This window comes from Rossellomorea aquimaris (assembly GCF_003315075.1).
GTDB classification, from domain to species: domain Bacteria; phylum Bacillota; class Bacilli; order Bacillales; family Bacillaceae_B; genus Rossellomorea; species Rossellomorea aquimaris_C.
Window position 1 is genome coordinate 57,672 of record NZ_QNRJ01000001.1, and the last position, 47,477, is coordinate 105,148.

The window sequence follows — 47,477 nt, forward strand, 5'->3', positions numbered from 1 at the left end:
GCCATCCTGGGTGGAATGGAAGTAGCCGAAAATGGTGATCTTGCCAACTGGATGATACCTGGGAAAATGATCAAAGGGATGGGTGGAGCAATGGATCTCGTCCATGGCGCCCAGCGCATCATCGTCATCATGGAGCACGTGAATAAAGCCGGTGAGAGCAAGATCCTGAAAGAATGCACCTTGCCTTTAACAGGAAAAGGCGTCGTCCACCGGATCATCACCGATCGTGCCGTGATGGATGTGACGGAAGAAGGCTTATTGCTTCGTGAAGTGGCGAATGGCTTCTCCGTGGAAGATATCCAATCATCAACGGATGCGACATTGATTGTAGGAGAAGATGTGAAATTGGAAGCCTATTGATGGAGAGAGTCGGTTATAAGGGGCATGTTCCTCTTTTGACCGGCTTTTTTTGAGCCTGATTTTTGACTAAAACTAAAAAAAGATTTATAACTATGACAGATAGGGGGAGTCAGCGCATGTCTAAGAAAAAGAAACAGGAAGCAGAAATGACGTTAAAGAATTCCATCAACCAGGATCTATTCGAACAATTAAAGCAGAAGAAGAAAGAGCTTGAAAAAGTAGAGTCTGTGAAAAAGGAAGAAGAGCGTCTTAGAAAAATAGAAGAGAAGAAGCAGCGGGAGAAGAATAAGAGCTTTGAAGAGCTGCTGAATGAAAGCAGTATGGATTGGAAGAGTTACAAGGATTGATGAGGGATGTAAAAGTAGTACCACATCAAGCAGAATGGAAAGAAAAATTCGAAACAGAAAAGCGTTCAATTGGTATGAAAAAAAATAAGCGGGAAGGGAATTAAGAACCCTGACCCGCTTATTTTTTGTTCACTCAATCCCTATGTTGCTCATACCGTGATAATTTAGTTAAGTGTTTAAGCACATCCAACTCCTCAGTAGATATTGGATTCGCATTGGCAGCATCAATATTCTCTTGAAGCTGCTGAACAGAACTGGCTCCAGGAACCACTGCTGCAACCGATTGGTGTGAAAGAATATATTGGAGGGCAAGCTCATTCATTTTGCGTTGGTCTCCCATTTTACTATGAATGGACTCGATCGTTTCTTGAAGCTCTTGATAAGAATAGTCCAGATACCCACTCTCTTTCATTTTCGCAGAAGCTTTGGAGAGCATTTTCTCAGAAAGAAGTCCTTTTGCCAATGGCCCCCGGGCCACGATACTCACCTTATTCTCATCCAATAGGTCCATCCATTCTTCCGGGCGGCGATCCAGTAAGCTGTACTGCATCATCACGCTCTCTAAGGAAGAACTCTTCAGGAATCGCTTAATGACATTCGGCCGAATGGAGGAGATTCCATAATGGCGGATCAAACCTTCACTCTTTAATTCTTCAAAAGCCTCGATCGTTTCTTCAAAATGATCTTCAATCGTCCCGCCATGAAGCTGATAAAGATCGATATAGTCCACTTTCAGGCGGGCTAAGCTATCCTTGACGGCAGACTTGATATAGGATTTGGAAGGATCCCAGCGCCAGCCATCTTCCACGTCATCCCAGCGATTTCCTACCTTTGTGGCAAGAATGATGTCATCTCGGACCTCGCGGATGGCGTTACCCACAATTTCTTCATTTTGACCAAAATCATATAAATCAGCGGTATCAAGATAATTGATCCCATTCTCTAAAGCATGTTGCACAATTTCCTTGGCAGCTTTCTCTTCGGTTCCAAGTGACATACAACCGAGTCCCATCTTTGATACAAATAAATCGGAGTTTCCTATTTGTCTTTTTTCCATTGTATCCGTCCTTTCGACATTAGCACTCTCTATTATATTAACGAAAGTCGGGACGATTAAACAAAAGATACGGCTGGTTTCAACGATTGGCTTCGATCCATTCCTTCACCGTGGAATAGGTTTGATTATATTGCTTCAGCTTCTCCCTGATTTCCCATGCTTTACCTACCAGGATGATCCGGTCTTTTTCAGCAATCACCTTCAAGGGGTTTCACCTCGATCCTCGAATAGGATATGGTAAAATGTATGAGGACAAGGTCAATGACAGAACAAGGAGAGTTGAGCGGATGAAAAAATTTGAAGAAAAGACGATTAAAACAGAAACCATCTATCAAGGGAAAATCATTGATCTTCAGGTGGATGAAGTAGAGCTTCCCAATGGAAAGACTTCCAAGAGGGAACTGATTAAGCATCCTGGGGCTGTTGCCGTTATTGCATTAACACCAGAGGGGAAACTTGTCATGGTAGAGCAATATCGCAAAGCGTTGGAGAAATCCATCATCGAAATTCCTGCAGGGAAGCTAGAGCCGGGGGAAGAGCCCGGTAAAACAGCCCTTCGTGAATTGGAAGAAGAAACGGGCTACGGTTGTGGGAACCTGGAGCATTTGATTTCGTTTTACACGTCTCCCGGATTTGCAGATGAGCTGGTTCACTTGTATATCGCTCACGACCTTTATCCCATTCAGGAATCGAAAGAAACGGATGAAGATGAATTTGTAGAGTTGATTGAAGTAACAGTCGAGGAAGCGGTGCAGCTTATAAAGGAACAGCGGATTTACGATGCAAAAACGGCTTATGCCGTTCAATATCTGCAACTGCAGAAGCTTACAAAATAAGAGAGAACAGGACAGCCAAAAAAGGCTGTCCTGTTTTCATGCGGTAATCAAATCTTAATTGAGGTCCCCTGGAATAAGCGAATAAACACACGTATTACGTGCATCTTTCCCATTTTCATCAAGATGATCATGACGAATGATGCCTTCAAGCGTAAATCCCAGTTTTTCAGGTACTCTTTTGGAACCTGCATTTCTCTCATCACAGCGAATTTCCACCCGCTGGCAGGAGAGGTCATTTAAGGCGAAATGTGTCAACGCGTTTACCGCTTCAACGATATACCCTTTTTTCGTGTGCTTCGTATGAAGCCAATATCCGATCTCCACTTTTGGCACATGCCAATCGATGCGGTGCAGTCCTGTAGATCCAATAAATTCATCTGTTTCTTTCAGATAAATATGTAGTCGAATGTCGGTCTTCTTTATGAATTCTGCATAGGAATCCCGTACTCCCGCCTCCACTTCTTCCAGGGATTGTTCTTTACGGGCGAAGGGAAGCCAGGGTTTTAATTCATTTCTTGATTCTGAGATGGCATCAAAGACGTCTGATCCGTCTCCGGGCAGGCACGGTCTAATATAAAGGCGGGGCGTTTCAATCCTATCGGGAAACTCGATTAAACTTGGAATTCTCATAATATGCTCCTCCACTTCCACCATAAGGTTTCTATGATTATACGGTTATCCCCATGGAAGTTCAATAGAATAGAAGAGAGAAGAATAAACGTGTCCCTCCCTACATATAGATTAGTAATCGATATCTAGGAGGAGCACTGTGATGCGCAAAAAAATATCAAATTCAAATCCACTCGTTCAACATGTACAAGCACATTCCTCAATCTATTTATTTATCATTACGCTGTTTCTAATGGGGATCATTTTTGGGGCAATCGTGGTCAATTCCTTGTCATTTGCCCAAAAAGAAGACCTTTATTTCTATTTAAGTAAGTTCTTCAGCGAAATGGAAGATGGCAGTATGACGTCAGCAGAAGAGCTATTCCGTCAGAGCTTCCTTCATAATGTAAAGTATCTCGGACTGATGTGGTTACTGGGAATCTCGATTATTGGACTCCCCCTCATCTTCGTTCTATTATTTATGAAGGGTGTAGTGGTTGGATTTTCAGTAGGTTTCCTTGTGAATCAAATGGGATGGAGCGGGTTTTTATTATCCTTTGTCAGCGTCTTACCGCAAAATATCATTATTATTCCGGCGTTTATTTTCATCGGAGCGATCAGCGCCAGTTTCTCCCTTACGCTGATTCGAAAGATCTTCATGAGGCAGACATCATCCATGCAATTTCAAATGATTCCGTTCTTATCCAGATACGTGATTTTCTTGGTGGTGGCGATAGGGATTGTCACGATTGCAGCAAGCATTGAAGCGTATCTTTCTCCTAACTTAATGGAAGCGGTTATTTCGAAAATAAAATAAAACGATTCTTATATAAGAATCGTTTTATTTGTTTAATTATAATAATTTTATTTTGCTTATTCCTCCCTTTTTGATATAATAGTAAGGACATTGACGAGGGAGGAGAGGACTATGGAAAGCCGTATTGAAAGAATCAAAAAGCAACTTCATTCTGCCAGCTACAAGCTTACGCCGCAGCGCGAAGCAACGGTACGCGTGTTATTGGAACATGAAGAAGATCACCTCAGCGCCGAAGATGTATACCTCCTCGTTAAGGAAAAATCTCCGGAAATTGGACTGGCAACCGTATATCGTACGTTGGAATTGCTATCTGAACTGAAAATTGTGGATAAAATCAATTTTGGCGATGGTGTATCGCGTTATGATCTCAGGCAAGAAGGGGCAGCTCACTTTCATCATCATTTAGTATGCATTGAATGTGGAGCGGTCGATGAAATACAAGAAGATCTCTTAGAAGACGTGGAAGCGATTGTTGAACGTGATTGGAAATTTAAAATAAAAGATCACCGCCTTACCTTTCATGGTATTTGTTCCAGATGCCAGGATAAAGAAGAGGATCCAGAAGAATAAGATGATGCCGAAAAGCCTTAAAGATTCCTGTCGTTGTTTCTCATTTGAAACATCCCATACATACTCTTTAAGGCTTTTTTATATACATGGCCAGAAATTTTCACCGTTTTAACTCCATAAGGTATAAAACAGATTAAAAACGTCATAGCTTGTATTAATAGACGTTAGTACCGATGAATATGGAGGACGACAAGATGATAAAAGGAATTCAAATGGTATGGCAGACCATTAAAGTGTTTATTTTATTTACTGGATCAACGATTTTGTTTTACTATGGTATTATGTGGATCAGTGAAGAATACGAAGGCTATCACAGATATGATGAACCCGAGGGCGCAGCAGTCAAGGTGTATTCTTCTGTGACGGATGAAGAAAGCCATTGGTATGATCGGCTATTATTTTTTTATATGAACGGGGAGTAATGCAGTGTGGAAGACCATATTCAAGATTTCATGCACTTTTTAATAGTAGAAAAAGGACTGGCCAAAAATACGATAGAGTCGTACCAGCGTGACTTAAAGAATTATGCACTATACTTAGCGAAGGTGGAAGAAATATCGGAACTGAACGCCGTTTCGAGAATGAACATAGTCCAATTTCTCGGCCACTTAAAGAGTCAGGGGAAATCTTCAAAGACAGTTGCACGTCATGTTGCATCAATCCGATCCTTCCATCAATTTTTGTTAAGAGAGAAAGCGACGGAACAAGATCCAACTGTGCATATCGAGACACCGAAAACAGAGCGGACGCTTCCGAAGATTTTAAGCATAGCCGAAGTGGAAGCTTTACTCGAAGCCCCTGAGGAATCTACACCACTGGGGATGAGAGATAAAGCGATGCTTGAAATCCTTTATGCGACAGGTATCAGGGTAAGTGAACTCATTCAACTAAAGCTGGATGATGTCCACTTGACCATGGGATTTGTCCGATGTATAGGAAAAGGGAATAAAGAACGGATTATCCCCATCGGACAAACGGCAATGAATGTTTTGGAGAAATACTTAGGGGATGCCCGGTTGAAATTAAGAAGCAAGAAGCATCGGGATGATCACCTGTTTTTAAATCATCATGGTAAAGGCCTGACAAGACAAGGTTTCTGGAAGAACTTAAAAGCTCTTGCAAAAAAAGCCAATATTGAAAAGGATCTGACTCCTCATACACTCAGGCACTCATTCGCAACCCATTTATTGGAAAATGGGGCAGACCTCCGGGCAGTACAGGAAATGCTCGGTCATGCAGATATTTCCACCACACAAATCTATACACATGTAACGAAAACACGCTTAAAGGATGTATACTCACAATTTCATCCGCGGGCTTAAAAGTTGAAGAGAGATGTCTTAAAGAAAATAGTATTCTTTAAGGGATCTCTCTTGTTTTTTTGGAAAGGAAAAAGTAGAATGTAGATGTCAGACTTCTGACGTTAAATCCTGTCGATTGCTATAATGCAGTTAAGGGTAAGATACGATTAAAGATTAAAAAATGTAACCGCTTTTTTAAATAAGGAAGTACATATAGGAGGTTTATTTGAATGAGTAACTATACATACAAAAGAGTTCATCTGATCGTCATGGACTCAGTGGGCATAGGTGAGGCGCCGGATGCCGACCTATTCAATGATATTGGATCGGATACGATTGGGCACATTGCTGAACATATGAATGGACTGAACATGCCCAATATGGGGAAACTGGGACTTTCGAATATTAAAGAAGTGAAGGGAATTGAAAAAGCTGACAAGCCGTTAGCATACTTCACGAAAATGCAGGAAGCGTCTGTCGGGAAAGACACGATGACTGGACATTGGGAAATAATGGGTCTTAATATTGATAAACCGTTCAAAACGTATCCAGACGGTTTCCCTGAAAAATTAATTCAAAAACTTGAAGCCGAGACAGGAAGAAAGATCATTGGAAATAAGCCTGCAAGCGGAACTGAGATCATTGAAGAGTTAGGAAAAGAGCATATGGAAACAGGAGCTCTTATTGTCTATACTTCTGCAGATCCTGTCCTTCAAATTGCCGCTCATGAAGACATCATTCCAATTGAAGAGCAGTATAAAATTTGTGAAATCGCCCGTGAAATCACGAAAGAAGAGGAATATCTTGTTGGTCGTGTGATTGCTCGTCCATTCGTTGGCGAACCAGGCGAGTTCAAACGCACATCCAATCGTCACGACTATGCGTTAAAACCTTTTAACCGTACCGTCATGAATGAACTGAAGGATTCCGGGTTTGACGTGATCGCCATTGGTAAAATTTCAGATATTTTTAATGGCGAAGGAGTGACTGAATCGATCCGTACAAAGCATAATATGCACGGAATGGACGGACTCATTGAATCATTCGATCAAGACTTCACCGGCTTAAGCTTCCTGAATCTTGTCGATTTCGATGCATTATTCGGACATCGTCGCGATCCAGAAGGATACGGAAAGGCGTTAGAAGAATTTGATGCACGGCTTCCTGAAGTGTTAGAGAAAATGACGGAAGATGATCTTCTTATCATTACAGCCGATCACGGGAACGATCCGACCGCTCCAGGAACAGACCATACAAGAGAATACGTTCCACTTCTCGTTTATTCAAAACGTTCTGACGGTGGGAAAGAGCTGCCTATCTCTGAAACATTCGCTGATATCGGCGCTACCGTGGCAGACAACTTTAATGTGACCATGCCGAAGTTTGGTCGAAGCTTCTTATCACAATTGAAATAGGTTTTCCTGGGAAAAATATAGAAAGGGAGAGGGATGAAGGTGCGGAACATCGGCCCATTTCCTCCTCTTTACGTTGAATGATAATAAAAGGAGTAATGAATATGAATTTCGAAAACATCCAAAATGCAGCAAACCATTTGAAAAATCAATACACAGGCCAACCGAAGATCGGACTCATCCTTGGTTCAGGGTTGGGTGTGTTAGCTGATGAAATCCAAAATTCAGTGAAAATACCTTATAAAGAAATCCCTGACTTTCCTGTTTCGACAGTGGCAGGACACGCAGGCCAGCTTGTGTTCGGTCAATTGGCGGGTCAGGAAGTCGTAGCCATGCAAGGGCGCTTTCATTACTACGAAGGGTACGGATTCGATAAAGTCACATTCCCCGTCCGTGTTATGAAAGAACTTGGCGTCGAAGTCTTAATCGTCACAAATGCAGCCGGTGGAGTGAATGAGAGCTTTAAGGCTGGAGACTTGATGCTGATCACGGATCATATTAATAATATGGGGGGCAATCCACTAATTGGGTCAAACGATTCCCGCTTAGGACCTAGATTCCCGGATATGTCAGAAGCATATTGTAAAGAACTGCGTCAAAAAGCGAAAGAAATCGCAGGGAAGCTTTCAATTGAAGTGCAAGAAGGTGTATATGTGGGGAATACAGGTCCTGTATACGAAACGCCAGCTGAAGTTCGTCTTGCCCGTACACTTGGAGGAGATGCAGTAGGAATGTCGACTGTACCTGAAGTAATCGTAGCCCGCCACGGAGGAATGAAAGTGCTTGGAATCTCATGCATTTCAAATATGGCGGCAGGTATCCTTGACCAACCTCTTTCCCATGATGAAGTGATTGAAACAACCGAAATGGTTCGTGCAAACTTCCTGGCATATGTAAAAGAAATCGTAAAATCAATCCAATAGTTGTACAATTCAAATCGAAAACTAAAGGGACTTCCCTTTGACAATACTAGAAGAGCGGGTGAATACAATGAGAATGGTTGACTTAATAGAGAAGAAGCGTGAAGGCGGGGAACTCTCTACAGAAGAAATAAAATTTATCGTTGAAGGTTATACAGATGGAAGCATCCCTGATTATCAGGTAAGTGCCCTGACAATGGCCATCTTCTTCAAAGACATGAGCGACAGAGAAAGAGCGGACCTGACGATGGCAATGGTCGAATCAGGAGATCAAATCGATTTGTCTGCCATTGAAGGAATTAAAGTAGACAAGCACTCTACAGGCGGTGTGGGTGATACAACGACCCTGGTTCTCGGACCACTGGTTGCTTCCGTTGGAGTACCTGTAGCGAAGATGAGTGGACGAGGACTTGGACACACTGGAGGAACCATCGATAAGCTTGAGTCCGTCGAAGGTTTCCATGTGGAAATTGAAAACGATGAATTCATCCGATTGGTGAACAAAAATAAGTTAGCCGTTATCGGACAAAGTGGTAATTTAACACCGGCTGATAAAAAGCTTTATTCATTACGTGATGTGACGGCAACGGTCAATAGCATTCCTCTGATCGCAAGTTCCATCATGAGTAAGAAAATAGCTGCTGGTGCGGATGCTATCGTACTTGATGTGAAAACGGGTGCCGGAGCTTTCATGAAAACACTGGACGATTCAAAAGACCTTGCCAAAGCAATGGTGAATATCGGAAACAACGTCGGCAGAAAAACAATGGCGGTCATTTCGGATATGAGTCAGCCACTGGGCTTCGCGATCGGAAATGCCCTTGAAGTGAAAGAAGCGATCGATACATTAAAAGGTGAAGGCCCAGAAGACTTAACAGAATTATGCTTAACTCTGGGAAGTCATATGGTTTATCTTGCTGAAAAAGCATCAACTTTGGAAGAAGCGAGAGAGCTATTACAGAAAGCGATTGAAGATGGATCAGCTCTTGAGAATTTCAAAGTATTCCTGGAATCACAAGGTGGAGACCCATCCGTTGTGGATGAACCATCAAAACTTCCACAGGCGCAATATAAGGTTGAGCTTGAAGCGAAAGAAGATGGTTATGTATCAGAAATTGTGGCTGATGCAGTAGGAACGGCGGCTATGTGGTTAGGAGCAGGTCGTGCAACAAAAGATTCCGTGATCGATTTAGCGGTTGGTCTTGAGTTGCGTAAGAAGATCGGTGATTCTGTCAAAACGGGAGATTCTCTTGTGACGATCTATAGTAATGATGAGAATATCGACAATGTAAAAGAGAAATTATACGAAAGCATTAAAGTAACATCCCAACAAGTGAAAGCACCTACGTTGATTCATACTGAAATCACAGGTTGATTATTAATTTTGAGCGTGGCCTTTGCCAAGAGGATTATTTCTCTTTGGCAGAGGCTATTTTTTATGAGTATAAAATTTACTAAATTATGGTAAAATCAGCAATTCCAGGTGTGGAAGACGCAATTAACGTCCAAATTGACGCAATTACTTCTCAAACAGACGCAATTAATTGAATTTTGACGCAATTACTCGTGTAAATGACGCAATCAACTTTCAATAGCAGTCTCTCAAACTCAAAAGAGCTGATTTCACCCGACAAAAATGCTGCATCTCAATGACCTTGATGAAAAACACCTCGTTTCATCCCTTTTTTGAAGGATCCCCCTGTGTATTTAACCATCTTTCAACCATTTTCATCACTTACCATCTATCATTCATGGTCTAACCTCACTTTTTTACCAATGTTTGTATAAAAATGATGCAGTTGGAAAAAATGGGTCTATGAGTATTGATTTAAAACGAGATTTGATTGGAGGACAGTTGGATGAAACGTTTTGCGTATATAGTGGTTACATTTGTTTTAGCAGCTTTTTTGTTTCCTTCAATGGGGTTTGCCCAGGAGAAGAAGTCGGAATTAGCTGAGGTAGCGAAATCAGCTGTTTTGATTGAGCGGGATACTGGAACGGTATTATATGAGAAGAATAGCCATGAAAAGCTGGCGCCAGCATCCATGACTAAGATTATGACAATGATGTTGATCATGGAAGCCCTTGATAAAGGTCAAATAAAGTGGGAAGACAGTGTTCGGGCGAGTGAATATGCCGCATCGATGGGTGGATCACAAATCTTCCTGGAGCCCGGTGAAAGCATGACGGTTGAAGAAATGCTTAAGGGGATTGCGATTGGTTCAGCCAATGATGCATCAGTAGCCATGGCGGAACATATATCAGGAAGTGAAGAAGCCTTTGTTGAAAAAATGAACAAAAAGGTAGAAGAGCTTGGGTTAAAAGACACTCGGTTCAAAAACCCGACAGGCTTACCGTCCAAAGATCATTATAGTTCGGCCCATGACATGTCCATGATGGCCAAGGAACTTCTAAAATATGAAGGAATCACCAAGTTCACAGGCAGCTATGAATCGTACTTACGTGAAGATACGGATAAAAAATTCTGGTTGGTGAATACGAATAAATTGGTTCGTTTTTATGACGGCGTGGATGGACTGAAAACCGGATTCACCAATGAAGCGAAATACTGCTTAACGGCAACGGCGAAGAAAGATAATATGAGAGTCATTGCTGTCGTGTTCGGAGCACCGACTCCTAAAGAGAGAAACAACGAGGTGAGTAAAATGCTGGATTATGCCTTCAATCAGTATTCAACCAAACCTCTCTTTAAAAAAGGAGACTCCCTGGCACAGGTGAAAGTATCTAAAGGGAAACAAAACAGAGTGGCTGCAGTGACGGAAGAGCCCATCTCCCTGTTAACGCAAAAAGGTGAAAAACTGGATAAAGTAGAACAGAAGATAACACTCTCTAAAGACCTGAAGGCTCCTATCAAAAAAGGAGATAAAGTCGGGACCCTTGTCATCATGAACAAAGGAGAAAAAGTGTTGGAAAGCACTCTCGTCGCAAAGAAGAATGTAAATGATGCAAGCTGGTGGGAGCTGTACAAAAAATCCTTTGGCCTATTCACGAAAGTTGGAAAGTAAAAGCGTCTTTACGATTTAGGATAAAAATAACCTCTAATTATGACGAATTCCTTCTAGTTTTGTCATGGAGAAGGAATTCACTAAAAGAATAGCGAAATGACTCACTATACGACAGAGAAGGAGGCTTTCTGATAGTGAGTCTTGCTATTAACTTAGAAGTCAAAAAAGATGTTTTGTGTATTCGTTTAAGTGGTGAGCTGGATCATCATACTGCCGATGAGCTTAGGGAAAAAGCTTCGAATCTGATTGAAAGTGAGAATGTGAAGCATATCATTTTGAATTTAGAGGAACTGAGCTTTATGGATAGTTCAGGATTAGGTGTGATTTTGGGTCGATACAAGCAGATTAAACAAAAGCATGGAGAAATGGTCGTGTGTGCGATCTCCCCTTCTGTAAACCGATTATTTGAAATGTCCGGATTGTTTAAGATTATACGTCTTGAGCCGTCTGAAGAAAACGCATTACAAAGATTGGGGGTCGCCTGACATGAGAAATGAAATGAACATTCAATTCAGTTCTTTAAGCCAAAATGAGTCCTTTGCCAGAGTTACCGTTGCTTCATTTATTGCACAGCTGGATCCGACGATGGATGAGTTGACTGAAATCAAGACAGTCGTATCTGAAGCTGTTACAAATGCCATCATTCACGGATATGACAACAGACCGAATGGTACCGTCTATATTTCTGTCATTATGGAAGAAAATGGGTACATCGATATGACCATCCGCGATGAAGGAGTCGGGATTGGTGATGTAGAGGAAGCCCGTCAACCGTTGTTCACGTCCAAACCTGAGCTTGAGCGTTCTGGAATGGGCTTTACCATCATGGAAAATTTCATGGATGAAATAGAAGTGTCATCACACCCAGGTACAGGCACCACGGTAAGACTAAAGAAGCACTTGACCAATAGTAAAGCGCTATGCAATTAAGGAGTCGTGCCCATGGATGTCGAAGTTAAGAAAGAAAAGGAACAGACCTTTCTGAAGGATCATGAGGTGAAAGAGCTCATAAAGCAGAGCCAGGACGGTGACCAAAGTGCCCGGGACTTGATCGTCCAGAAGAACATGCGTTTAGTATGGTCCGTCGTCCAGCGCTTCCTCAATCGGGGATATGAGCCTGATGATCTCTTTCAGATAGGCAGTATCGGGTTGCTGAAATCAGTCGATAAGTTTGATTTAAGCTACGACGTCAAGTTTTCAACATATGCCGTTCCGATGATAATTGGTGAAATCCAGCGGTTCATCCGGGATGACGGAACTGTAAAGGTAAGTCGTTCACTGAAGGAAATGGGAAACAAGATTCGTAAAGCCAAGGATGAACTTTCCAAGAAATTCGGGAGGGTTCCGACGGTGAGTGAGCTTGCCGAACATCTGGAGTATTCGGTTGAAGAGGTCATTATGGCTCAGGAAGCAAGCAGAGCCCCTTCTTCCATTCATGAAACCGTTTATGAAAATGATGGAGATCCCATTACCCTTTTGGATCAGATTGCAGATAATAGCGATAATAAATGGTTTGACAAAATTGCCTTAAAAGAAGCCATTAGGGAACTGGATGATCGGGAACGGCTGATTGTGTATTTAAGATATTACAAAGACCAAACCCAATCGGAAGTGGCAGATCGACTGGGTATATCCCAGGTCCAGGTATCGAGACTGGAGAAGAAGATATTACAAACAATGAAAGATCATATGCATACAGAATCTTAGGCAAAATAACCTTGTTGTTTCAAAGAATCATGTTGAAACGACAAGGTTATTTTTATTTTCTTATTCAATACAAAAGTTGGCTTTCTATTGACCCCACATTCTCCCTTTGAAATTGTTTCCATTTTCAAAAGCTCCACCTTCAAAAACTATACTATTTCTCCCTTCCTCCTCCATTCATCTCAACATGCCACACGCAGCCATTACATAAATTATTTCCGTTAATCCATACTATTGGTACGAAGGGAAAATCATGTTTTCAGGAAGTGAACTGCATGGAAGGTATTTTGTATATACGCTTACGTCATCGAGTGCAGGTAAGGGAAGAGAGTACAGTCAAGCTTGGACAGCTTGCTCAAATCATAGCACCTGAAAATATTCTGGAAGAATTAAGGCAAATCCCGATTCATCAAGTGACAGCATCTGATAAGAATATCATTGTGGTCGATGTCATGAGAGTGATAAGAGAAATATGCAAGAACTTCTCAGATCTTGATATTCAAACGATTGGACCCACACAAAGTATTATTGAAGTGATCTATGAGAAAAAGAAAATCTCTCTTCCGCTCTTCATTGGCGTTTGGTTACTATTATTCATCGGTGCAGCCTTGGCAATTATGAATTTTCATGAAGATGTAAGTATGAGGGAGGTTCATCAAAGGCTGTATCATTTTGTAACTGGGGATGAAGATCCTCATCCATTACTGTTTCAAGTTCCCTATTCATTCGGTTTAGGCCTTGGGATGATCTTATTTTTCAACCATGTGTTTCGAAAGAGACTTAATGAAGAGCCGAGTCCACTAGAAGTTGAAATGTTTAACTACCAGCAGGATTTAGATCAGTATGTGATCATGAATGAAAATAAAGAAAGTCAGAAAAAATTAGATGACCATTAACGTATTGATTACAGTATTTATTGGTTTTGCTGGAGGACTTGCCGTCGGTTCCGGGTTTGTAGCTTTTCTAACCGTATTAGGAATCATCCCAAGGTTAACTCAGTTAACAAAAACAATGAAAATGATTCACCACTATGAACTGGCTGTCATTACAGGTGCACTGGCAGGAGGATTTGTCAGCTTAAATAATTATACGCTGCACTTTTCCCCATTCGTTCTTATGCCCATAGGTTTAGCGAGCGGAGTGTTCATCGGGCTGTTGGCGGCTGCATTAACAGAGGTATTGAATGTGTTCCCGATCCTCGCAAAGCGGATTGGGATTGAAGGTCAAATCGTCATTCTCATAATGGCGATTGTATTTGGGAAAATTGTCGGCTCACTTTTTCATTGGCTCTACTTGGTTCATCAATAAACAGCAAGAGGCAGGGGTTCATATGGACGAAAATAGAAAAGTGATCCTGATTACAGATGGAGATGAATATGCCAAGCGGGCAATCGAGTGCGTGGCAAAAGAGTATGGAGGACGATGTATCTCAAGCTCTAAAGGAAATCCTTCTGTATTATCAGGACCAGAGATTGTGAAATTAATCGGAAGTGCAAAGAATGACCCCGTCTTTGTCATGTTTGATGATAGTGGATTTATTGGAGAAGGAGCAGGCGAAAGAGCACTGAAGCATGTTGCGAATCACCCTGGCATAGACGTGCTCGGTATCATTGCGGTAGCAAGTAAAACCAGGCAGGCCGAATGGACAAGAGTGGATGTGTGCATTGATAAATTTGGTGAATTAACTCCATATGGGGTGGATAAATTCGGTGTACCTGAAATGGATTTGGGAAGGTTAACGGGTGATACGGTTTATTGCCTTGATGAACTGGATGTTCCCGTTATTGTCGGAATTGGTGACATTGGCAAAATGGCCAAAAGGGATGACTACTCACAAGGTTCGCCCATTACGAAAAAGGCTGTTGAAATCATCTTGGAAAGGAGCGGATATCATGCCTGAGAAAACGAAAGAAACACCAATATCAAAAGATTTAGCAGTTATAGAAGAGTACATGAAGAATCATGTAGGATTAAACAAAAGTTTTGATTTAGGTGTACGTAAACTCATGATTTTGAAAAAAGGAGTGCACATTTACTATATAAACGGGTTGACTGATGCTTCCTACATTATTCAAATCGTGGAGGAACTCGTTGAGATCAATGATCATGAGCGTGCAACGAGCCGATTATATGAAATTGTACATAATCGACTTGTTCATCAATCGGTTGAGCCGGTTAAAACGATTGAAGAAGCAGTTGACGAAGTGCTATCAGGACTAATAGCAGTCTTTGTCGAAGGCTATGATGAGGCAATCATTGTTGATGTTCGTAGTTACCCCGGGCGACAGCCTTCAGAGCCTGATACGGAAAAGGTAGTCCGTGGTTCCCGTGATGGGTATGTAGAGAATATTATTGTGAATACCGCTTTGACAAGACGAAGAATTCGGGATCCACGATTGAGGTTTGAAATATTTCGTATCGGAGAACGATCTAAAACTGACATTTCCATTGCTTATATAAATGATGTGGCAAACCCCAGCTTAATTGAAGTCATCAAGAAAGAATTGAAAAGTATTAAGATCGACGGATTAACGATGGCGGATAAAACGGTTGAAGAGTTCCTTGTGAAACAAGGATATAATCCTTATCCACTTGTTCGATACACAGAAAGAGCAGACGTCGCAGCCACTCACTTATTAGAAGGGCATGTTCTTATTTTTGTTGATACTTCGCCGAGTGTCATCATTACACCAACGACATATTTCCATCATCTTCAGCATGCGGAGGAATATAGACAATCACCGGCTGTCGGGACATTTGTCAGATGGACTAGATTCCTTGGGATATTAGCCTCGCTATTTTTACTCCCTCTATGGTATCTATTTGTGTTGGATCCATCCCTCTTACCTGAGGTTATTAAATTCGTAGGACCAAATGAACAGACGAATATTCCCGTTATTGTTCAGTTGTTCATAGCGGATTTCGGGGTTGAAATGTTCAGGGTGGCAGCCATTCATACTCCAACCCCATTATCCACAGCAATGGGTCTGATAGCGGCAGTCTTAATTGGACAAATAGCCATTGATGTAGGATTATTTCAACCGGAAGTCATCCTGTATGTAGCCGTTGCATCAATAGGAACATTCGCTACACCAAGCTATGAATTGAGTGCCGCGAACAAGATGGCCAGACTGTTCCTTCTTATTGCAGTAGCCTTCTTCCATATTCCGGGACTGATGGTGGGTACCACACTTTTTATCTTATTCGTTACAAATATAAAGTCTTTAAACACTCCATATCTATGGCCGTTAATGCCATTCAGTCCTATAGCATTCATGCAAATCCTGATTCGCCGCTCTATGCCGGGAGCCAAAATCAGACCTAGCATTGTGCAGCCGAGAAATAAGTATAAGCAACCGGCGAAATCTTAGAAATATTGCAACAACTCTCATTCTGTGGTAAATTACGTTTAATTAGGAGAGCATTAAAGAGGGGAATGAGACGTTTCATGCATCTTCATGGATCAGCACAAATAAAAAATGGTCACCTAACGATAGGAGGGGTGAGTACCTTAGAACTGGCCAAACAATACGGTACACCCCTTTATGTTTATGACACTGCACTCATTAGGGAACGGGCAAGAGGTTTTAAAGAAACATTTGATTCCCTGGGAGTGAAAGCGGAAGTTGCCTATGCCAGTAAGGCATTTTCATGTATCGCGGTCTTTCAATTGATGAAAGAAGAGGGATTATCACTGGATGTGGTTTCAGGAGGGGAGTTATACACTGCCTTGAAGGCAGGATTCCCTCCTGAACGCATCCATTTTAATGGAAATAACAAATCTGAAGAAGAACTGATGATGGCCATTGAAAACAACATAGGCTGCATAGTCGTCGATAATTTCTACGAGCTGCAACTTGTGAATAACATCTCACGATCCGCTGAAAAAGTGACGAAGGTTTTGTTAAGAGTAACGCCTGGGATAGAAGCCCATACTCATGATTATATTTTAACCGGACAAGAGGATTCCAAATTCGGATTCGATTTGGGGAATGGTCAAGCCCGGGATGCAATGAAAATGGCGATGAGCTATGACGGGATTGAATGGTTAGGGCTGCATTGCCATATTGGCTCCCAAATATTTGAGACGACAGGCTTCATTCTTGCTGCAAAAAAAATTATTGAGAAGGTGGCACAATGGAAATCTCAATATGATTACGATCCGAGAGTGATTAACTTAGGCGGTGGATTTGGCATTCGCTATACGAAGGATGATGACCCGATTCCACCTGCACAATATGTGAAGGAAATGATTGCGGCTGTAAAACAGGAAGTGGTAAAGTACAACCTTGAAATGCCGGAAATTTGGATCGAGCCGGGCCGTTCCCTTGTTGGAGATGCAGGGACCAGCCTATATACATTAGGGTCTAGAAAAGAAGTGCCCAACATCCGGAAGTACTTAGCCATTGATGGGGGAATGAGTGATAATATAAGACCGGCTCTCTACAAGGCAAAATATGAAGCGGTGATTGCGAATAAAGCAGATCACCCCCCTGAAGAAACCGTGTCAATCGCTGGTAAATGTTGTGAATCCGGAGATATGTTGATTTGGGATTTACCCCTTCCACAATCAGAAGCTGGTGACACTCTTGCTGTGTTCTGTACTGGTGCATATGGATATTCCATGGCGAATAACTACAATCGTATTCCCCGTCCCGCTGTCGTATTTGTCGAAAATGGAGAAGCAAGATTAGCTGTTCAAAGAGAGACATATGAGGATATGGTTTCACTTGATGTAACGTTTAAATAAGCTCTGAAACATAGTCTTTAAGTATATCGTACTTAAAGACTACTTTTTTTGCATTTTTTATTACATACTTTAACAAATATTGATTTTACTATACAATAACAATGACATATAAAGGTGAATATAGTGTAGACAAAGGAGTCATATATGAAAATCAGCAATAAGGGATTGTTCTTGTTTTTATTAGTATCAGGCATAGTATGGGGAGTCATTTACTGGCTGTTCCTGGCGGGAAACTGATTGGTTAAAGTTGATTAATAAAAGTAAATTTAGTAAGATGAATAAACGTTCATATCAATTAAATTTCTAGTTTTTGTCTATAATAGGAAATAGATAGATTAGACATAAAACATAACGAGGGGTAAATATGTTAATTCGGTATAAAAAGGCGTTTGAAAAGATCGCAATGGGGTTATTATCTTTCATGCCACATGAAAAGGATTTGAAGAAGCTTCAACAGACGATGAAGCAATACGAAACTGAAGATAATTGGCAGCTCTTTTTATGGAAAGAAGAGGACATAGTAGGTTTAATTGGCGTATTCAAGACAGATAGCACTTTAGAAATTCAGCATATATCCGTTAATCCATCCCATCGGCACGAAGGAATTGGGAAATCAATGGTGAAACATCTTAGAGACATGCATTCTGAGCATGAAGTGAAGCCGAATTCAGAGACCGCTTCATTCTTTGAGAAATGTGACGAAATCGAGCAAGAGAAAATGATAGATGAAGAACAATAAAGAGGACGGCCACCGGATCAGCAGGTGGTCAGCCTCTTTTTTTTCGTTGTAATGCATTTTTCCGCTCTAAAATCACTTCTGAACGGTCACGCAAGGAATGTCGATGAATGAGCTCGTTATTCTTTAAATCACTTGGAGAACACCATGAGTACCCATTGTCCTCACACAGGGATTGGACCTGCTCTTGTAGAGAAACATCCGTCAGGGGGATATTGATGCTGCTATAGGGCTGATTGGTACTTAGCCCATGGGTGATTTCAACAAGCTTTTCCTGAAGTTTACCAGGGTGGATCCCTAAACGGGAAAGTTCATCCTGATTCAGTTCGATATTTTGGACGGCCTTCTTAAATGTCCGGGCTGCTCCTGAAAGATTACCTCTTCTGTAATGATACAAACCCACAGCAAGCTGGATCAAACCAACCCAATGGGAAGAACGGTTCTTAGGGTCAACACACTTCCAATATTCTTCCAACACTTCATGGCACTCGAAGTAATCACGATTTCCGTGGAAATACATTAAGAATTCTAAGTAAGGTTTAGGATAAATCATGTGAGTCCCTCCTTTATAATTAAATACCGTTTGAGTATTTAAAGTGTAGCATATTCAACATCTTTGCCAAAACGACAGGTACCTCCTCTTTATTCAAAAACTTTCTATTGGAGAATAGAGGTCAATCTACTATACTATTAAGTAGCGATCAGGAATGACTGTAATTAGAAATTTGGTGATAAAGTGGAATACAATGTGAAGATTGACGCTTTTGAAGGTCCGTTAGATCTTCTTTTGCATCTGATTAATTCGTTGGAAGTCGATATATATGATATCCCTATGGCTCAAATTACTGAGCAATATATGTTATATGTACATACGATGAAGAGTTTGCAACTTGATGTTGCCAGTGAGTACTTAGTGATGGCAGCTACATTATTAGCGATTAAAAGTAAAATGCTTCTCCCTAAACATGATGATGGCCTTTCAAGCGATGAAATTGAATTCGAAGAGGAAGATCCCCGTGATGAACTAGTTGAGAGGTTGATTGAGTATCGCAAGTTTAAAGAAGCTGCCAATGAGCTGAAGCACCGTGAGGAAGAACGGGGACAAGTGTATACGAAACCTCCAAGTGATCTCTCGGAGTTTACAGAGGAAGTGGATTTAAAGAATAGTGAGGTTCAAGTATCTTTATATGATATGCTAGGAGCTTTTCATAAACTATTGAGGCGTAAGAAGTTGCAAAGACCCGTGCAAACCAGAATTACCAGACAGGAAATATCCATTGAGAAAAGAATGAATGATATTCTTCATAGCCTGCGAAATATCAAAGAGCGTACATCCTTTACAAGTCTTTTCCCATCTGATAATAAAGAACATCTCGTTGTAACTTTCCTTGCCGTGCTGGAATTAATGAAGAGAAAGCAAATCATTGTCAATCAAGAAAAAAACTTCACGGATATCTTTGTTGAAGCAGGAGAGGAGGTAGGTCTAGTTGAACAGTCATAATTGGAAAGGGATCCTGGAAAGCTTATTGTTCGCAGCGGGTGATGAAGGTCTTTCACTCAAGCAGGTTTGTTCTGTTCTGGAAATCGGTGATCAGGAAGCGATGGCTGTGATCGAGGAGTTAAAGTCGGATTATGACAAGGATCCCAATCGGGGTATTTATATGATTGAGATTGCGGACACCTTTCAATTGGTGACAAAAAAAAGCAACGCCGATTACTTAAAGAAATTGGTTGAGTCACCAAATGTAAGCTTTTTATCGCAGGCAGCTCTAGAAACACTTGCGATTGTCGCTTATAAGCAGCCGATCACGAGGATGGAGATTGAACAAATCAGAGGTGTCAAAACCGAGCGTCCCATTCAGACCCTTACGTCAAAAGGACTGGTGAAGGAAGTAGGAAGAGCGGAAGGGACAGGTCGTGCCTACTTATTTGGAACGACAAAAGAATTTTTGGACTATTTCGGATTGAAGAGAATAGAAGAACTTCCTCCCTTACCTGAAAATATCGAGGACGAATTCATGCAGGATGAAGCGGACTTGTTTTTCGAGAAATTCCAGGAAACGATTGAATCGAAAGAATAGAGCAGAATCACATATAAATGGACAGGCGTGGACTCGGGCCAAAAAGAATAGAATCACGGAAAGACACAGCAGAGAACCTCTGCTGTGTTTTTTCGTAGGTGAAATGCCAGAAATTGAACCTTGGTGTGAATTACGGATTTTCATTCATATTACCCCTTGTCCTGCATAAACTTGTACAAACACGTTAGAATTAAAGGAGTAGATGGGTGTGAATCGTAAGAGAGTGAAATTTTACATATATTATATTCTAATCCTCACTTTGCTATTTGTAGTCGTATCCAATGAAGTTCAGGCCGCACCTTCTGTTAGTTCACAGCGGGCGATTTTAATGGATCAGGAGACGGGCAGGATCCTTTATGAAAAGGATGCCCACAGTCAAAGTCGGATAGCAAGCATCACAAAAATCATGACGGCGATTCTTGCGATTGAATCCGGAATGATGGATAAGGAAGTAACGGTATCTTCGAATGCTGCGGGCACGGAAGGCTCCTCCCTTTACCTGAAAGCGGGGGAGAAAATCAAGCTGGAAGATCTCGTTTACGGGCTTATGTTGAGATCCGGTAATGATGCGGCTGTCGCTATCGCAGAATCTGTTGGAGGAAGTCTTGACGGGTTTGCCTATATGATGAATGAAAAAGCGAATGAAATCGGAATGAAAAATACGCATTTTTCCAATCCACATGGTCTCGATGATCATGAAGACCACTATTCCACTGCTTACGATATGGCAGTTCTGACTAGATATTCAATGGAGAATGAAGTATACAAGGAGATTGCAGGGACAAAAGTGCATACAGCACCAAACCCTGAAGAAAAGTGGGACCGGAAGTGGAAGAACAAAAATAGATTATTAACAGAATTGTATAAGCATAGTACGGGTGGGAAAACGGGATATACAAAACTAGCCAAAAGAACGCTTGTGTCCACAGCTTCCAAGGACGGGGAGAACCTGATTGCCGTTACCCTTAATGGACCTGATGATTGGAATGATCATATAGGAATGTTTGAATACGGGTTTAAGCAATATGATTATAAGATCGTCCTGGAAGAAGGCACGATTGAAAGAATGGATGACGAAATATATAAGGATCATGCCTTTCTTAAACGAGAGTCTGTCCTAACCCTTCGAGATGATGAAGTGGATGATGTGAAGGTAGAGTACAAAATGTTAAAGCCTAAAGAGGAATGGTTAAAGAATAAAAATGTACCTGAAGTAGTAGGAAAGGCTGTGGTGTATTTAGAAGACGAAGAAGTAGACACTCTTCCCATTTTCTATAAAACAACGGATGAAAAAGATAAAGAAAAGAGCTGGTGGAAATTCTGGGCCTATTCCTTTGAGTCCTTTATAGGAGTCAGGGATCATGGTTAATCTCATTTGGGTTGGGATGACCATCATCGGTTTGGTGTTCGCCATTATCAACGGGAAGATGAAAGAAGTGAACGAAGCCATTTTCACTTCTGCAAATGAAGCCGTTACCCTCTGTATAGGGTTGGTCAGTGTATTGGTGTTTTGGTTGGGAATCATGAGGATTGCCCAGGAAGCGGGATTGTTGGATAAACTGGCCAGGCTGTTCAGGCCATTTGTCACCCGGTTGTTTCCAGAGGTACCTGATAATCATCCTGCAATGGGGTATATATTATCGAATATGATGGCCAATATGTTCGGCCTTGGTAACGCAGCAACACCTCTCGGGATCAAAGCGATGGAGCAATTGAAGGAGCTTAACGGAGGAAAAGACTATGCGAGCAGGTCGATGATTACTTTCTTAGCGATTAATACGTCAAGTCTTACCATCATTCCCACAACGGTCATTGCGATCCGGATGAAATATGATTCAGCTTCTCCAACTGAAATTGTAGGACCAACCTTAATTGCCACCATGCTATCGACCATCGGAGCCATACTGATAGACCGTTATTTTCATTACAGACGTACTCGTCGTGAGGTGAAGTAGATGCAATGGATATCCACCATTTCATTATGGTTAATCCCGATTATGATTGGCTTCATATTAATCTATGGGACCTTCAAAAAGGTACCAACGTATGAAGTGTTTGTAGATGGGGGAAAAGAAGGCATTAAAATTGCTGTATCGATCATTCCTTTTCTCATTGGAATGCTTGTGGCGATTACCATTTTCAGAGAATCAGGGGCACTTGAGTTCTTTGTGAACCTCATCCGTCCGGGATTGCTTGCACTCGGTATTCCGCCGGAGATTGTACCACTTGCCATTATCAGACCCATTTCAGGAACAGCTGCCCTGGGTATGATGAGCGATATAGTCGCTACCCACGGACCTGATTCCTTTATCGGAAGACTTGCCTCAACCTTACAGGGAAGTACCGATACGACCCTTTACGTACTTACCGTGTACTTCGGGGCGGTAGGTATCCGGAAAATGGGAGACGCCCTCAAAGTTGGATTACTAGCCGACGTCGTAGGGATCGTAGCTGCAATCTTCATCGTCACGGTTATGTTTTAAGGGTGGGTTTCTATTAATAAGGCACTTTTCGTATAGTTTGTTGCTATTTTTAGAGATGAAAGTAGTAAATGATTTCCGCTCCAGGTGTCCGTGGTGCTGCGGAGAGTCTCTTCAGTTGAGAACCTGGGGTCTCACCCGCTGGATTTGGGAACAAAAGAATCAAAAAAATAATATTGTTATTTTTTCTATTTTGGAATTCAATATATTTTATCATTCTCTTAACCTGCTTCTTTCTTTTCTTATCTGTGAAAGTGACTTTTCAAAATCTATTTCTTTATTAGGTTTATTGGGATCTTATGCGTGCCTTTCAATGTCCTTTTTGAATTGTAATCCAAGGCAACCGTGAATTCGGACCTCGCAAAGATGTGAAATAGCTCAGAGTGGATTGTAGCGGAAGGCACTTGACTCCTGCGGGAAATAGAGGAAAGGTCGAGACCCCACAGGGCAAAGCCCGAGGAGGCTCGACTTCCTCCCCGGGGAATCTTGTGTCTGGAGCGGAAAGGAACGGTCCATATTTCAACACTACCACTTATATAAAAAACAAAATCAGCGGATTGGTTCCCCTCACCATCCAGCACACACTGATTGAAAGAGCCCAGGCAGACCATAAGTTAAAAACAACTTTTTTGTAAAAAATCTATTATAAAGGAAACAATAAGGTATAAAGAAATCGACTGAAAAGGTCGATTTTTCTTTATACCTTTCTATTTTGCCTGGATTGTGTAATAATTCATGAAGACAAATGTATTGAAAATTAAATGAGGTGAAAGACCGTGGAACGATTACAAAAGGTTATTGCTCATAGTGGCGTAGCGTCACGACGAAAAGCTGAGCAATTAATTATAGAAGGTAAAGTAAAGGTCAATGGTACAGTAGTGAAAGAATTAGGAACCAAGGTTTCTCATTCCGATAGAGTTGAAGTGACAGGGATTCAGATTGAAAGAGAAAATAAAGTATATTATATGCTCTATAAACCAAGAGGGGTCATTTCAGCTGTGACGGACGATAAAGACCGTCAAGTCGTAACGGATTTTTTCCCTGAAATACAAGAAAGAATCTATCCGGTAGGAAGACTGGACTATGAGACGTCAGGTATCCTTCTTCTAACCAATGATGGGGATTTCGCTAACTCCCTGATGCATCCAAGTAACGAAATCGAAAAAACGTATGTAGCGAGATTAAAAGGAATTCCACCTAAATTCAAAATTAGAGAACTTGAAAAAGGGATTAAATTGGAGGACGGCATGACGGCTCCGGCAAAAGTGAAAGTGTTAAGCATTGATAAGAAACAAGGGAAATCCATCGTCGAAATTACCATTCATGAGGGCAGAAACCGCCAGGTACGCAGAATGTTCGAGGCCCTTGGATATCCGGTTCAAAAGCTTAAACGAGAAAGATATGCATTCCTTACTCTTCATGGGTTGAACGCAGGAGAAGGAAGAGAACTTACTCCCCATGAAGTGAAACAGCTAAGAACACTTGCTGAAACGGGAAGCATCAGATAGAGAATAGCATGGAAAGTGTCACATATCCTTCATATAATTTACACTATCTCTAAAGAGATAAATGATATAATGGGGAAGGAATTTTACCCTGAAATATAAAGGATATTTCCCTGCTTATTATGAAGGAATGGACATTACATCATGGCAGGGACTGATCTCATAAGAGAATTCTTATGAGATCAGGCCCTTTGCTATTGTAAAGAGAGAAATAACATTTCCATTCTTGAGAACCATTTCAATATGGGAGGCACACGTACATGAATAAGAAAAAACGCAGATTACTCATCCGGGCAATTATTCTCATTGTGCTGACTTCTGCGGTTGCATATACTCTGTATGCAAACTTTACGAAGGATGAAAGAGGGAAATTAAAGGTGGGAGATCAAGCGCCTGACTTTGTATTACAAGATATGGAAGGGAATAAACATCGTTTGTCTGACTATGAGGGCCAAGGGGTATTCCTGAATTTCTGGGGAACATGGTGCAAACCATGTGAAAGAGAGATGCCATATATGAATAATCAATATGAAAAATATAAAGATCAAGGTGTACACATATTGGCTGTCAATGTGGGAGAATCAGATTTCCTTATCAATCGATTCGTGTCTAAACACGGGTTGGAGTTCCCTATTCTAGTAGACAAAGAAGAGGAAGTTCAAAATGCGTACGGTATAGATCCGTTACCGACTACATTCCTCATTAACCCTCAAGGAGAAATTGAAAAAATCATTACAGGTACGATGTCAGAAAACGATATCATAGAAGATTTAGAGAGCATCAAGCCTTAGCTCAGCAGTTTAACTTGATATAAGGAGTTTTAACATGAAAGAGATCAAATGTGAATGCGGTCATGTAAATCCTAACGGTACCGTTTTATGCGAATCCTGTGGACGTGCTTTAACGGATGAAGCAAAGAATGAGAAGCTTCATGACATGCGTTATGAGGGTAGTGCAAGACGTTCCCAAACGTATAACAAATCGATTATTGACAAGATTTGGAATTTCTTTTCATCTGTTAAGGTTGGCGTATGGTTAATTGTCATCACACTTATCGCCTCTGCAGTCGGCACGATCCTGCCTCAGGAACAGTATATTCCGAATGGACAGCCAGCCAATGTGTACTACGAAGATGTATATGGTTTTTTTGGAGAATTATATTTTACGCTAGGGTTCCATGATTTATATAGTTCATGGTGGTATCTACTGTTAATCGCATCGATTGGAGTTTCCCTCGTAATCTGCAGTCTGGACCGGGTGATTCCCCTCTATCGTGCCCTCAAGAATCAACGTGTTTCCAGACATGCCGGTTTTCTGAAGCGTCAACGAATCTATGGGAAAACAGAAATGGTAGAGGTCAACGATTCCATTAGTAAGATTAAGGAAAAATTAACTCAAAAAAAATATAAGATCCGGGAAGAAGACGGAAACATTCTTGCGGAGAAAAATCGTTTCTCGAGATGGGGTCCATATGTCAATCATATCGGTCTAATCATTTTCCTTTTCGGGGGCATGCTGCGATTCGTTCCCGGAATGTATATTGATGAAACCGTATGGATCCGTGAAGGTGAAACAAGGGCGGTTCCTGGTACGCAACAAGAATATTACTTAGAAAATAAAGGGTTTACCTTAGAGACATACGATAAAGATCAAGACAAAGAAGTATTTGGGGAAGCCATTGATAAGAATGGGACCATCGCAAAGAATTTCCAGTCTGACGTGATACTGTATAAAGAATCCGGCGATAAACTTCCAGGACAAACGGCAGACAGGGAAGTGGAAAAAGAGGATTCCATTAAAGTGAACCACCCTCTTAAATTTGGGAATTTCGCTGTATATCAAACCAGCTACAAGTTAGACGAATTTAAATCAATGTCCTTTACATTTGATAATAAAGAGTCAGGGGACAGCTTCGGTAAATTTACCGTCGATCTATTTGACCCTCAAGATACTTATGCATTTGAAGAAGGTTATAAAGTTGAATTGATGGGATATTATCCTGATTTCTCTGGATTTAATGAACAAGGAGAGCCACAAACCAAGTCTCCTTTACCGAATAATCCTGCATTCCTGTTCAAGCTGTTCTCGCCTGAAACACCCGATGGTGAAGTGAGCTTTGTAGGAATTCAGCAAAATTTGGAACCGCTTGGTGACAATGAAAATAAATTGTCATTTGCGGGTGTGGAAACAAGAGATGTATCGGCTTTAACCGTTCATAAGGATCTCACTCTTTGGATCATAGCCGTTGGAGGAGCCATCTTTATGATAGGTGTCGTACAAGGTGCTTATTGGCACCACCGAAGAATCTGGATCAGGCGAAGTGAAGATGGAGTCATCGTAGCCGGTCATACGAATAAAAACTGGCATGGATTAAAAAATGAAATCAACTTCGTTTTGGAAGGTACCGGAATACAGGAACCTGAAGATCAACAACAAAAAGACGAAGCAAGGAGGAATGAAGATGTCAACGATAACAATGGCAGAGTGGAGTAGTAATTTACTCTATGTGTCCTTCATGATGTATTTGATTGCTACGTTGTTTTTTGGTGGTAGCATCCGCCAAAAAAATACAACTGAAACGAATCAGCAAAAGTGGGGATTCATTGGAATTGTTTTAACCCTTATCGGGTTTGCCGCTCAACTAGGCTACTTCTTTTTAAGATGGGGGGCAGCTGGACACGCTCCAGTTAGTAATTTATTTGAATTTATAACTTTCTTTGGAATGATGCTTGTCGGAGCCTTTATCATTCTTTACTTTATGTATAAAACAACGATACTTGGTGTCGTTGCGTTACCATTTGCCCTTTTGGTGATCGCCTATGGCAGTATGTTTCCTAAAGACATTAGCCCATTGATTCCTGCTCTTCAAAGTGATTGGTTGAAAATCCACGTCACAACGGTTTCAGCCGGGGAAGCGATCTTATCCATCAGTTTTGTGGCAGGGTTGATCTACTTATTGAAATCAGTGAAACATACAAAAGGAAGCAAGCAATCGTTTTGGCTTGAAACCGTCATGTATTCTTTAGTTATCGTATTTGGGTTTGTAGTTGCATCAACTGCATTTACCCTGGGAAATTACGAAGCGAATTTTCAGTATGTCGATCAAGAAGGGGCCGAAGCGATTTCTGAATACACACTGCCGGCCCTTGTCGGACCGAATGAAGGACAATTATTAACTGACAAGGTAATGGAGCCGCTGGTAGAAATGCCAGCCCTCATCAATGCTAAGAAACTTAATACCGTTATTTGGTCGTTTCTGATTGGAACTGGAATTTATCTTCTATTACGCTTAATCTTCAGAAAGCGAATAGCTGCGAAATTACAGCCACTCGTGAAAAATGTGAATCTGGACCTGATGGACGAAATCGGTTACCGATCAGTATTAATCGGCTTTCCAGTATTTACACTGGGAGGGCTCATCTTCGCCATGATCTGGGCTCAAATTGCCTGGACTCGATTCTGGGGATGGGATCCCAAAGAAGTATGGGCATTAATTACATTCTTATTCTATGCGGCATTTCTGCATCTACGCCTCTCTAAAGGATGGCACGGTGAGAAGTCTGCATGGTTAGCCGTCATCGGGGTGGCCATTATTCTATTCAACCTGGTGGCTGTTAACCTCATTATCGCAGGACTGCATTCATACGCTTAAATAACGATCGGGAGGGAGCTGGCTATAACGAGAGTGATATTCTCTTTGAGTCAGCTTCTTTTTTCATTTAAAATATAGGATAATATGGTGTAATTATACAAAAGGGGGATGTACCCATGGAGGAAAATATTCGAATTTTAGTTGTAGATGATGAAGACCGGATTCGCAGACTGTTAAAAATGTATCTTGAAAGAGAAAACTATGAAATTGATGAAGCCGAAAATGGAGAGGAAGCTTTGGCGCTTGCTCTAGAGAATAATTACGACTGTATCTTGCTGGATATCATGATGCCGGGAATGGACGGGATCGAAGTATGTAAGTACCTTCGTGAAAAGAAAGCGACGCCTGTGATCATGCTAACTGCTAAAGGAGAAGAAGTGAACAGAGTGCAAGGGTTCGAAGTGGGAACCGATGATTACATAGTGAAACCTTTTTCCCCTCGCGAAGTGGTACTGAGAGTGAAAGCGTTATTAAGACGCTCTTCAAAGACAAGCTTTATTCAAACAGATGCCAAGGCGAAGGACCTGATTGTCTATCCTCATCTTACGATCGATAATGATGCCCATCGGGTAACCGCTGACGGTAAAGATGTGAACTTAACACCAAAAGAATACGAGCTCCTATATTTCCTTGCAAAAGCTCCTGATAAAGTATTTGACCGTGAGCACCTGCTTAAGGAAGTGTGGCATTATGAATTCTTCGGGGACCTGCGTACGGTCGATACTCATGTGAAACGATTAAGAGAAAAACTGAATAAAGTATCCGAGATGGCTGCAAAAATGATTGTTACCGTATGGGGAGTAGGCTACAAGTTCGAGGTAACAAATGAATGAGGCTATGGCGTAGCGTTGTAGGGAAGCTGTGGCTAACGATTCTCCTCTTAGTTTCCTTTGTGTTATTTATCCTTACGATTCTTTTACTGGAATTCTTTCAAAACTATCACGTCGATGTAGTCGAAAAAGAATTAACCCAATCAGCTGAAAAAGTGGCGAGAGTCATTGAGAATCATAAAGACTTGGAGCTGGGGATGGAACTGGGGAAAGAAATCATCGATGATCCAGTCAATATCATTATTTCATTAGATCAAAATGAATCACTTTATTCCCAGGATTCTACAGCGTTTCAAAAGAATATTCATGAGTACATTTCAGAAGATAAAGAACTTCAATCGGTGAAAACAAAAGAAATCACCATCAAGAAAGAGATTGAATTATCCACGGAAATGTCGTCGAACCGATATGAAAATGTCATCATTGTAGGAACTCCTCTTCATATTGATGAAGAAGATGGAGCGGTATATCTCTATCAGTCTCTTGGCGTTATTAAAGATACAACCCGTCAAACAACGAAACTGATCTTGCTTGCTGCCGGGATTGCCATTATTCTAACGACCATCTTTGCTTTCTTCCTTTCCACCCGTATCACTGCACCACTAAGGAAGATGCGGGAAGCGGCCTTTGAGGTAGCAAAGGGTAAGTTTGATACAAAGGTTCCGATTTTGACGAAGGATGAAATCGGTGAACTTGCAACAGGATTTAACCAAATGGGCAGACAGCTAAAGTTTCACATTAACGCATTGAGCCAGGAGAAGGAGCAGCTCTCCTCTATTTTGAGCAGTATGGCTGATGGAGTCATCACCTTTAATCGGGACGGCACGATCTTGATCACTAATCCACCTGCCGATCGATTCCTGCAGCATTGGTATTATGAGCAAAGTGAAAACAGTGAGGAAGCCATCCCTACTACTGTAAAGGAATTATTGCAGAGCGTGGTCGTGACAGAAATGGAGCAGACAGGTGAATTGAGTCTGCAGGGGCGTTCGTATGTGGTGATCATCAGTCCTCTATACAATAACAACAACATCAGGGGAGCCGTGGCGGTCGTGCGTGATATGACAGAAGAGAGAAGGTTGGATAAGCTTCGGAAAGACTTTATCGCCAATGTCTCTCATGAACTCCGTACCCCAATCTCAATGCTTCAAGGATATAGTGAAGCGATCGTTGATGATATTGCTGAAACAGAAGAAGAAAAGAAAGAAATAGCCCGCATTATTTATGATGAGTCATTGCGAATGGGGCGTCTGGTCAATGACCTTCTGGATTTGGCCCGTATGGAAGCAGGGCATATCACACTAAATAAAGACGTCATTGGTGTCATGCCTTTCACCGAAAGAGTGACGAATAAATTTATTGGACTGGCCAAAGAAAAAAAGGTCTCCGTTTATTTTGAAAGCGACGTAGGAACCAAAAATGAAATTCACATGGATCCGGACCGAATCGAACAAGTATTAACCAATCTTATCGATAATGCGTTAAGACATACTCCTACAGGTGGAGAAGTAACGGTTTCCCTGACGGAAAGCAAGGGTGGTTATTTATTCCACGTAAAAGACACGGGTTCCGGGATTCCTGAAGAAGATCTTCCTTTCGTATTCGAGCGCTTCTATAAAGCGGATAAAGCCAGAACAAGAGGGAAGTCCGGTACGGGTCTGGGGCTCGCGATCGCAAAGAACATCATTGAGTCCCATAAAGGTCATATCCAGGTTCAAAGTAAAGTCGATCAAGGGACAACCTTCACTTTCTTTCTTCCCATTTAGCCAAGAATCGATGTTATCCATAGAAACTTGACGATTTTTCTTGTTACATGGGAAACATTCTTTATTTTTCTCTGCACGTAAAAATGATGTTGAAAAAATGATGAGAATAAAGGGGAATATGAGAAGTCAACAGGGGATAAGTACCTTGTTGACTTTTTATTTGAGGTAAAACCTATATTAAATATAAGTCTTTCCTTTTTACCAGAAAAATACTATATTGATAGTGTGTAACTTTTTTACAGGAAAAACGACTAATAAATAGACGGGGAGGGAAGCAAGTGGACTCCGTTTTTGAGAAACTATACACTGATTATCATCAGGACGTCTTTCAATTCCTCATATACATGGTACAGAATAAGCAGCAGGCTGAAGATCTGGTGCAGGAAGTATATATCAGGGTGATTAAATCGCATGATCGTTTTGAGGGTAAAAGCTCTGAAAGAACGTGGCTTTTTTCGATTGCGAAAAATGTAGCCATAGATCACTTTAGAAAACAAAAGAACTGGAAGAATCGGATATTGGATAAATTCGATTGGAGCCGGAATGATGTGACAGACGATAGAGCACTCCCGGAAGAAATTACTGTTGCGAAGGAAGAAGTACAGGTATTATACGAATGTTTGAAAAGCTGTTCGACGGATTATCGAATGGTCATTATTATGCGTTACTTACAAGAGCTTTCAATTGTTGAAACATCTGAAGTCCTGGGCTGGTCTGAAAGTAAAGTGAAAACGACCCAGCATAGAGCCATAAAGTGGTTAAGAATTGAAATGAATCAACGGCTACCAAAGGAGGAAAGGGACATTGAAGCAGTCAGAATGGAAAGATCGTGATATAGAGGACCTCGTCAAAAGGCTTCCTCAAATCAAAGATGATCGAACTCCTCAATCAATATACGCAAAAATGGAACGTAAGAACATAAAGACGTTCATTGCCTTTAACCGTTTTATTCCCACAGTCGCAGCGCTGGCAGCCATTTTCATCATGGTCATGCTTGCTCCAACCGTATTAAATCAATTCAATGAAAATAGTATGGAAAAATCAGAAATGAAATCAACGGAATCATCCGGTGGGGATTCAGCAACGAATTCTGCACAAGATTCCTTGGCGAAATCAGATGATAAATCAGAAATGATATATGACACCGATAAAGACCAAATGACAGCAGACAAGGATCATAGCGAGTTAAGTATGGCTGAGACTGAAAAAGATCTTCAACCGGCAGAAAGATTATCTTTATATGAAGAAGACTTAGAAGGGCAGGACTACTATTCTTATGGACTCGTTTCCCCGGAAGCGGTACCTGTTCCTATTTCAATTGTCGATCGCCCGGAAAACAGGGAGGAAGACTGGTTGACCCGTCATGAAGAAATTGCAGGTGAGTTACCTGAAGGCGAGTGGGGGATGGAAGACTTCCTCCCGTTAAAAGGCAAATTTACCTTGAGTGAAAACAAAGTCATTTTCACTTTGGATCCTGAGCATTCATATAGTGGCGCTAGTGCAGTGGAATACGCTTTTTACCATTCTCTATTATACTCATTTCAACATAAGGGGTTAAATGAAGTGGTTCTTCAAGAACAAGACGGATCCGTTCCGGAATTCAGTTCCACCGGGGAATTCTCAAAAATCGACCTTAATGAAGATGTTCATACGGCCTATTACCTATACTCTCCAAATGGAAGGGAACGCTTTCTCGTACCGGATAATATAAATAGAGGAAATGTCAAAGAGTCCATCCAGGCAATGAAAAGCTCAGAAACGGGCCTTTTCCAAAGTGTGATTCCGAAAAATATCAATATCAGTGTAACGGAATCAGATGAATATCTAACCATCAATTTCTTAAATGAACTGGACATAGAAACATTAGGCAATGAAACAGCCATGGAAATGATTGAAGGCATTTTATTGACAAGCAAAAGCTCAGGGTACGAAAAAGTTCAATTCGAAAACATTAAACAGGAAAGCTGGAATGGATTCAAGTTCAACGAACCCATTGAGACTCCGATCAGCCCGAATAAGAAAACGTTCGAAAATTAGTTATCACAGAAGACTGGAAGCGGGAAAGAAATCCGTTTCCGGTCTTTTTTGTGTTAAGGGGATGTTCGTCTTATGCTTGTCGGGGCTGAACGAGCCGCCTCCGCTTTTGGTGTCGTCCAGCTCCGGCGGCTAGAGGCTCGAGGTCATAAGCCAGGACTACCAAAAAGGCAAAGAACGCCTTTCCGGTAGTCCCGTCTTATGCTTGTCGCCTCTAATCAAGCCGCCTCCGCTTTTGGGTGTCGTCCAGCTCCGGCGGCTAGCCCCTCGAGGTCATAAGCTAAATTGGCCAAGAAGGCAAAGGGCGCCTTCCCGGCCAATTCATCTTATGCTTGTCGGGGCTGAACGAGCCGCCTCCGCTTTTGGTGTCATCCAGCTCCGGCGGCTAGAGGCTCGAGGTCATAAGTCAAACCAGCCAAAAAGGCAAAGAACGCCTTTCCGGCCTGTTCGTCTTATGCTTGTCGCCTCTGAACGAGCCGCCTCCGCTTTTGGGTGTATATTTATCTCATACTTAGACAAACTACTCAAAGGAAAATTATCTCATGAGAAATATCTCATTCACTCGTGAATATTGATTGGAGGGTTTACATATAGTGGGGAGTGCATGAAATGATGGTGAGAAGGTAAGAATGGGTTAATAGATGAAAAGGTAGCGGACGTGAAGCTTCAGTAGGGAAGAAATAAGGTATTGCGTTAAATGGGTAAGGAGGACAAGCATGATTCTGGATTATGTAAGAAGGCTTTTGATCGTATTCTTGTTAGCATTGTGTGTGAGCATTATGTTCTTTACAGGAAAGATAGCGAAAGCAGAGACGAATAAGATCACGGAGGAAACGGTATCCTGGACATTTCCTGTTGAAGGGATGATAACGGATTCGTATGGGACAAGGTCTGGTACTCATAAAGGAATGGACATTGGAGGAGACATCGGCTCACCGGTTTATTCTGTTGCAAAAGGTAAGGTGATTAGATCATATCTATCCCCAAGCTATGGACATGTGGTATTCATAAGGCATGAAAATGGATATGAAACCGTATATGCTCATCTTGAAAGCCGGCTTGTTGAAGAGAATCAAGAAGTGGGTCAAGGTCAACAGCTTGGAAATTTAGGAAATACAGGCAGATCGACAGGAGCTCACCTGCATTTTGAAGTGCACAGGGGTGAATGGACGATTGACAAGGAGAATGCAATCGATCCCTATATGGTATTTGGACAAGGGGAGGTCGGCCAGCTTGTGTTTGCTCAGGAGAAGGATCCTTATCAGGCAGTGGGTGTTTCTGGAACAGCTGAAATCACTCATGATGTAAGCACGAAAGAAGTTCATATTAATGAAAACATGGTATATCATGTCGTACATAAAGGAGAAACCCTCTGGGGGATTTCTCAGCAATACAATATATCTGTAGAGGATATTAAGAGTGCCAATGGGTTAATTGAAACCAATTTGGTAGTGAATCAATCGTTAGCCATTCCTCAATCAGCCGGAAGTGGGTATGTAGTGAAACAAGGAGACACTTTATACTCCATTTCAGTGGCAGAGGGAGTGGATGTGAATGACTTGATGGCTTGGAATGGCCTGGATCTTAAGTCACCAATATATCCTCAACAAGTTTTAAATATCCAATAACGGAAGTGTAAACCTAAGAAGTACCATGTGTAAACAAAAAATATTTCGAATTCGAACTGTTTTCCTTCACATAATCCCCATCATTATGTATAATGAAAATGTATAAAAAAATAAAGATTCGTCTTCGGGGCAGGGTGAAATTCCCTACCGGCGGTGATGAGACATTTGTCTCTAAGCCCGCGAGCCTTTAGGGGCAGGATTTGGTGCGATTCCAAAGCCGACAGTATAGTCTGGATGGGAGAAGATGAAGGTTTATGCCAGAACGTTTAGAAAAAGGGAAGCTAAACGTTTATTCGGGTATGCCTTATCATTCTCCTAGATACACGTATCTAGGGGTTTTTTAATGCTACCTTTGGCTAGAGCTATCTTCGATATGAGATGAATCTCCTAAAGGAGAGAGGTTTATGAGAAAAATGAATACACGCACGTTTGTAACGGTTGGTATGTTAAGTGCCATATCCTATGTGTTAATGCTTTTTAACTTCCCGATTCCACCATTTCCAAAGTTTTTAATGGTAGATTTCAGTGATGTACCTGCATTGATTGCGACAGTAACATTAGGTCCTTTGGCAGGAATATTAGTTGAATTATTCAAGAACGTGATTGACTACATCATGACAGGAAGCGATACCGGCGTTCCGATTGGTCATGTTGCAAACTTTATGGCGGGAGTGCTTTTGATTCTTCCGACATATTATATTTATACACGTCTTCAATCTAAAAAAGGGTTGTTGATCGGACTTATCACAGGAACTGTGGTCATGAGTATCAGTATGGGAATTCTTAATTATTTTGTGTTCCTTCCTGCTTATAAATACTTCATGAATTTTGAGCTTCCTGCGGAGATTATCATCACAGGAATTGTTCCTTTCAACATTTTAAAAGGAATTCTTGTAACATCAGTCTTCATCTTACTATTCGTTCGTCTTCAAGGCTGGTTAGCAAGACAGACAGCCCTGAACAAAGCGGCATAGTGCAAATATAAATGATCAACCCCTCAATTACATTTGAGGGGTTTTCTAATGTTATCAGCCAAAAAGAAAAAGCTAAGAGGAATTCCCCTTAGCTTCGGAACTACTATTCAAATTTAAGTGAATCTCCATCGAACGGCTCGTCAGCTACTTTAATGGAATCTGTAGGACAACCTTCAAATGCATCAATCATATCATCTTCTAATACGTCAGGAACTTCGACTGTCCCCTGGTTATCGTCTAATGTTACAAATGCAATACCTTCATCATCATAGTCGTAAATATCTGGAGCAGCAGCCCCGCACGCTCCACATGCAATGCATGTATCCTTGTCGACAATCGTATATTTTGGCAAAGAAAAAACCTCCCGGATAAATAATTCTATATAATTCATCATTATACACAATGTAAGTTTGTGAAAAATCACTTAATGTTTATTTTATAGAGGATTGTATAACTTTTCAATAGTTAGGTTGTTTCTTTTTATTTTTATCCTATATATGAAAAACAAAACATGGTTAAACAACAAATTCATGGTACAATATTTGACAATAACCTACACGTTAAGGAGTAGAGAATTGACCTATCTTAATTATGTGATTTTATATTGCTTCATGCAATTAAATGGAGAAAGATCGATTTACTCTGTTTTTCATATCTTAAAAGGAAAAAAATCTTCCCAGTCGATTCAGGATGCTCACATCTTTTATTTGCAGCCGTTTTTCCTCTCTTTACCTAAGCTTAAGCGAGCGTACTTTAATCAGAAGGTAAAGGAATTAGAGAAATTGGGCTATGTCATTGTCGATGAAAGTGGGAAAGCGATTGTGACCACTGGTGGTACTGATTCTGTAAAAAAAGATTTTCAGGGTGACTCCTTTCCATCAAATATGAATGGTCTCGTCTACGGTGATCAAACGTTTCTGTTTTGGAAAAGATTAAGCCTCCTTGTCCAGGTTCTATCGAACGGGAAACAGCAGGAAACGCTCTATTTTCCTGTACAACGTAACAAAAACATACAAGAGTGGGTAAAGAGCTGTTTACGGGCAAACCCTAATGTTGAAAAATTGTCTTCCGATTTATATAAGGAGATGTATAGCCTGTTGACCAGTCTATCTCAAACCTTAAATCCAGACATTCTCGTTTTCCGCTTAACGGGATACAAGGATTATGGATGGACAGAATTGCAGGTTGCTGAAAAATTGAATATGCATGAAGAAGAATTCCGCTTTCAGTTTCTTAATGTAATTCACGGTATATTATCTGAATTAGAAAGGGAGCCTTCAACTTATCCCTTATTATATTCAATTTGCTTAAAAAGTGATCAGCTGCAAAATCTGACCATTTCAACAAGCAAAACATATGAGTTTTATCAAAGGGGGCATTCAATCGAAGAAATTGCGCGTATACGTGATTTAAAGATAAATACCATTGAAGACCATGTGATTGAACTAATCTTAACTCAGAAAGAATTTGCAATAGATCCGTTCATTTCTCGGGTGGAATATGAGAATGTGCTTTCAGTTATGAAAGACGCTCAAACTAAAAGGCTAAAGCCGATAAAAGAAAAGCTTCCTCATTTATCTTATTTTCAAATCAGAGTAGCGATTGCGAAGGCAGGTGAGAACCGTGAATTTGCAACAAGAGCTTAAAGAGAGATTTGGCTATTCCTCCTTCAGAGAAGGCCAGGAGGAAATCATTCAATCCGTTCTAAATCAACGGGATACGGTGGCGATGCTCCCGACAGGAACTGGTAAGTCGCTGTGCTATCAATTACCCGGGTATCTAAAGAAAGGACAGGTGTTAATCGTTTCTCCACTTCTCTCTTTAATGCAGGATCAAGTGGAGCAGATGAAAGTAATGGGTGAAAAAAGGGTGATCGCACTGAATTCGTTTTTACCTTATATGGAGAGAAGAGCAGCACTTGAGCAATTAAACGTTTATAAATTTATATTCATATCACCGGAAATGTTAATGAGTCAGACCATCATTCCCTTACTACAATCTTTAAACATTTCTTTATTCGTCATTGATGAAGCACATTGTATATCTCAGTGGGGTCCTGACTTCAGACCTGATTACTTAAAACTGGGGGAGCTTAAAGAGTCGATTGGCAATCCGACAACCTTGGCATTAACGGCGACTGCCACTGATGAAGTGAGGAAAGACATTAAACGAGTGCTCCAAATGGAAGATGCTGTGGAAAAAGTCTATTCAATTGACCGGGAAAATATCGGTCTGTTCGTTGAGAAAGTCACGAATCATAGTGAGAAACTGGATAAGCTTTTAAAGTATCTGACAACATGGGGTGGGCCGGGCATTATCTATTTCTCAAGTAAACGAATGGCAGAAGACGTTTCTTTGTGGCTTGGGGAAAATGGTGTATCAGAAGTTGCTTACTATCATGGGGGAATGGAACAAGAGGATCGGATATTGATTCAACAACAATTTCTATCCAACAAGCTAAGGATCATATGTGCCACTTCTGCATTTGGTATGGGTGTAAACAAAGAAAATATTCGATTTGTCATTCATTTTCATTTCCCTTCAAATATAGAAGCATTTTCACAAGAAATCGGAAGAGCGGGGCGAGATGGAGAAAGCAGTCTTTCTGTCGTGCTATACTCTGAACAAGACCTTTCGATCCCACTGCAGCTTATTCAAAGTGAATTACCTGAGGATGTACAAATACAAAGATATGTAATGGAAAGCAGACAGGGCCAGGTGAAGGAGATAATCGATTTGTTGCAACTGTCGGAGATTCAATATCGGTTTCTTACGTATTATTCAGATGAGCTTACTCAAGGGCAGACACTCAGTCATGATAGATTAATAGAAAAAATGAAACAAATTCGAAACAATCGTTTACAATACAAGAAGGACAAACTGCTCTCCATGATCGAGTGGTTACAGGTTGATTCCTGTAGAAGAGAGAAACTCCTTCATTATTTTGATGAAGTGCTTCAAAAGGAGAATAGCTTCTGTTGTGATCAATGCGGTTATTCCCTTAAGGATTTCAAGTATCGGCCAACTGACATTCAAGACCCGATTGAAACAAGATGGGAAAAAAGGTTGGAAAAATTATTATTAGGATAAGTGGTATTCATGCAGAAACAAGGGGAAGTCATACAACAACTTTCTAAGAAACAGTTAACTTTTCATTTATATTTCACTCAATTTTTACTATTAACGATTGCCTTGGGATTAGGTATATTTTTATTTGACACATGGTCCGGTTTTTGGAAACAGTTTTACTTTTCACCGACTATTTTGACCATTGGATTAACAAGCGGTGTGATGATTGTAATCATCGATATCGTATTGATGAAGTATTTACCCAGTAAATACTATGACGATGGTGGGGTGAATGCACGGATATTTACGGATAGAAGCATGGGTGAAATTGCACTGCTAGCATTTTTCATTAGCATTAGTGAAGAAATATTATTTAGAGGCGTGTTGCAATTTCACTTTGGCTTAATCCTATCAAGTATTATATTTGCTCTGATACATTTCAGATACTGGGCTCACTGGTTTTTAATTGTCAATATTGTACTGCTTAGCTTTTGGATCGGTTTCATTTATGAACAAACAGAGAATTTATTGGTAACAATCATCATGCACTTTGTCATCGATTTCTTACTGGGTATGCATATGCGTAAGAAAGGAAGACAAAGAAGTAAAGAAGGGATGTCTCATGAGTAAAGACCCATATCGAGATCAAGCAGCGAAATTAAAGCAAAAGATTGAACGAGTCCCAGAGGAAGCACCAGTCAAAAAAAGAGAGCCTCTTCCAGCCAGAAGTGAAGTACATAGAGAGAAAAAGAAGAAAAACAAATGGAAAATGAAATATCCATTGATTAGTATGTTGCTCTTATTTTTTATTCTTTTGCCCTTGACGGTTTTTAGCATTTATTCGTATTTCGATAGCAGGGATGGTCCCCTGGTGGTCATGTCAGAAGATGTGGACGATGTGGAAGAAGTTCGCTACGACCAATCCGATAATGAGGATGAGGAGAGCTTTGTAGAGTCTGATTCAAAAGAAGAAGAGTCAGCTGCGAATGACAAAAAAGAAGAAACCTTGAATCAAGATGCTCCCTCAATGACTGGAAAGGAACAACCAGCATCGACTGAACCGGCTTCTCCACCTGCTGAACAAGAATCAACAAATGAAAGCCCGAAAGAAGAGGTAAAAGATGAACCTGAGGAAGAACAGCCAACATACAAGATCGTGTATCATACGGTCGAACCCGAGGAAACCCTATTCAGGATTGCTATGAAATACTACAATTCCCAATCAGGGGTTGAACGAATTAAGGAATGGAATCATATTCAAAATAATGAAATTCAGACAGGGCAAGTACTGGAAATCCCATTAGATCAATAAAAGGCACTCCCCCAAGGCGATTTGGGGCGGGTGCTATTTTTTTTTTTTTTTTTTTACAAAAATTCGCGATGAAATTTACATTCATTTATAAGAAGCATTACAAACTGTAAATATAATGGAGGTGACAGTACTAAAAGAGAAGGAGTTGGTTTCATGGACAGAATGCTTACGCGCTTTCAAAAAGTAGATGACTTTTTATTTTACAGAATCAACGGAAGCAAACAGCTGTATCGTTCATTCTTCGGCTATGTTACTCATTTGGGTGGAGCGAGGTTTACTGTAGCCTCCGTCCTGATTCTGTTCTTCTTGAGTCAATATTATCCACAGATGCTACGAACCGTAATGGCCGCCATGATAACGTTATGTATCAGTCATGTTATTATGTCGATCACCAAGAGGTTGGTTAAACGAATCCGACCTTATCTAACTTTACCCGATGCAAGGATACACGGTTATGAATTTAAAGATCATTCATTTCCATCTGGTCATTCCACCGCTATTTTTTCCATATCGATTCCATTTATGATACAGTATCCACCCACGATGCTTATACTATTTCCTATAAGTTGGTTAGTGGGGTATTCCAGAGTGATTCTCGGAGTCCATTATCCTTCAGATGTATTGGCCGGGGCATTTCTTGCATTTGCTACGACTTTAATGGTCCTTTTGTTTTTAGGATAATCGTATAGATTTTACGAATTGTAAGTTAATCATTAAGGGGGAAGAGTACATGCGAGTGGCATTGTTTTCGGATACTTATCATCCTCAAGTGAACGGGGTCGCAAGAACGTTAAAAAGATTGACGGATCACTATGAGAAACGGGGAATTGAGTATAAGGTCTTTATTCCTGATATTCAAGAGAAAAAAGAATTTTATCCAAATGTCCATTCCTTCGCAAGTTTTCCTTTTTTCTTTTATCCTGAATGCAGAACAGCTATTGCCAACCCGAAAACGATTGAAAAGCAGTTGAAAGATTTTTCACCTACACTGATTCATGTAACCACACCTCTTACAATGGGACTTTATGGGGTCCGCGGTGCTAAGAAAATGAATATACCCTTGGTTGCTTCTTACCACACCCATTTCGACCTGTATTTGAACTATTACAAAATGATGTGGGTGGCACCATTATTATGGAAGTACATGAAATGGTTTTATTCACAGGCAGATCGGATTTTTGTCCCCTCAATGGAAACGAAACTTCACTTAGAAAACCAGGGTTTTACCGGCTTATCCATATGGAGCAGGGGAGTTGATTGTCAAACCTATTCTCCGGAAAAGCGCAGTCCTGAACTAAGGGGGAAATTTAATAAAAACAAGAAATACACTCTTCTTTATGTGGGGCGTTTAGCTCCTGAAAAGGACTTGGACACACTCGAAAAGACGATTAAACACCTTCCCCAAACATTAAAAGATCAAGTTCAATGGGTTATTGTGGGCGATGGACCGATGAGGAATGAGTTTATGGAAAAAACCCAACAAGAAGACGTACTCTTTACGGGTTATGTAACAGGAAACGAATTAGCGGAAGTGTATGCATCCTCTGATCTATTCGTTTTCCCATCTGCTTCAGAAACGTTTGGAAATGTAGTGTTAGAAGCATTTGCCTCCGGTTTGCCAGCGGTAGTGGCTGATAGAGGCGGTGTGACGAACATCGTAGAGCATAACCAAACCGGAAGGATGGCGAAAGCTCATCAATATCCTTCGTTTATTCATCATATTGAAGAGATATTGAATGAAAATCTACTAAATGAAATGAAAAGAAATGCTCTTCAAATGGCTGAAAAACAATCCTGGGATTGCATCTTTGATCAACTCATAACGGAATTTCATGAAGTTAGCTTTTTTCGCAATCGGAATCAGATGTCAGGGTGAAGAAACCTTAACCTGCCTTCCTGTTGTATGGAAAGGATCTGAAAAAGGTCCTTTTTTTTATACTACTATTCTAACTTTATGGACAAGTTCATAAACTATAAGGGAAGGAAAGGAGAGGGTGGGAATGAATTTTGGAGAATGGACAGATCAAGCCACGGGACAGATGCTATATAATTTAATAGACAAAAAACAAAAATTTGATAGAGCCAAAGCGTTACACCTATATACCTTATGGGCAACCATGTTTGCTTCCTTCTTTTTTCTCTATTATGTGACGAAATTTGTGCTTGGACCATATTCTTATTCGTTTGCAGCGGTGTTTTCTGTATTTGTATCCAGCTCTTTTCATCTATTTATCACAATGCTTCTTGTCGGGCTTTTCGGTGCTACAAGAATCTTATATGAGAAAAAAGAGAAAAAGGAAAAAGAATATCATGCATTAAGGTGTGAGGTCATCGATCGAAGTAAGGATTTATGGAAAGAAGAAGCGTGGAAAAAAAGGCATCATGTGTATGAAAAAATGAAAAAAGAATGGGATATTAATTTATTTCATGGAAGTAAATGAGAGTGAACGTAAGCACTATAAAACGAGCCCGTATTTATAAAATAGTAAAAAGAATAGGCCCATTCCTTTTTTTTTGAAGAAATGAGCCAAGCTTCCATGCATTAAAAGAATACCTTTTTATCTCTTTCATCCTTAAGTATTTCGACTGCTTCACGAAAACGTTGGGAGTGGACGATTTCACGCTCCCTTAAAAACCGCAAACCATCATTCAGATCAGGATCGTCACTCATATTGATGATCCACTGATAGGTAGCCCTTGCTTTCTCTTCAGCCGCTATATCCTCATATAAATCAGCAATCGGATCACCTTTAGCCGCTATATACGCTGTAGTAAACGGCACACCCGCAGCATTGTGATAGAAGATCGCTCCATCATGATTAACATAATGAGGGTCAAGTCCAGCGTCCTTCATCTGCTGGGGTGTTGCATCTTTAATTAATTTATAAACCATTGTCGCGATCATTTCCAAGTGAGCAAACTCCTCCGTGCCAATATCCGTTAACAATCCGATGACTTTGTCAGGGATGGTATAGCGTTGATTGAGATACCTTAGGGCAGCGGCAAGTTCTCCGTCAGCTCCGCCGTATTGTTCAATCAGAAATTTTGCCAGTTTAGGATTGCATGTACTTACTCGGACCGGATATTGAAGTTTTTTCTCGTACACCCACATTGTCATGCACCTCCTAAAATATTAAACTTGCCATGGCCATGGAGCATCCTTCCAATCCCATGGGTAATTGGAGTAGCTATATCCAAAGTTTGTCAAAGGACCAAATTCCTTTTCGAATTTCTTCTTAATCTGTTTTCGCGTTTTAATATACATATTATATTGAGAGATTGCATCATAATCTTCAGGGTGTGTATCCAGGTAAAGGGTAAGGTCAAGGATCACGAAATCTACGGCTTGTAATTCTTCCAGCACTTCATAATAATGGGGGGGAAGCTGTTTCATGTCAGTCTATTCTCCCTTCATCTTTTCATAGGGGCTATAGTAGGGATCATAAAACACTTTCCATAGAGTACCTTTTTGTAACGCTTCTTTTGGTGAATATTGCTCAAGGTTGGGAGGTTGGAACCCTAAGTAAAGATTAGGGGGAGTTGAATAGACTTTCCGGGTAATAGGCTTACACGGATCGAATGGGCTTACATATGGGTGATAAGCTTTGTAAAATTCGTGCACGATAATCCCTCCTTTAAAGAAAATCCTTCGTAACAACATATGAAATAGATAAATGGAACATGTTAATTAATTTAAATTCATAAATATGAAGGGAAACTTTGTGAAAATGTTGAATACTAAAGATGTAGGATATTAATGATGAGGTGGTCAAATGTTTGTAAAAAGTGCCATGATACCGAAGCACAAATGCTATGTGGTGGATGAAAATGACTCGATTGAAAAGACCCTTACAGTTCTGGAGCACCATAAAATTGATGGAGTGCCGGTACTCTCGAATGAAGAATACAAAGGGGTGGCAACACGCTACAATATTTATCAGAGCTTCTTCCTTTCAGGAATGGATAAAGAAGCCTTTCTCAAGGAGAAAAAGGTTCGTGATATTATTGCCGATACCGACAAATATATAACCGACAAAGATGTATTCGAAAATGCATTGGTCGAATTGAAGGATTCTCCGATTCTTCCGGTCGTAGGACCAGATAAAAATTTCCTTGGATTGATTACAAGATTTGATGTGCTTGATCAATTCAGAAGTGCATTTGGGATGGATCAAAAGGGAGTGCGAATCGCCTTTTCCTCTGTGGAAACAGAAGGACGGATTGCCCGTCTTGGAGATATCATCCAGCAGCACTCGGAATCGGTCATTTCCCTGGTTACCTTTGATGAAACCGATAAATTATTACGTCGTATCGTTCTAAAGGTCGAAAAAAAGGACAATATGGAAAAATTCCTTCATAAGTTAGAGAAATCAGGATTCCGTATCCTGGACATTCAAGAAGATGAATAATTGACGGAAACCCTGTATGAAAAGAAATCCCTCTCATAAGATTTATGGGAGGGATTTTTTTGATCAATCATACTGTTAAACTGCTTATCACGTTTCTATTAGGGTATCTATTCATTAAATGGTTTCCGGCTGTAGAATTGCTGAACAGCTCTGAATTCATTGTTGAGTTAGTCTTAAATCCCGTGCCATTCTTTGCGGCAATGATGGCCTTTATGGTGGGGTTAATGGTTCAAGGGAATTTATTGAAATTTGAATTATATTCTATTCTACGATTAATGAATGGTAAACTACATAAAGAGTTAGTCTTCATCCCATTTCATATAGGCATCATCTATTTGTTGAGCTGTTTTGGGATGTGGCAAACAATGATTTTTTCCTTCTTATCCATCTTTTATGGTATTATTTCTATAGATTTCCACCGACAAGGAGGCCACAATGCTTGAAATTAGTATGATTTTATTAGTAGGGGGAGTCAGTCTCCTCTTTTTTATGTTATATGAAGCACGAAGAAATGTTGTAAAAATGGAAAAGGTAAAGCTTCCTGGCCTTCCTCATAATATGGGCCCGATTTCAATCTTTTTTATATCTGATATACATAAGCGGGAAGTGTCAGACGGAATTATTGATGAAGTGAAAGGGAAAGCGGATTTTGTCATCATTGGCGGGGATCTTCTTGAAAAAGGAGTGCCTTTTTCAAGAGTTGAACAAAACTTAGATAAACTATTGACACTGGGAACGGTTTATTTCGTATGGGGCAATAATGATCATGAAGTGAATACGAACCGGCTGAAGGATATATTTAAACAAAAGGGAATCATTGAAATTGTAAATGATTCAGTTAAGGTGCCTATTCAAAACGGGAAGGTTAACCTGATCGGAGTGGACGATGCGAGTACCCAGAGAGCTTCTTACTCTTCTTCCCTTAAAAAAACAACACCGTATGAATTTAATATATTAATCAGTCATGACCCGAGACTTGTAAGGCAGGTACGAAAAGAAGAGGGGATTGACTTGATGTTGAGTGGCCATACACACGGTGGACAAATTCGATTATTTGGATGGGGACTGTATAAAAAAGGAAGACTTGAAAAGCTCCCACAGACCACCCTATTAGTAAGTAACGGCTATGGGACCACTGCGCTCCCATTGCGCTTGGGAGCTCCGGCAGAGACCCATTTACTGAAAATCGAAAAGGAATGAAATGAACAATTGTTGTTCATTACCTGTACAAATTTTACACAATGCGGTTTCTCGATTATAATTTTAGAGAGAAGAGAATTACTTTGGGGGACTATTTATGAGTAATCAAAAGAAGTTAGAAGGCAAATATAATATAAAAGCTGTGTCCACAATCTTAGGAATACAACCAGGTACATTAAGGGCATGGGAGAGAAGATATCAGATAATTGCTCCTGTGCGTAATGAATCAGGTCACCGTTTGTACACAGAACAACATTTAAATATATTAAAATGGCTGGTTGAGAAGGTCAATCAGGGATTTACCATTAGTCAGGCTGTTGCGTTACTTGATAAACAAGAGCTGGAAGAAAATGAGATCGCATCCTCTGAACGAAAGGACCGTACTCAGAGCATCTCTGATGATTTGTTAAGAGCACTCTTAAGCTTTGATGAAACAAAAGCTCATGAATTAATCAATCAGTCGTTTGCTGTTTACACAATTGATAAAGTGGTGATTGATATCCTGGGCAGTTTGCTGGTTAAAATCGGAGACCTGTGGGAGAACGGGAAAATCACGACGGCCCACGAGCATTTTGCAACATCGATACTTAGATCCCGTATCGGTATCATCATGCACTCTTTTCCACACAACGGAATCTTACCTAAAGTAGTGGCAGTTTGCGGCCCGGAAGAATGGCATGAATTAGGATTGTTAATCTTTACTCTCTATGTAAGAAGAAAGGGATTTGAAGTAATCTATTTAGGCTCCAGTATAAAAGAAAATGATATCGACATCGTTCTTGACGAAGTCGATCCTAAGTTTCTATTCTTCTCTTGTACCTTATTGGAAAATGTAGACAACCTGCTGTCACTCGTTACTTCATTAAAGAGTGAGCGGGAAAGCCTGGAAATTGGAATTGGCGGTTTTGCTGTAGACCATCTACCAAAAGAAAAGAAAGAGGAATTTCAGGAACACATTGTCGGACAATCCAAATCTGATTGGGAGCTATGGCTGAAAAGTAAATTATAATTGGATTATGCACTGTTTTCTGCCCCTTACATAGTATGGTGATAAATCGTCACACTCTAGGGGGTACGAAGATGAAGCTTGAAAGAATTTCTGACAACAAAATAAAATTTTCCATTAGTGTAGAAGAATTGGAGCAAAAAGGCTTATTTGAACAAGACCAATGGAAAGATTCCTATATGTGGCATGATCTTTTTGAAGACATGTTAGATGAAGTTCAGGGGAAGTTCGGCATTGAAACACAAATGGAAATCACCGTGGAGATTGAGTCATTTGATGATCAGGAAATCTGCATGATCCTCACATTAGAGTCAGAAGATGACTTTTCTGATTGGGAAGACGAAAATGGAATCATGAAGTCTATGAATGATTATGATGTGCTCGTTTACTTTGATGATTTCGAGGATGTACTGGACCTCCTTAAACGCATCAACCAATTGAACAAAGTGAACAATCGCCTCATACATTTAAGCATTTTTTATTATGAAAAAAACTATTACTTACTTATTGAAGATTTATTGGAATTCGATAGCTTAGTCATGGAGGCTATTTGTGCTGAATACGGTCAGCACTCAAAGATTACGAAACATATCCTGATGGAGTATGGCCGTGCTGTGTTAATAAAGGATTCCATTGATAAAATTCTGTTTTATTTTTGATCGTGTTAAGTGGCAGCAATCTTCACCCCCCTTTAGATATATGCTTTACTATGATTTATAAGAAATATAGACATTTTTTTAGCACTTTTAGGGTGATTCCTGGGAGTGTTTTTTGTTTTGGTGATGGTAGCTGTAGATGCTTGTCGCCTCTGGGCAAAGCCCTTCCGCTTTTCGTGATGTCCAGCTCCAGGGCTTAGAGGCTCGAGGTCATAAGGCAAACCTGCCAAAAAGGCAAAAAGCGCCTTTCCGGCAGGTTCGCCTTATGCTTGTCGCCTCTGGGCAAAGCCCTTCCGCTTTTCGTGATGTCCAGCTCCAGGGCTTAGAGGCTCGAGGTCATAAGGCAAACCTGCCAAAAAGGCAAAAAGCGCCTTTCCGGCAGGTTCGCCTTATGCTTGTCGCCTCTGGGCAAAGCCCTTCCGCTTTTCGG

The 47,477-nt window shown here is 40.7% G+C and carries 55 protein-coding genes and 1 riboswitch (1 of these 56 only partly in view); of the genes, 47 read left to right on the forward strand and 8 right to left on the reverse strand.

Annotated elements, in window-relative coordinates; all coding sequences use genetic code 11:
* Nucleotides 1–360, forward strand: partial view of a CoA transferase subunit B gene (locus DET59_RS00260; RefSeq protein WP_113967586.1) — the 3' portion only. 303 nt of this gene lie to the left of the window's left edge; only the last 360 of its 663 coding nucleotides appear in the window; the start codon falls outside the window, past its left edge; the stop codon is at nucleotides 358–360.
* Nucleotides 361–476: 116 nt separating this feature from the next.
* Nucleotides 477–707 carry a YqkE family protein gene (locus DET59_RS00265; RefSeq protein WP_113967588.1) on the forward strand — a complete coding sequence of 77 codons (231 nt, stop codon included), beginning with the start codon at nucleotides 477–479 and terminating at the stop codon, nucleotides 705–707.
* A gap of 133 nt (nucleotides 708–840) precedes the next feature.
* On the opposite strand, the gene DET59_RS00270 is transcribed toward DET59_RS00265, so the two are convergent.
* Together DET59_RS00270 and mciZ are read right to left on the reverse strand one after the other, a co-directional pair.
* A complete protein-coding gene (locus tag DET59_RS00270) occupies nucleotides 841–1,764 on the reverse strand; it encodes an aldo/keto reductase (protein ID WP_113967590.1) in 924 nt (307 codons plus the stop codon).
* A 79-nt stretch (nucleotides 1,765–1,843) separates the two neighbouring features.
* Nucleotides 1,844–1,969, reverse strand: coding sequence for a Z-ring formation inhibitor MciZ (mciZ, locus tag DET59_RS00275; RefSeq protein ID WP_113967592.1), 126 nt, complete (start codon nucleotides 1,967–1,969; stop codon nucleotides 1,844–1,846).
* 82 nt (nucleotides 1,970–2,051) lie between these two features.
* On the opposite strand from mciZ, the gene DET59_RS00280 reads away from it, so the two are divergent.
* The gene (locus DET59_RS00280) at nucleotides 2,052–2,600 is read left to right on the forward strand and encodes an NUDIX hydrolase (protein ID WP_113967593.1); all 549 of its coding nucleotides are present in this window, start codon (nucleotides 2,052–2,054) and stop codon (nucleotides 2,598–2,600) included.
* A 54-nt stretch (nucleotides 2,601–2,654) separates the two neighbouring features.
* Here the strand turns inward: DET59_RS00280 and DET59_RS00285 are convergent, their stop codons facing one another.
* The gene (locus DET59_RS00285; protein ID WP_181778006.1) at nucleotides 2,655–3,230 is read right to left on the reverse strand and encodes a GNAT family N-acetyltransferase; all 576 of its coding nucleotides are present in this window, start codon (nucleotides 3,228–3,230) and stop codon (nucleotides 2,655–2,657) included.
* 142 nt (nucleotides 3,231–3,372) lie between these two features.
* On the opposite strand from DET59_RS00285, the gene spoIIM reads away from it, so the two are divergent.
* The 17 genes from spoIIM to DET59_RS00370 all read left to right on the forward strand — a co-directional run bounded on the left by spoIIM (nucleotide 3,373) and on the right by DET59_RS00370 (nucleotide 18,448).
* Entirely contained in the window at nucleotides 3,373–4,026 is a 654-nt protein-coding gene (spoIIM, locus tag DET59_RS00290) for a stage II sporulation protein M (protein WP_113967595.1), read from the forward strand.
* 111 nt (nucleotides 4,027–4,137) lie between these two features.
* Complete coding sequence (gene fur / locus DET59_RS00295; protein WP_113967597.1) at nucleotides 4,138–4,596, forward strand: ferric iron uptake transcriptional regulator; 459 nt, start codon at nucleotides 4,138–4,140, stop codon at nucleotides 4,594–4,596.
* A gap of 194 nt (nucleotides 4,597–4,790) precedes the next feature.
* On the forward strand, nucleotides 4,791–5,018 hold the full coding sequence (locus DET59_RS00300) for a YqzK family protein (RefSeq protein WP_113967599.1): 228 nt from the start codon (nucleotides 4,791–4,793) through the stop codon (nucleotides 5,016–5,018).
* Nucleotides 5,019–5,024: 6 nt separating this feature from the next.
* Nucleotides 5,025–5,918, forward strand: coding sequence for a site-specific tyrosine recombinase XerD (gene xerD, locus DET59_RS00305; RefSeq protein WP_113967601.1), 894 nt, complete (start codon nucleotides 5,025–5,027; stop codon nucleotides 5,916–5,918).
* Nucleotides 5,919–6,127: 209 nt separating this feature from the next.
* Nucleotides 6,128–7,312 carry a phosphopentomutase gene (deoB, locus tag DET59_RS00310; protein WP_113967603.1) on the forward strand — a complete coding sequence of 395 codons (1,185 nt, stop codon included), beginning with the start codon at nucleotides 6,128–6,130 and terminating at the stop codon, nucleotides 7,310–7,312.
* 101 nt (nucleotides 7,313–7,413) lie between these two features.
* Nucleotides 7,414–8,232 carry a purine-nucleoside phosphorylase gene (locus DET59_RS00315; RefSeq protein WP_113967605.1) on the forward strand — a complete coding sequence of 273 codons (819 nt, stop codon included), beginning with the start codon at nucleotides 7,414–7,416 and terminating at the stop codon, nucleotides 8,230–8,232.
* Between the two features lie 67 nt (nucleotides 8,233–8,299).
* Nucleotides 8,300–9,604 carry a pyrimidine-nucleoside phosphorylase gene (locus DET59_RS00320; protein ID WP_113967607.1) on the forward strand — a complete coding sequence of 435 codons (1,305 nt, stop codon included), beginning with the start codon at nucleotides 8,300–8,302 and terminating at the stop codon, nucleotides 9,602–9,604.
* A gap of 484 nt (nucleotides 9,605–10,088) precedes the next feature.
* Entirely contained in the window at nucleotides 10,089–11,255 is a 1,167-nt protein-coding gene (locus DET59_RS00325; RefSeq protein ID WP_113967609.1) for a D-alanyl-D-alanine carboxypeptidase family protein, read from the forward strand.
* A gap of 134 nt (nucleotides 11,256–11,389) precedes the next feature.
* Nucleotides 11,390–11,740 (forward strand): anti-sigma F factor antagonist, encoded by a 351-nt coding sequence (gene spoIIAA / locus DET59_RS00330; protein WP_113967610.1) that lies wholly within the window; start codon nucleotides 11,390–11,392, stop codon nucleotides 11,738–11,740.
* Nucleotide 11,741: 1 nt separating this feature from the next.
* Nucleotides 11,742–12,185, forward strand: coding sequence for an anti-sigma F factor (spoIIAB, locus tag DET59_RS00335; RefSeq protein WP_113967612.1), 444 nt, complete (start codon nucleotides 11,742–11,744; stop codon nucleotides 12,183–12,185).
* A 12-nt stretch (nucleotides 12,186–12,197) separates the two neighbouring features.
* The gene (sigF, locus tag DET59_RS00340; RefSeq protein WP_113967614.1) at nucleotides 12,198–12,962 is read left to right on the forward strand and encodes an RNA polymerase sporulation sigma factor SigF; all 765 of its coding nucleotides are present in this window, start codon (nucleotides 12,198–12,200) and stop codon (nucleotides 12,960–12,962) included.
* A 272-nt stretch (nucleotides 12,963–13,234) separates the two neighbouring features.
* On the forward strand, nucleotides 13,235–13,855 hold the full coding sequence (locus DET59_RS00345) for a stage V sporulation protein AA (protein ID WP_113967616.1): 621 nt from the start codon (nucleotides 13,235–13,237) through the stop codon (nucleotides 13,853–13,855).
* Entirely contained in the window at nucleotides 13,845–14,267 is a 423-nt protein-coding gene (locus tag DET59_RS00350) for a stage V sporulation protein AB (RefSeq protein ID WP_113967618.1), read from the forward strand. Before DET59_RS00345 ends, DET59_RS00350 begins: the two co-directional genes overlap by 11 nt.
* 22 nt (nucleotides 14,268–14,289) lie before the next feature.
* The gene (gene spoVAEA / locus DET59_RS00355) at nucleotides 14,290–14,859 is read left to right on the forward strand and encodes a stage V sporulation protein SpoVABEA (RefSeq protein WP_113967619.1); all 570 of its coding nucleotides are present in this window, start codon (nucleotides 14,290–14,292) and stop codon (nucleotides 14,857–14,859) included.
* Entirely contained in the window at nucleotides 14,852–16,330 is a 1,479-nt protein-coding gene (locus tag DET59_RS00360; protein WP_142675553.1) for a spore germination protein, read from the forward strand. The genes spoVAEA and DET59_RS00360 overlap by 8 nt, the downstream gene beginning before the upstream one ends.
* A gap of 77 nt (nucleotides 16,331–16,407) precedes the next feature.
* Entirely contained in the window at nucleotides 16,408–17,709 is a 1,302-nt protein-coding gene (gene lysA / locus DET59_RS00365; protein ID WP_113967621.1) for a diaminopimelate decarboxylase, read from the forward strand.
* 364 nt (nucleotides 17,710–18,073) lie between these two features.
* Entirely contained in the window at nucleotides 18,074–18,448 is a 375-nt protein-coding gene (locus tag DET59_RS00370) for a GNAT family N-acetyltransferase (RefSeq protein ID WP_113967622.1), read from the forward strand.
* A gap of 28 nt (nucleotides 18,449–18,476) precedes the next feature.
* Here the strand turns inward: DET59_RS00370 and DET59_RS00375 are convergent, their stop codons facing one another.
* Complete coding sequence (locus tag DET59_RS00375) at nucleotides 18,477–18,998, reverse strand: DUF309 domain-containing protein (RefSeq protein WP_258549517.1); 522 nt, start codon at nucleotides 18,996–18,998, stop codon at nucleotides 18,477–18,479.
* Nucleotides 18,999–19,181: 183 nt separating this feature from the next.
* Here DET59_RS00375 and DET59_RS00380 point away from each other — a divergent pair, with 183 nt between their 5' ends.
* From DET59_RS00380 to DET59_RS00450, 15 genes are all read left to right on the forward strand, one after another.
* Nucleotides 19,182–19,946: a segregation/condensation protein A gene (locus tag DET59_RS00380; protein ID WP_113967623.1), complete on the forward strand. Its 765-nt coding sequence runs from the start codon at nucleotides 19,182–19,184 to the stop codon at nucleotides 19,944–19,946.
* On the forward strand, nucleotides 19,933–20,526 hold the full coding sequence (gene scpB / locus DET59_RS00385) for an SMC-Scp complex subunit ScpB (RefSeq protein WP_113967624.1): 594 nt from the start codon (nucleotides 19,933–19,935) through the stop codon (nucleotides 20,524–20,526). Before DET59_RS00380 ends, scpB begins: the two co-directional genes overlap by 14 nt.
* 202 nt (nucleotides 20,527–20,728) lie before the next feature.
* Entirely contained in the window at nucleotides 20,729–21,895 is a 1,167-nt protein-coding gene (locus DET59_RS00390; RefSeq protein WP_113967625.1) for a D-alanyl-D-alanine carboxypeptidase family protein, read from the forward strand.
* The gene (locus DET59_RS00395) at nucleotides 21,888–22,481 is read left to right on the forward strand and encodes a nucleoside recognition domain-containing protein (protein WP_113967626.1); all 594 of its coding nucleotides are present in this window, start codon (nucleotides 21,888–21,890) and stop codon (nucleotides 22,479–22,481) included. Before DET59_RS00390 ends, DET59_RS00395 begins: the two co-directional genes overlap by 8 nt.
* Nucleotides 22,482–23,009 carry a spore maturation protein gene (locus tag DET59_RS00400; protein WP_113967627.1) on the forward strand — a complete coding sequence of 176 codons (528 nt, stop codon included), beginning with the start codon at nucleotides 22,482–22,484 and terminating at the stop codon, nucleotides 23,007–23,009.
* Between the two features lie 773 nt (nucleotides 23,010–23,782).
* The gene (locus DET59_RS00405; RefSeq protein WP_113967628.1) at nucleotides 23,783–24,514 is read left to right on the forward strand and encodes a pseudouridine synthase; all 732 of its coding nucleotides are present in this window, start codon (nucleotides 23,783–23,785) and stop codon (nucleotides 24,512–24,514) included.
* Between the two features lie 257 nt (nucleotides 24,515–24,771).
* On the forward strand, nucleotides 24,772–25,302 hold the full coding sequence (gene resA, locus DET59_RS00410) for a thiol-disulfide oxidoreductase ResA (RefSeq protein WP_113967629.1): 531 nt from the start codon (nucleotides 24,772–24,774) through the stop codon (nucleotides 25,300–25,302).
* A gap of 34 nt (nucleotides 25,303–25,336) precedes the next feature.
* On the forward strand, nucleotides 25,337–27,004 hold the full coding sequence (gene resB, locus DET59_RS00415; protein WP_113967630.1) for a cytochrome c biogenesis protein ResB: 1,668 nt from the start codon (nucleotides 25,337–25,339) through the stop codon (nucleotides 27,002–27,004).
* Complete coding sequence (gene ccsB / locus DET59_RS00420; protein ID WP_113968013.1) at nucleotides 26,988–28,163, forward strand: c-type cytochrome biogenesis protein CcsB; 1,176 nt, start codon at nucleotides 26,988–26,990, stop codon at nucleotides 28,161–28,163. The genes resB and ccsB overlap by 17 nt, the downstream gene beginning before the upstream one ends.
* Before the next feature lie 116 nt (nucleotides 28,164–28,279).
* On the forward strand, nucleotides 28,280–28,996 hold the full coding sequence (locus DET59_RS00425; RefSeq protein WP_113967631.1) for a response regulator transcription factor: 717 nt from the start codon (nucleotides 28,280–28,282) through the stop codon (nucleotides 28,994–28,996).
* Entirely contained in the window at nucleotides 28,993–30,759 is a 1,767-nt protein-coding gene (locus DET59_RS00430) for an ATP-binding protein (RefSeq protein WP_113967632.1), read from the forward strand. The genes DET59_RS00425 and DET59_RS00430 overlap by 4 nt, the downstream gene beginning before the upstream one ends.
* 278 nt (nucleotides 30,760–31,037) lie before the next feature.
* Complete coding sequence (sigX, locus tag DET59_RS00435) at nucleotides 31,038–31,592, forward strand: RNA polymerase sigma factor SigX (protein ID WP_113967633.1); 555 nt, start codon at nucleotides 31,038–31,040, stop codon at nucleotides 31,590–31,592.
* On the forward strand, nucleotides 31,564–32,796 hold the full coding sequence (locus tag DET59_RS00440) for a hypothetical protein (RefSeq protein WP_113967634.1): 1,233 nt from the start codon (nucleotides 31,564–31,566) through the stop codon (nucleotides 32,794–32,796). Before sigX ends, DET59_RS00440 begins: the two co-directional genes overlap by 29 nt.
* Nucleotides 32,797–33,509: 713 nt before the next feature.
* Entirely contained in the window at nucleotides 33,510–34,421 is a 912-nt protein-coding gene (locus DET59_RS00445; RefSeq protein ID WP_113967635.1) for a M23 family metallopeptidase, read from the forward strand.
* A 116-nt stretch (nucleotides 34,422–34,537) separates the two neighbouring features.
* Nucleotides 34,538–34,671: riboswitch (FMN riboswitch) on the forward strand.
* 154 nt (nucleotides 34,672–34,825) lie between these two features.
* A complete protein-coding gene (locus tag DET59_RS00450; protein WP_113967636.1) occupies nucleotides 34,826–35,395 on the forward strand; it encodes an ECF transporter S component in 570 nt (189 codons plus the stop codon).
* A 103-nt stretch (nucleotides 35,396–35,498) separates the two neighbouring features.
* On the opposite strand, the gene DET59_RS00455 is transcribed toward DET59_RS00450, so the two are convergent.
* Complete coding sequence (locus DET59_RS00455) at nucleotides 35,499–35,747, reverse strand: ferredoxin (RefSeq protein WP_113967637.1); 249 nt, start codon at nucleotides 35,745–35,747, stop codon at nucleotides 35,499–35,501.
* A 223-nt stretch (nucleotides 35,748–35,970) separates the two neighbouring features.
* Between DET59_RS00455 and DET59_RS00460 the strand changes: the two genes are divergently transcribed.
* The 7 genes from DET59_RS00460 (at nucleotide 35,971) to DET59_RS00490 (ending at nucleotide 42,217) form a co-directional block, all read left to right on the forward strand.
* The gene (locus DET59_RS00460) at nucleotides 35,971–37,041 is read left to right on the forward strand and encodes a YpbB family protein (protein ID WP_181778007.1); all 1,071 of its coding nucleotides are present in this window, start codon (nucleotides 35,971–35,973) and stop codon (nucleotides 37,039–37,041) included.
* The gene (locus DET59_RS00465) at nucleotides 37,019–38,485 is read left to right on the forward strand and encodes a RecQ family ATP-dependent DNA helicase (protein ID WP_113967639.1); all 1,467 of its coding nucleotides are present in this window, start codon (nucleotides 37,019–37,021) and stop codon (nucleotides 38,483–38,485) included. Before DET59_RS00460 ends, DET59_RS00465 begins: the two co-directional genes overlap by 23 nt.
* A 9-nt stretch (nucleotides 38,486–38,494) precedes the next feature.
* Complete coding sequence (locus tag DET59_RS00470) at nucleotides 38,495–39,094, forward strand: CPBP family intramembrane glutamic endopeptidase (protein ID WP_113967640.1); 600 nt, start codon at nucleotides 38,495–38,497, stop codon at nucleotides 39,092–39,094.
* The gene (locus tag DET59_RS00475) at nucleotides 39,087–39,776 is read left to right on the forward strand and encodes a LysM peptidoglycan-binding domain-containing protein (RefSeq protein ID WP_113967641.1); all 690 of its coding nucleotides are present in this window, start codon (nucleotides 39,087–39,089) and stop codon (nucleotides 39,774–39,776) included. Before DET59_RS00470 ends, DET59_RS00475 begins: the two co-directional genes overlap by 8 nt.
* A 153-nt stretch (nucleotides 39,777–39,929) precedes the next feature.
* Nucleotides 39,930–40,457, forward strand: coding sequence for a phosphatase PAP2 family protein (locus DET59_RS00480; RefSeq protein ID WP_113967642.1), 528 nt, complete (start codon nucleotides 39,930–39,932; stop codon nucleotides 40,455–40,457).
* Between the two features lie 49 nt (nucleotides 40,458–40,506).
* Nucleotides 40,507–41,652 (forward strand): glycosyltransferase family 4 protein, encoded by a 1,146-nt coding sequence (locus DET59_RS00485; protein WP_113967643.1) that lies wholly within the window; start codon nucleotides 40,507–40,509, stop codon nucleotides 41,650–41,652.
* A gap of 124 nt (nucleotides 41,653–41,776) precedes the next feature.
* Nucleotides 41,777–42,217: a DUF2663 family protein gene (locus DET59_RS00490; RefSeq protein ID WP_113967644.1), complete on the forward strand. Its 441-nt coding sequence runs from the start codon at nucleotides 41,777–41,779 to the stop codon at nucleotides 42,215–42,217.
* A gap of 101 nt (nucleotides 42,218–42,318) precedes the next feature.
* Here DET59_RS00490 and DET59_RS00495 read toward each other — a convergent pair whose 3' ends face one another.
* The 3 genes from DET59_RS00495 to DET59_RS00505 are packed head-to-tail and all read right to left on the reverse strand — an operon-like array spanning nucleotide 42,319 to nucleotide 43,398.
* The gene (locus DET59_RS00495) at nucleotides 42,319–42,888 is read right to left on the reverse strand and encodes a manganese catalase family protein (protein WP_113967645.1); all 570 of its coding nucleotides are present in this window, start codon (nucleotides 42,886–42,888) and stop codon (nucleotides 42,319–42,321) included.
* A gap of 21 nt (nucleotides 42,889–42,909) precedes the next feature.
* Complete coding sequence (locus DET59_RS00500; RefSeq protein WP_113967646.1) at nucleotides 42,910–43,170, reverse strand: spore coat protein CotJB; 261 nt, start codon at nucleotides 43,168–43,170, stop codon at nucleotides 42,910–42,912.
* A gap of 6 nt (nucleotides 43,171–43,176) precedes the next feature.
* Nucleotides 43,177–43,398, reverse strand: coding sequence for a spore coat associated protein CotJA (locus DET59_RS00505; protein ID WP_113967647.1), 222 nt, complete (start codon nucleotides 43,396–43,398; stop codon nucleotides 43,177–43,179).
* A gap of 151 nt (nucleotides 43,399–43,549) precedes the next feature.
* Between DET59_RS00505 and DET59_RS00510 the strand changes: the two genes are divergently transcribed.
* The 5 genes from DET59_RS00510 to DET59_RS00530 all read left to right on the forward strand — a co-directional run bounded on the left by DET59_RS00510 (nucleotide 43,550) and on the right by DET59_RS00530 (nucleotide 47,050).
* Nucleotides 43,550–44,185, forward strand: a complete 636-nt coding sequence (locus DET59_RS00510; protein ID WP_113967648.1) for a CBS domain-containing protein — start codon at nucleotides 43,550–43,552, stop codon at nucleotides 44,183–44,185.
* Nucleotides 44,186–44,244: 59 nt separating this feature from the next.
* Nucleotides 44,245–44,628, forward strand: coding sequence for a hypothetical protein (locus tag DET59_RS00515; protein ID WP_113967649.1), 384 nt, complete (start codon nucleotides 44,245–44,247; stop codon nucleotides 44,626–44,628).
* Nucleotides 44,621–45,385, forward strand: coding sequence for a metallophosphoesterase (locus DET59_RS00520; protein WP_113967650.1), 765 nt, complete (start codon nucleotides 44,621–44,623; stop codon nucleotides 45,383–45,385). Before DET59_RS00515 ends, DET59_RS00520 begins: the two co-directional genes overlap by 8 nt.
* A 97-nt stretch (nucleotides 45,386–45,482) precedes the next feature.
* Nucleotides 45,483–46,394 carry a MerR family transcriptional regulator gene (locus tag DET59_RS00525; protein ID WP_113967651.1) on the forward strand — a complete coding sequence of 304 codons (912 nt, stop codon included), beginning with the start codon at nucleotides 45,483–45,485 and terminating at the stop codon, nucleotides 46,392–46,394.
* Nucleotides 46,395–46,465: 71 nt separating this feature from the next.
* Entirely contained in the window at nucleotides 46,466–47,050 is a 585-nt protein-coding gene (locus tag DET59_RS00530) for an adaptor protein MecA (protein ID WP_181778008.1), read from the forward strand.
* The last annotated feature ends 427 nt before the right edge of the window (nucleotides 47,051–47,477 follow it).

Bases quoted from the DNA above. Each gene is read 5' to 3' on its own strand.
- DET59_RS00265 (WP_113967588.1), top strand. From the start codon at position 477: ATGTCTAAGAAAAAGAAACAGGAAGCAGAAATGACGTTAAAGAATTCC.
- DET59_RS00270 (WP_113967590.1), bottom strand. From the start codon at position 1,764: ATGGAAAAAAGACAAATAGGAAACTCCGATTTATTTGTATCAAAGATG.
- DET59_RS00280 (WP_113967593.1), top strand. From the start codon at position 2,052: ATGAAAAAATTTGAAGAAAAGACGATTAAAACAGAAACCATCTATCAA.
- DET59_RS00285 (WP_181778006.1), bottom strand. From the start codon at position 3,230: ATGAGAATTCCAAGTTTAATCGAGTTTCCCGATAGGATTGAAACGCCC.
- spoIIM (WP_113967595.1), top strand. From the start codon at position 3,373: ATGCGCAAAAAAATATCAAATTCAAATCCACTCGTTCAACATGTACAA.
- fur (WP_113967597.1), top strand. From the start codon at position 4,138: ATGGAAAGCCGTATTGAAAGAATCAAAAAGCAACTTCATTCTGCCAGC.
- DET59_RS00300 (WP_113967599.1), top strand. From the start codon at position 4,791: ATGATAAAAGGAATTCAAATGGTATGGCAGACCATTAAAGTGTTTATT.
- deoB (WP_113967603.1), top strand. From the start codon at position 6,128: ATGAGTAACTATACATACAAAAGAGTTCATCTGATCGTCATGGACTCA.
- DET59_RS00315 (WP_113967605.1), top strand. From the start codon at position 7,414: ATGAATTTCGAAAACATCCAAAATGCAGCAAACCATTTGAAAAATCAA.
- DET59_RS00320 (WP_113967607.1), top strand. From the start codon at position 8,300: ATGAGAATGGTTGACTTAATAGAGAAGAAGCGTGAAGGCGGGGAACTC.
- DET59_RS00325 (WP_113967609.1), top strand. From the start codon at position 10,089: ATGAAACGTTTTGCGTATATAGTGGTTACATTTGTTTTAGCAGCTTTT.
- spoIIAB (WP_113967612.1), top strand. From the start codon at position 11,742: ATGAGAAATGAAATGAACATTCAATTCAGTTCTTTAAGCCAAAATGAG.
- sigF (WP_113967614.1), top strand. From the start codon at position 12,198: ATGGATGTCGAAGTTAAGAAAGAAAAGGAACAGACCTTTCTGAAGGAT.
- DET59_RS00345 (WP_113967616.1), top strand. From the start codon at position 13,235: ATGGAAGGTATTTTGTATATACGCTTACGTCATCGAGTGCAGGTAAGG.
- DET59_RS00350 (WP_113967618.1), top strand. From the start codon at position 13,845: ATGACCATTAACGTATTGATTACAGTATTTATTGGTTTTGCTGGAGGA.
- spoVAEA (WP_113967619.1), top strand. From the start codon at position 14,290: ATGGACGAAAATAGAAAAGTGATCCTGATTACAGATGGAGATGAATAT.
- DET59_RS00360 (WP_142675553.1), top strand. From the start codon at position 14,852: ATGCCTGAGAAAACGAAAGAAACACCAATATCAAAAGATTTAGCAGTT.
- lysA (WP_113967621.1), top strand. From the start codon at position 16,408: ATGCATCTTCATGGATCAGCACAAATAAAAAATGGTCACCTAACGATA.
- DET59_RS00370 (WP_113967622.1), top strand. From the start codon at position 18,074: ATGTTAATTCGGTATAAAAAGGCGTTTGAAAAGATCGCAATGGGGTTA.
- DET59_RS00375 (WP_258549517.1), bottom strand. From the start codon at position 18,998: ATGATTTATCCTAAACCTTACTTAGAATTCTTAATGTATTTCCACGGA.
- DET59_RS00390 (WP_113967625.1), top strand. From the start codon at position 20,729: ATGGGTGTGAATCGTAAGAGAGTGAAATTTTACATATATTATATTCTA.
- DET59_RS00395 (WP_113967626.1), top strand. From the start codon at position 21,888: ATGGTTAATCTCATTTGGGTTGGGATGACCATCATCGGTTTGGTGTTC.
- DET59_RS00400 (WP_113967627.1), top strand. From the start codon at position 22,482: ATGCAATGGATATCCACCATTTCATTATGGTTAATCCCGATTATGATT.
- resA (WP_113967629.1), top strand. From the start codon at position 24,772: ATGAATAAGAAAAAACGCAGATTACTCATCCGGGCAATTATTCTCATT.
- resB (WP_113967630.1), top strand. From the start codon at position 25,337: ATGAAAGAGATCAAATGTGAATGCGGTCATGTAAATCCTAACGGTACC.
- ccsB (WP_113968013.1), top strand. From the start codon at position 26,988: ATGGCAGAGTGGAGTAGTAATTTACTCTATGTGTCCTTCATGATGTAT.
- DET59_RS00425 (WP_113967631.1), top strand. From the start codon at position 28,280: ATGGAGGAAAATATTCGAATTTTAGTTGTAGATGATGAAGACCGGATT.
- DET59_RS00430 (WP_113967632.1), top strand. From the start codon at position 28,993: ATGAGGCTATGGCGTAGCGTTGTAGGGAAGCTGTGGCTAACGATTCTC.
- DET59_RS00445 (WP_113967635.1), top strand. From the start codon at position 33,510: ATGATTCTGGATTATGTAAGAAGGCTTTTGATCGTATTCTTGTTAGCA.
- DET59_RS00450 (WP_113967636.1), top strand. From the start codon at position 34,826: ATGAGAAAAATGAATACACGCACGTTTGTAACGGTTGGTATGTTAAGT.
- DET59_RS00470 (WP_113967640.1), top strand. From the start codon at position 38,495: ATGCAGAAACAAGGGGAAGTCATACAACAACTTTCTAAGAAACAGTTA.
- DET59_RS00475 (WP_113967641.1), top strand. From the start codon at position 39,087: ATGAGTAAAGACCCATATCGAGATCAAGCAGCGAAATTAAAGCAAAAG.
- DET59_RS00480 (WP_113967642.1), top strand. From the start codon at position 39,930: ATGGACAGAATGCTTACGCGCTTTCAAAAAGTAGATGACTTTTTATTT.
- DET59_RS00485 (WP_113967643.1), top strand. From the start codon at position 40,507: ATGCGAGTGGCATTGTTTTCGGATACTTATCATCCTCAAGTGAACGGG.
- DET59_RS00490 (WP_113967644.1), top strand. From the start codon at position 41,777: ATGAATTTTGGAGAATGGACAGATCAAGCCACGGGACAGATGCTATAT.
- DET59_RS00495 (WP_113967645.1), bottom strand. From the start codon at position 42,888: ATGTGGGTGTACGAGAAAAAACTTCAATATCCGGTCCGAGTAAGTACA.
- DET59_RS00500 (WP_113967646.1), bottom strand. From the start codon at position 43,170: ATGAAACAGCTTCCCCCCCATTATTATGAAGTGCTGGAAGAATTACAA.
- DET59_RS00510 (WP_113967648.1), top strand. From the start codon at position 43,550: ATGTTTGTAAAAAGTGCCATGATACCGAAGCACAAATGCTATGTGGTG.
- DET59_RS00520 (WP_113967650.1), top strand. From the start codon at position 44,621: ATGCTTGAAATTAGTATGATTTTATTAGTAGGGGGAGTCAGTCTCCTC.
- DET59_RS00525 (WP_113967651.1), top strand. From the start codon at position 45,483: ATGAGTAATCAAAAGAAGTTAGAAGGCAAATATAATATAAAAGCTGTG.
- DET59_RS00530 (WP_181778008.1), top strand. From the start codon at position 46,466: ATGAAGCTTGAAAGAATTTCTGACAACAAAATAAAATTTTCCATTAGT.